Origin of the sequence: Azonexus sp., from assembly GCF_030824335.1 — a bacterium.
Lineage (GTDB): Bacteria > Pseudomonadota > Gammaproteobacteria > Burkholderiales > Rhodocyclaceae > Azonexus.
On sequence record NZ_JAVBXX010000005.1, the window covers coordinates 1 to 57,671 of the forward strand.

The 57,671-nt window shown below is 57.6% G+C and carries 46 protein-coding genes and 1 pseudogene (1 of these 47 running past the window's edge); 18 read left to right on the forward strand and 29 right to left on the reverse strand.

Translation table 11 applies throughout. The features are described from left to right. Positions 1-6,260, reverse strand: a 6,260-nt coding sequence (locus RCI20_RS01745; RefSeq protein WP_306602777.1) for a DUF4347 domain-containing protein, incomplete at its 3' end; no start/stop codon positions are given. Positions 6,261-6,384: 124 nt separating this feature from the next. Continuing rightward, a complete protein-coding gene (locus tag RCI20_RS01750; protein ID WP_306602778.1) occupies positions 6,385-7,113 on the reverse strand; it encodes a LuxR family transcriptional regulator in 729 nt (242 codons plus the stop codon). 179 nt (positions 7,114-7,292) lie between these two features. On the opposite strand from RCI20_RS01750, the gene RCI20_RS01755 reads away from it, so the two are divergent. Further along, positions 7,293-7,607, forward strand: coding sequence for a putative quinol monooxygenase (locus RCI20_RS01755; RefSeq protein ID WP_306602779.1), 315 nt, complete (start codon positions 7,293-7,295; stop codon positions 7,605-7,607). Further along, positions 7,594-8,298 carry an autoinducer binding domain-containing protein gene (locus RCI20_RS01760; RefSeq protein ID WP_306602780.1) on the forward strand — a complete coding sequence of 235 codons (705 nt, stop codon included), beginning with the start codon at positions 7,594-7,596 and terminating at the stop codon, positions 8,296-8,298. The genes RCI20_RS01755 and RCI20_RS01760 overlap by 14 nt, the downstream gene beginning before the upstream one ends. A gap of 104 nt (positions 8,299-8,402) precedes the next feature. Here RCI20_RS01760 and RCI20_RS01765 read toward each other — a convergent pair whose 3' ends face one another. The 4 genes from RCI20_RS01765 to RCI20_RS01780 are packed head-to-tail and all read right to left on the reverse strand — an operon-like array spanning position 8,403 to position 13,518. Next, complete coding sequence (locus RCI20_RS01765; protein ID WP_306602781.1) at positions 8,403-9,758, reverse strand: TolC family outer membrane protein; 1,356 nt, start codon at positions 9,756-9,758, stop codon at positions 8,403-8,405. A gap of 3 nt (positions 9,759-9,761) precedes the next feature. After that, the gene (locus RCI20_RS01770) at positions 9,762-11,147 is read right to left on the reverse strand and encodes an HlyD family type I secretion periplasmic adaptor subunit (RefSeq protein WP_306602782.1); all 1,386 of its coding nucleotides are present in this window, start codon (positions 11,145-11,147) and stop codon (positions 9,762-9,764) included. A gap of 30 nt (positions 11,148-11,177) precedes the next feature. After that, the gene (locus RCI20_RS01775; protein WP_306602783.1) at positions 11,178-12,905 is read right to left on the reverse strand and encodes a type I secretion system permease/ATPase; all 1,728 of its coding nucleotides are present in this window, start codon (positions 12,903-12,905) and stop codon (positions 11,178-11,180) included. Between the two features lie 22 nt (positions 12,906-12,927). Further along, a complete protein-coding gene (locus tag RCI20_RS01780) occupies positions 12,928-13,518 on the reverse strand; it encodes a hypothetical protein (RefSeq protein ID WP_306602784.1) in 591 nt (196 codons plus the stop codon). A 99-nt stretch (positions 13,519-13,617) separates the two neighbouring features. Here RCI20_RS01780 and RCI20_RS01785 point away from each other — a divergent pair, with 99 nt between their 5' ends. After that, complete coding sequence (locus RCI20_RS01785; protein ID WP_306602785.1) at positions 13,618-14,448, forward strand: symmetrical bis(5'-nucleosyl)-tetraphosphatase; 831 nt, start codon at positions 13,618-13,620, stop codon at positions 14,446-14,448. Between the two features lie 190 nt (positions 14,449-14,638). Here the strand turns inward: RCI20_RS01785 and RCI20_RS01790 are convergent. The 10 genes and pseudogenes from RCI20_RS01790 to RCI20_RS01835 all read right to left on the reverse strand — a co-directional run. After that, a pseudogene (locus RCI20_RS01790) lies at positions 14,639-14,953 on the reverse strand (lysophospholipid acyltransferase family protein); the annotation flags it as partial. Between the two features lie 216 nt (positions 14,954-15,169). Further along, complete coding sequence (locus RCI20_RS01795) at positions 15,170-15,925, reverse strand: GNAT family N-acetyltransferase (protein WP_306602786.1); 756 nt, start codon at positions 15,923-15,925, stop codon at positions 15,170-15,172. A gap of 81 nt (positions 15,926-16,006) precedes the next feature. Continuing rightward, the gene (locus tag RCI20_RS01800) at positions 16,007-16,453 is read right to left on the reverse strand and encodes a glycine zipper 2TM domain-containing protein (RefSeq protein WP_306602787.1); all 447 of its coding nucleotides are present in this window, start codon (positions 16,451-16,453) and stop codon (positions 16,007-16,009) included. A 6-nt stretch (positions 16,454-16,459) separates the two neighbouring features. Next, the gene (locus RCI20_RS01805; protein WP_306602788.1) at positions 16,460-17,392 is read right to left on the reverse strand and encodes a carbohydrate kinase family protein; all 933 of its coding nucleotides are present in this window, start codon (positions 17,390-17,392) and stop codon (positions 16,460-16,462) included. Positions 17,393-17,398: 6 nt separating this feature from the next. After that, on the reverse strand, positions 17,399-18,535 hold the full coding sequence (locus RCI20_RS01810) for a DUF3426 domain-containing protein (protein ID WP_306602789.1): 1,137 nt from the start codon (positions 18,533-18,535) through the stop codon (positions 17,399-17,401). Beyond that, positions 18,511-19,401 (reverse strand): 50S ribosomal protein L11 methyltransferase, encoded by an 891-nt coding sequence (prmA, locus tag RCI20_RS01815; protein WP_306602790.1) that lies wholly within the window; start codon positions 19,399-19,401, stop codon positions 18,511-18,513. Before prmA ends, RCI20_RS01810 begins: the two co-directional genes overlap by 25 nt. A gap of 2 nt (positions 19,402-19,403) precedes the next feature. Further along, positions 19,404-20,762, reverse strand: a complete 1,359-nt coding sequence (gene accC / locus RCI20_RS01820) for an acetyl-CoA carboxylase biotin carboxylase subunit (RefSeq protein WP_306602791.1) — start codon at positions 20,760-20,762, stop codon at positions 19,404-19,406. A 10-nt stretch (positions 20,763-20,772) separates the two neighbouring features. Then, the gene (gene accB / locus RCI20_RS01825) at positions 20,773-21,222 is read right to left on the reverse strand and encodes an acetyl-CoA carboxylase biotin carboxyl carrier protein (RefSeq protein ID WP_306602793.1); all 450 of its coding nucleotides are present in this window, start codon (positions 21,220-21,222) and stop codon (positions 20,773-20,775) included. Positions 21,223-21,276: 54 nt separating this feature from the next. Then, complete coding sequence (gene aroQ / locus RCI20_RS01830) at positions 21,277-21,759, reverse strand: type II 3-dehydroquinate dehydratase (protein WP_306602794.1); 483 nt, start codon at positions 21,757-21,759, stop codon at positions 21,277-21,279. A gap of 39 nt (positions 21,760-21,798) precedes the next feature. Then, a complete protein-coding gene (locus tag RCI20_RS01835) occupies positions 21,799-22,389 on the reverse strand; it encodes a hypothetical protein (protein WP_306602795.1) in 591 nt (196 codons plus the stop codon). Positions 22,390-22,439: 50 nt separating this feature from the next. Here RCI20_RS01835 and mpl point away from each other — a divergent pair, with 50 nt between their 5' ends. Beyond that, positions 22,440-23,786, forward strand: coding sequence for a UDP-N-acetylmuramate:L-alanyl-gamma-D-glutamyl-meso-diaminopimelate ligase (mpl, locus tag RCI20_RS01840; protein WP_306602796.1), 1,347 nt, complete (start codon positions 22,440-22,442; stop codon positions 23,784-23,786). Further along, complete coding sequence (locus RCI20_RS01845) at positions 23,783-24,376, forward strand: SCO family protein (protein ID WP_306602797.1); 594 nt, start codon at positions 23,783-23,785, stop codon at positions 24,374-24,376. The genes mpl and RCI20_RS01845 overlap by 4 nt, the downstream gene beginning before the upstream one ends. Before the next feature lie 51 nt (positions 24,377-24,427). On the opposite strand, the gene RCI20_RS01850 is transcribed toward RCI20_RS01845, so the two are convergent. Then, complete coding sequence (locus tag RCI20_RS01850) at positions 24,428-26,704, reverse strand: NADP-dependent malic enzyme (protein WP_306602799.1); 2,277 nt, start codon at positions 26,702-26,704, stop codon at positions 24,428-24,430. A gap of 223 nt (positions 26,705-26,927) precedes the next feature. After that, positions 26,928-27,377, reverse strand: a complete 450-nt coding sequence (locus RCI20_RS01855) for an Rrf2 family transcriptional regulator (protein ID WP_306602800.1) — start codon at positions 27,375-27,377, stop codon at positions 26,928-26,930. A gap of 99 nt (positions 27,378-27,476) precedes the next feature. On the opposite strand from RCI20_RS01855, the gene ccoG reads away from it, so the two are divergent. Together ccoG and RCI20_RS01865 are read left to right on the forward strand one after the other, a co-directional pair. Then, on the forward strand, positions 27,477-28,883 hold the full coding sequence (gene ccoG, locus RCI20_RS01860; RefSeq protein ID WP_306602801.1) for a cytochrome c oxidase accessory protein CcoG: 1,407 nt from the start codon (positions 27,477-27,479) through the stop codon (positions 28,881-28,883). 115 nt (positions 28,884-28,998) lie between these two features. Beyond that, entirely contained in the window at positions 28,999-29,964 is a 966-nt protein-coding gene (locus RCI20_RS01865) for an AAA family ATPase (RefSeq protein ID WP_306602802.1), read from the forward strand. Between the two features lie 43 nt (positions 29,965-30,007). On the opposite strand, the gene speG is transcribed toward RCI20_RS01865, so the two are convergent. Continuing rightward, the gene (gene speG, locus RCI20_RS01870; RefSeq protein WP_306602803.1) at positions 30,008-30,556 is read right to left on the reverse strand and encodes a spermidine N1-acetyltransferase; all 549 of its coding nucleotides are present in this window, start codon (positions 30,554-30,556) and stop codon (positions 30,008-30,010) included. Positions 30,557-30,800: 244 nt separating this feature from the next. Between speG and RCI20_RS01875 the strand changes: the two genes are divergently transcribed. Beyond that, the gene (locus RCI20_RS01875; protein ID WP_306602804.1) at positions 30,801-31,001 is read left to right on the forward strand and encodes a hypothetical protein; all 201 of its coding nucleotides are present in this window, start codon (positions 30,801-30,803) and stop codon (positions 30,999-31,001) included. Between the two features lie 6 nt (positions 31,002-31,007). Here RCI20_RS01875 and hypE read toward each other — a convergent pair whose 3' ends face one another. From hypE to hypF, 5 genes are all read right to left on the reverse strand, one after another. Next, positions 31,008-32,099, reverse strand: a complete 1,092-nt coding sequence (gene hypE, locus RCI20_RS01880; RefSeq protein WP_306602805.1) for a hydrogenase expression/formation protein HypE — start codon at positions 32,097-32,099, stop codon at positions 31,008-31,010. Beyond that, positions 32,092-33,228 (reverse strand): hydrogenase formation protein HypD, encoded by a 1,137-nt coding sequence (gene hypD / locus RCI20_RS01885; protein WP_306602806.1) that lies wholly within the window; start codon positions 33,226-33,228, stop codon positions 32,092-32,094. Before hypD ends, hypE begins: the two co-directional genes overlap by 8 nt. Next, a complete protein-coding gene (locus RCI20_RS01890) occupies positions 33,228-33,491 on the reverse strand; it encodes a HypC/HybG/HupF family hydrogenase formation chaperone (RefSeq protein WP_306602807.1) in 264 nt (87 codons plus the stop codon). Before RCI20_RS01890 ends, hypD begins: the two co-directional genes overlap by 1 nt. A 76-nt stretch (positions 33,492-33,567) precedes the next feature. After that, positions 33,568-34,095 (reverse strand): [NiFe]-hydrogenase assembly chaperone HybE, encoded by a 528-nt coding sequence (hybE, locus tag RCI20_RS01895; protein ID WP_306602808.1) that lies wholly within the window; start codon positions 34,093-34,095, stop codon positions 33,568-33,570. A gap of 37 nt (positions 34,096-34,132) precedes the next feature. Then, complete coding sequence (hypF, locus tag RCI20_RS01900) at positions 34,133-36,439, reverse strand: carbamoyltransferase HypF (protein WP_306602809.1); 2,307 nt, start codon at positions 36,437-36,439, stop codon at positions 34,133-34,135. 193 nt (positions 36,440-36,632) lie between these two features. Here hypF and RCI20_RS01905 point away from each other — a divergent pair, with 193 nt between their 5' ends. Continuing rightward, complete coding sequence (locus tag RCI20_RS01905; protein WP_306602810.1) at positions 36,633-40,826, forward strand: ATP-binding cassette domain-containing protein; 4,194 nt, start codon at positions 36,633-36,635, stop codon at positions 40,824-40,826. Next, positions 40,816-41,016, forward strand: a complete 201-nt coding sequence (locus RCI20_RS01910; RefSeq protein ID WP_306602811.1) for a hypothetical protein — start codon at positions 40,816-40,818, stop codon at positions 41,014-41,016. Before RCI20_RS01905 ends, RCI20_RS01910 begins: the two co-directional genes overlap by 11 nt. Before the next feature lie 63 nt (positions 41,017-41,079). On the opposite strand, the gene RCI20_RS01915 is transcribed toward RCI20_RS01910, so the two are convergent. Continuing rightward, positions 41,080-41,352 (reverse strand): Nif11-like leader peptide family RiPP precursor, encoded by a 273-nt coding sequence (locus tag RCI20_RS01915; RefSeq protein ID WP_306602812.1) that lies wholly within the window; start codon positions 41,350-41,352, stop codon positions 41,080-41,082. A gap of 112 nt (positions 41,353-41,464) precedes the next feature. Further along, complete coding sequence (locus RCI20_RS01920) at positions 41,465-41,734, reverse strand: Nif11-like leader peptide family RiPP precursor (RefSeq protein WP_306602813.1); 270 nt, start codon at positions 41,732-41,734, stop codon at positions 41,465-41,467. Between the two features lie 124 nt (positions 41,735-41,858). On the opposite strand from RCI20_RS01920, the gene RCI20_RS01925 reads away from it, so the two are divergent. From RCI20_RS01925 to RCI20_RS01950, 6 genes are all read left to right on the forward strand, one after another. Beyond that, positions 41,859-45,152: an AMP-binding protein gene (locus RCI20_RS01925; protein ID WP_306602814.1), complete on the forward strand. Its 3,294-nt coding sequence runs from the start codon at positions 41,859-41,861 to the stop codon at positions 45,150-45,152. Between the two features lie 84 nt (positions 45,153-45,236). Next, positions 45,237-46,517 carry an NHLP bacteriocin system secretion protein gene (locus RCI20_RS01930; RefSeq protein WP_306602815.1) on the forward strand — a complete coding sequence of 427 codons (1,281 nt, stop codon included), beginning with the start codon at positions 45,237-45,239 and terminating at the stop codon, positions 46,515-46,517. A 3-nt stretch (positions 46,518-46,520) separates the two neighbouring features. Next, on the forward strand, positions 46,521-48,719 hold the full coding sequence (locus tag RCI20_RS01935) for an NHLP family bacteriocin export ABC transporter peptidase/permease/ATPase subunit (protein WP_306602816.1): 2,199 nt from the start codon (positions 46,521-46,523) through the stop codon (positions 48,717-48,719). 5 nt (positions 48,720-48,724) lie between these two features. After that, a complete protein-coding gene (locus tag RCI20_RS01940) occupies positions 48,725-51,490 on the forward strand; it encodes an NHLP bacteriocin export ABC transporter permease/ATPase subunit (protein WP_306602817.1) in 2,766 nt (921 codons plus the stop codon). 39 nt (positions 51,491-51,529) lie between these two features. Further along, positions 51,530-52,087 carry a cyclic nucleotide-binding domain-containing protein gene (locus RCI20_RS01945; RefSeq protein ID WP_306602818.1) on the forward strand — a complete coding sequence of 186 codons (558 nt, stop codon included), beginning with the start codon at positions 51,530-51,532 and terminating at the stop codon, positions 52,085-52,087. A gap of 125 nt (positions 52,088-52,212) precedes the next feature. Beyond that, the gene (locus RCI20_RS01950) at positions 52,213-52,782 is read left to right on the forward strand and encodes an LPP20 family lipoprotein (RefSeq protein WP_306602819.1); all 570 of its coding nucleotides are present in this window, start codon (positions 52,213-52,215) and stop codon (positions 52,780-52,782) included. On the opposite strand, the gene RCI20_RS01955 is transcribed toward RCI20_RS01950, so the two are convergent. Further along, positions 52,767-52,976 (reverse strand): hypothetical protein, encoded by a 210-nt coding sequence (locus tag RCI20_RS01955; protein WP_306602902.1) that lies wholly within the window; start codon positions 52,974-52,976, stop codon positions 52,767-52,769. The genes RCI20_RS01950 and RCI20_RS01955 overlap by 16 nt on opposite strands. On the opposite strand from RCI20_RS01955, the gene RCI20_RS01960 reads away from it, so the two are divergent. Next, entirely contained in the window at positions 52,893-53,975 is a 1,083-nt protein-coding gene (locus tag RCI20_RS01960) for a flagellar assembly protein T N-terminal domain-containing protein (RefSeq protein ID WP_306602900.1), read from the forward strand. The two genes, RCI20_RS01955 and RCI20_RS01960, sit on opposite strands and share 84 nt — an antisense overlap. On the opposite strand, the gene hypB is transcribed toward RCI20_RS01960, so the two are convergent. Together hypB and hypA are read right to left on the reverse strand one after the other, a co-directional pair. Further along, complete coding sequence (hypB, locus tag RCI20_RS01965) at positions 53,972-54,835, reverse strand: hydrogenase nickel incorporation protein HypB (RefSeq protein ID WP_306602820.1); 864 nt, start codon at positions 54,833-54,835, stop codon at positions 53,972-53,974. The two genes, RCI20_RS01960 and hypB, sit on opposite strands and share 4 nt — an antisense overlap. 8 nt (positions 54,836-54,843) lie before the next feature. Next, on the reverse strand, positions 54,844-55,185 hold the full coding sequence (hypA, locus tag RCI20_RS01970) for a hydrogenase maturation nickel metallochaperone HypA (protein ID WP_306602821.1): 342 nt from the start codon (positions 55,183-55,185) through the stop codon (positions 54,844-54,846). Between the two features lie 123 nt (positions 55,186-55,308). On the opposite strand from hypA, the gene RCI20_RS01975 reads away from it, so the two are divergent. Next, positions 55,309-57,671, forward strand: partial view of an EAL domain-containing protein gene (locus RCI20_RS01975; protein WP_306602822.1) — the 5' portion only. The gene runs 1,567 nt beyond the window's last position; 2,363 of the gene's 3,930 nt are visible here — the first part of the coding sequence; it begins with the start codon at positions 55,309-55,311; its stop codon lies beyond the right edge, outside the window.

Sequence of the window (57,671 nt, forward strand, 5' to 3'; positions counted from 1 at the left end):
GTCGCATCGCTGTCGATGTAGAGCGTGGTGACGCCTGCAACGCTACTGATCTGCACCGCATTGCTTGCCACCGTGCTGCCGTCACCGGTCGTTACGGTGCCGCCGGTTGACTGACGACCGATCACGCGAATCGCATCGCCGGTACCGAAGTCTGTGATCCGGTCGATGCCGAAGTCTGTGATGCCGGTGTACATCACATAGTTCGCTTCGCTGGCAGTCTCCTCGGGCGCGTAAAGGAATACGTCCGCACCGCTGCCGCCCGTCAAAGTATCGTTGCCCAATCCGCCCACAAGCGTATCGTTTCCGCTCCCCGTAGCTATCGTATCGACACCACCACCGCCGTAAACAATGGAATTCACTATGCCGGTGTCAACGAACGAATCGGCGCCATCGAACATGTAATATTTCAATGCCCCAGCGGCAGGTGTGCCGCTACTGTTGAGCGTGACCTGCGTTGCAATATCCGAATGCGTAACGTGACCAAACCACGGATCTGGCAAACTGTGGCTGTCAAGAACCGCAATGACAGACTCGGTAAAATTGTTGTTTCCGATATTGAGAGTAAACGGTGCAACGTCAAACTCATTGAAGACCGCATAGTCCGTATCGACAAACGTATTGCCGGAAATAGCAACGCTGATACCAGCAAGCCCCTGATAAACCGTTACCCCGGCAACATTGCCCAATCCATCTGAAGGACCAGATATCGAGTTGTCGGTTACGCTTGCATCTCCAGTCTGCCTCAGCATGATGCCCGTAGCGCCGTATGTGTTGTTCTCGAAGCTCAGGTTGCTGATGATGTTGCCAGATATTGTCGCTGTGGTGCCTTTGCGATCATCGTTGCTGGAACCTATCTGCATCCCGTTCTGACCACTTTCCCCGAGTATTCCCATACCGGTAATCTCGTTGTCCGTAATGGTCACATTCAGCTTCGGCCCCCAGGCAATGATGCCCGTCTTCTGGTAATCAAAAATCCTGGAATTCGTTATCGTGACATTCATCACCTGAGCCAGAGCACTACCCGCTTCGGCCAGAATGCCGTAGTTCTCACTAAAGCCCCACTGGTCGTAACTTGCATCACTACGGATGTTCTTGATGGTCACATTGTCGATAAGCGCGTGGCTATCCACTATGCCAATACCGAGAAAATCCTTGTTGCCATTATGAATATCCGCATCTGCCTGATCACGCCCGTCGACGGTAATGTTCTTGATGGTTACCGTACCACTCGCGGCATCCGTATCCACGTTAACGACGGGCATTCGCCAGCGCCCATTATTGGTCAACTGGAAGGGGTCAACGCCCTGAAGATCAAGCAAATCGGGCGACTCAATGATCACACTGCCACCCGCACCGCCCAGTGCATCAACAGTGACTGCCTTGGTCACATTGAACTGCCCTCGGTACGTTCCATCGTGGATGAGGATGTTGTCGCCATCCTTGGCGCTAGCCAATGCTTCCTTGAGGTTGAAACCATCAGCCGCATCACCATCGGCATCCAGTGCCGTTTGGTCGACGTGTATCGTCGCACTACTCACCACGACATCGGAATTCGTCGTGCTGGTCCCGTCGTTCAAGGCCATGCGGATGGTCGCATCGCCATATGGCGTGGCATTGCTGTAGCCAATATGGCGCACCACGTCTTGTACCAAGGAGCCGGAGGCATTGGTATCGAAGCTGATGTCCAGCTTACCCGTGGCACTGGTGTAGGTCCAGGTGGCAAACTGGGTGCCACCTGGGTTGGTCAGCAAAGTGCCGCTGGCATTACTGCCTTGGGCAATGGGACCGCCATTTGCCGTGAAGTTGCCACCCGACGTGAAACTGAACACATCGTGTGCGCTGCCATCCGCCGCACCAGCGGCTTTGATGCGTTGGACGCTCAACGTGCTGCCATTCCAGTTGGCGGCATCATTTTCTGTATCGGTCACCACGGAGGTGCTCACTGCCAGGCCATTGGCCGCATTGGCCAGCGTCACCGTGTTGCCCGTGCCACCGCTTGCACCGTTCAGGTCTAACACGGGTACAGCGTTGGTACCCGATGTGATCGTGCTGCTGTTGACCGCTGCCAAGCTGCCTGACGAGGCCATCAGCGCAATGGACTCTGAAGCGCCCGCATTCGTGTACTGCAGCGTCAGCCCGGAGAACGTAGCCACGCCACTGGAGGGTGTCAGCGTGACGGTGGTGCCTGCGCCATCGGTGTCGCCAGTACCGCTCAGGCTGTTGACGGTGCCGTCCACCGTGCTGTCGGCGGGGTCAGTCACTGCCAGCACAACCGCTGTGGTGTAGTCCGTGTCAAGCAGGTTGTCGGCGTCCACGGCATTGACCACCGGTGCTGTGGTGAAGCTGGTGGATTGCCCGCTGCCAATAGACGTGGGCGCTGGCTGGGTGCCAAAAATCAGCTTGGTTGCCACCACATCGGGGTTGAGGTTGCTGACGGTGGCGCTGCTCAGCGAACCGCTAGCGGCCGTCAGCGTGAAGTTGGCATCGGCATCCGAAGCTGACGTGTACTTCAGCCCGCTGAAGGTGGCCACACCTGCCGCTGCCGCCACGGTGGCCGTGCCACCCAATGTGCCGCTGCCGTCTTCAGTCAAGGCCACGTTGCCGGTGTAGGCGGTGTCCACGTTGCCCCGTGCGTCCACCGCCTGAACCACCGGTTGGGTGCCAAACGCCACACCGCTGGTCACCGTGCCAGACGGCGCTTGCGAATACGCCAGTTGCGTGGCCGTCACATCAATGGCTGCACCAGTACCGTTGGTCACCGCTGCCTGGCTGGCTGCCAGAGTGGAACTGCCAGCCCCCGTGGTGAAGCTGGTGTCGCCGTCCACACTCAAGATCAGGGTGTGGCCCTCTGCCAGGTCGTTGGTGCCGGTGTTGTCGTTGTAATAGGCGCTGACGGTGTAGGTTTCATTGCCGCCGTCAGCCACCGAAATGCTCAGGCCAGAGAAGGTGATTTTGCCGGTGCCCGAGTCGTAGGTGCCCTGCTCGTTGGTGACATCGGGGCCGTTCAGCAAGAACACCATGTTGCCGCGCTCGGCTTGCGTGGTGGTGCCCGACACATCCACCGTGAAGCTGGTGACCGTGGTGGCCACGCTGTCAGCCGTGCCCGCATCGGCAAGGGTGAAGTCGAGCAAGCCAACTGCCGAGCCCGTGGCCATGGCTGTGGTGGCAAAGGTGCTGGGTTCTGTCAGTATGGCACTGGCGGTGACCGTGCTGTTGGCATCCTGAGCTGCCGCAATGGAAATGGTGGACGTGGCGCTGGCCGTAGCGTCATCATTTACTGTGACTGTTACCGTTCGGTCACCCGTAGTAGGTGTTGCATCTACATTTTTGTACTGGATGTTGCGCAAAACCGCTTCAAAAGCAGCCAGGGTTTCACCGCCTGTCAGTGTCAAGCTGGCGGTGCCATTGCCCGCTACGCTGATGCCCGACTGGTGCGCCGCCAGGAGATGGGCATCGGACAGGAAAAGAGTTTCATCGGCACCTGATGCGCCATCTACATGGTCACTCAAGACCGCTGTCACTTTCCACAGACGTGTTTCGCCGTCGGACTGCGTGATGGAGGCTGCGGCATTTGCCATCGCCACGCCTGTGGTAAAGCCTGTGGTGGCTGGGTTGGTGTAATTGGTGCCGGCGGTTGCACCATTCAAATCGACTGCAGCAGCAGTTCCCGAAGCGTACTGCGATTCATAAGCCCCGATATCCACGGTGGTTTGGCGAATACGCTCCAGACCACGGGCATCTGTTGTTCCCGTGATGTAATGGGCATCCCCCGTGTTGATGGCATTGCTGGCATTGCTTGCCAAGCGCAGATCACTGCTTGAGTTGACAAAATTAACGGCATCGCCCACCAGGTTGCTGGTGGCATTGGTCAAGGTCACACCGGAAGTATTCGTTGTGTTTCCAGAAACGATTGCGTTACGAGCAGTGACGCTCAAAGTACCATCCAATTGCGTCTGCCCACCAATCCCTACTGTATTTCCAACAATCGACATCCCTGAAAGCGAAATGGTGACCGAGGCATTCCCCCCTCCAAGGCCATAGATAGCATTCATGTCTGTAGACGCATTGGTGTAGATCGACGAATTGTTAAATGATGCTTTCGTCACACTGACCGCCCCACTACCACCGCCTACGGCACCAAGATAAAACACACCATAATTAATATCAGTGTACGAAAGCGAATTGTCGTAGAACTGACTGTTGTTAACCTGCAAATAGGTATGCTCACTGTTGCCGCCCCCAGTCTGCCCGCCAGCTTGAATCAAACTAGCGGAACCATAACCTGCCGAATTTCCATAAAACGCAGAATTGTTGATGTAAAGCCATTTGTCACCGCCATACATACCAATTGCGGAAGCCCCAATATTATCTTGACCGTTATCGTTGAAATTGGTCATCGAGACATTCTGAATACCCAGCGTTAGTCCAGCATCCTCAGAGAATAAGCCGCCAAAACCGCCGCCGTTGATTGTGAACTTCTGACCATCAAGTAAGAGGTTTTCGCTAATTTTTGAAGCGACCGTTGCCAACTCTGCCGAAAGCGTTACATTCGTCGCCAGCTTGATCGTATCGGTTCCAGCGTTTGCATTCGCCCAATGCAATGCTTCGCGCAGGCTCAAGCCCCCGCCATCGCTCTGGTCCGCCACCAGATTGGCCCCGGCACTTGCGTCATCGCCGGTGTCCACTCCTGAGGTCACCACCAGTGCTGCATTGCTGTCCAGAACAGACACCGTGGCCACCCGATTGACCGTGGTGCTGTTGTTGCTGCCGCCGCTGTCGCCAACGGTGGTCAAAGTAATGGTGCGGATACCTGCGGTGGCGCTGGCATCGCCGTTGAAATACTGGACACCGTCAATCAAGCCACCCATTTGCTCGTTGCTGGCGGACAACCCAGTCAGGGCAAGCGTTGCGGTACCGGAGGCAACAGACACGCTGAAATTTCCCACACCAACAATATTGCCGGTAGTGTTATTCACCAGCGCAACCTTGGTGCCTGCAATGTTCAGGTATTCGGTCGCATCGGATACGTTGCTGACGGTGAGCGTCGCATTGCTGAAAGTCTGGCCACTGTCGTTGGTGGCGGCAGTGACATCACTGAACACGTCAACCCCTCCAGCCAGGCCCTCGATGAAATGTTGCGTTAGGCCGGTGGCGGTGAGGGTGGGGGCGGAACTGACGGATGGAAAGAAATTATTGATCGTCAGATCCGTGTAATTCACTCCGGGAAGGAAAAAGTTATACCAATCAATGTTGTTACCAACCACATTGACGAATGTGCCATCCGTTCCGGTGGCCGCGATTGTGGATGCATCTCCGGCCGTCTCTTTGGCCGGGGTGACGATAACAACATTGCTTATTGTCGATGGTCTTTTTGTACCACTGTCGCTCGATATAAATGTGGGCTGCGCTTCAAAGGTAACGGTCGCTGGATCAAAACTGGCAATGACAGAAGTAAAGTCAAATCTATCCGTAGCAACCTGAAAGTCTGTGATGATATTGTGGGTATGGATTTCATCCTCTACACCAACTCCATTGTTGGCGGCCATCCCCCACGCGTAATCGTTCTGGCTTGCCTCAATGATAGAAAAGGTATCGCTCCCCGGTGTTCCATTCCAAGTAACAGGTGTTACGCTGTTTCCGGGGGAGCTGAGATCAACGGTCCCCAAGATTTGGTTGTAAGCCGTTATGAAAATAGAGGGTGTCGAAACTTCACCATTCGAAGCCGAGACGCTTTCAAGAATCCAATCCCCCCTCAACCCGCTCGCCCCCGTCAAGTCATCCGAAGCCGCCACATCCGCCCCGGTGGCCTGCGCCAGTTTCCCGACAAACTCCACCCCCCCCTGTCCTTCGGCAACGTTGCAGCCGTACACCAGACAGTCGCCACCTGCCGTCAGCGCGCTGCCAATCTGCACCAGCGTGTTGCTGTACTGGCTCAAGTTGGTGCTGCTGAGCGTCAGCGTGCCCAGATCGATGGCCCCGCTGCTGCCGTGGCTCAGCAGATGAACGGCATCCACACTGCCCGCCCCCTTCTGCGCCAGCCAGTCGGCCATCTGGGCCAAGCCGTCTCCTCGGCTGTCTAGCACCACCACTTCCACACCGGAACGCACCCCTTTGGCCAAGGTTTGCCAATCAGCCACGTTATCAAGGATGAAGGCCACTTCGTTTCGTCCATTGTTTTGCTCAGCGTTCCCGAGCGTGTACAGGCTGGCTTCAACGTTTTTTTGCATAGCGGCATTCTGACTAGTGGCTTGCGTGGTCATGGTTAATCCTTATAGCGAAGCGGTTGGGCGGGCGCCAATCCGTCATAAATTGTTACATTGGCACATCGTGGGAATTTCCCACGGCAGAAAAATGCTGAATAGTTGCAGAAAGCTACAGGTCATTTCAGATGCGTTGATGCAACAGGGCAATGGCAATGGCTTGTGCCAAGGTGCTCACGCCGAGTTTTTGCTTGGCATTTTGTAAATGGAAGGTCACGGTGCGCTCGGTGATGTTTAGTCGTCGGCCGATTTGCGCGTAGGTCAGCCCGTCACGCACTAGGCCAAGACACTCCCGTTCCCGGGTGGTCAAAGTGGGCTGCACTATCGCAGCCCCCCCGGCACTGAGGCGGCAAATACACTCGTGCAGGTAAAGCGCTCCGATTTGCACCAGCGGATGCACCGCTTGCAGGTCGACCTTTTCGTCCTCGCAGTAAAAACACAGCGAGGCTTCGTCTTCGTGATCACGAATTGACAGATCAAAACCCTTGGCGATGCCAAACTCTCCGATTTCCTGATAAATCCGCACTTGCTCTGCAGAATCTTGCGGTCGACGCTGGTTGGCATACCAAAACTGCGGCACGACGGATTTCCTGGCCGCGGCATAAAGAGGGTCGACGGCAAAATAGTTGCGCTCGACGAAATGAGCAATCCAGCGCCGGACAATCTCGGAGCCTTCGATCAGGGGGGCAGTTAGCCGGTTACTGGAATAGACCAAGCCACTGAATCCTAGCGGCACGATGAGTTCGTAAAACTTCGCTGCGCTCTCCTCCGGTGTCGACGAACTCAAAATTCCGGGAAAATGGTCATAACCCTCTGATTTGTTCATATTTTTATGATTCCTGACCTGATCCAATGATTTTCAGAGAAGGGCAAAAAGTGCGATAGCTGTAGAAAGCTACAGCCTCGAGTATAGGGTTACTCGCCTTGCACTTGTCATCACACTGAATTGATTACCAAGCACCTCCATGGTAGAAACCTGTAACCATCTGGATAACTACGGAAATCCGTGGGATTGTTATTACTTGAGGAAAGATGAAGCCACCGAAATCGACCTGCTGCGCCATGGTGACGCTGCGAATACGGGAAGAACACGATCTTCCGGCGGTATGGCAGGCATTGGCCGCATTGCAGGCACTGACTCGCCAGGAGTCGGGCTGTCTGCGTTTTGATCTATTTCAGTTCGCAGAGAAGCCTGACGCTTTGCTGCTGATCGAAGAATTTGTCGATGCGGCGGCTTTTTCCCGGCACTTGCAGGCCCCTTACACGCAAGCATACTTTTCTCTGGCGATGACTGAGGTTGTCGAAAAAACGCCACTGCTGGAATTGAAAATAGATGTTGCAGGCTGATACATTCGCCGCGCTGGATGCTGCGTTCGCCCGTGTCAGTTCGCCACAGCAAGCCTTTGCCGTGACTTGCGAACTGGCTTACCAACTGGGTTTCGAGCATGTCATTCACGCACCGGTGAGAAATCATCCGGATGCAAGGAAAAACTGGGCGGCAACCAGTTATCCATCAGCCTGGCAGGAGATTTACGTTGCCAAGGCCTATCTGTCGCGCAATCCGGTTAGACAGCGGGCTGCAATCAGCTCGCAACCCTTTCTCTGGTCATCGCTGGAAAATGAACTACCCGCGAAAGAACGCGAGTTGTTTCACGACTGCCGGGCCTGTGGCATGCGGGATGGTTATGTCGTACCGATTCACGGTGCCTGGGGGCAGGCCGTAGCTATCGGTTTTGCCTGTCAGTCACAAGAAGCGATCGTCAATCCCGGAAAAACCGCTTTGCAGTTGCTCGCTTATAAATTGCATCACCTGTTTGATCAGTCATCCGCCGAGGCGCCGATCAAAATCACGAGACGCGAAAAGCAACTGCTGATTTATCTCGCACAAGGTAAATTGAATTTGGAAATTGCCGATGCAATGAACATTTCCGACAATTCAGTTGAGTGGCACCTGAAAAATATTTACAGGAAGCTGGCCATCAACAACCGGACAGGGGCGGTGATAACGGCGATTCAGTTGGGCTTGTTGGAGCTTTAAAGCACCACCATGCATGGAAAAAGCCCGCCGGGAACGATGACTTCCGGCGGGCTTTTCGGTCGACTGAGAAATGGGTGCTTAATCCACTCGGTACTGTCACATGCTTATTGAGGCACCGGGTCCAGCCAACTCTGGATCAGCTCCACGTCTTCGTCGCCCAGCAAGCCAGCCGCAGAGCGGAGCTTCAGGCGGGACAGCACGTAAGCATAACGTCCCTGCGCCAGATCACGCTTGGCCGTGAAGAGCAATTGCTGGGCATTCAGCACGTCAAAGCTGGTGCGCATGCCGGCTTCCTGGCCTTTCTGTGCCGAATACAGCGCCACTTCGTTCGACTTGACTGCCTGCTCCAGTGCCTTGACCTGTGCCACGCCATTCATCACGTTCATGTATTCCTGGCGTGCGCTGGTGGTCAGGCTGCGTTTGGCAGCTTCCAGTTCATACCTGGCTTTTTCCCGCAGTGACGCAGCTTGATTGACCCGGCCCTGCGTACTGCCACCGGAAAAAATGGGGATGGACAATTGCAGACCGATCGAATTCATCTGACTGCGGGTATTCAGGTTGGTGTAGCTGGGATCTTCGTAAAAGGAACGCGATGCCACGATATCCACAGTCGGCAGGTGTGCTGCCATATTTTTGTGCACTTCCTTTTCCGCCACACGCAAACCGGCCTCTCTGGCCTTGATCATTGGATTGTTGTCGGTGGTGAACTGAACCCACTGGTCGATTTCGACCGGGTTAGGCAGATCCAGCGCCAAACGTGAGCCCAGACGACTGAGATCACGATGCACCGTACCGACCAATTGCTCCAGCGAACGAATCCGTACTTCCAGATTGTTTTGTGCTGCCAGCTCCTGGGCTGCAATGCTGTCGTAGCGGGCCTGCGCTTCATTGATATCGGTAATGGTGCCGACACCTGCTTCAAAGTAGCGCTTGGCCTGTTTGAGCAGTTCATCGATGGCTCGTTTCTGCTCGGCCATCAAGGTGACGTTGTCGCCTGCGAGCAAAACTTCGAAGTAGGACTGGGCCAAACGCAGGATCAGCTCCTGGCGGGCCTGGCGAACAATGCCTTCCGCCTGCTGAACTTGCGCATGGGATTGCGAGTACGCCAGCCAGGCCTGCGGCCGGAACAAGGCCTGGTTCAGATTGATCGAGGCGTTCTTCGGATCGAACTCGTACTGCTGCCTTTGCTCACCAAACACGTTAGTACTTTTGACGGTCTGGTCGTTTCTCATCTTGGAAGCGCTAACCCCAAGCTGCGGCAAGAGTTGTCCCCGTGACTGGGTGATCAGGCTGTCGGCCGCCTCCCGCTCGGCTTTCGCCGCCGCATACTGAGGGTCGTCTTGCTGGGCAGCACGATACAGTTCAAGCAAGCCGACCGCCTGCGCACTCACCTGTACATTGAGTAGCGCAAAGGCCAGCAGTGCAAGTTTTTTCAGGCGTGGTTTCCGGTATGCGCTCATCAATTACATCTCCTTCATGCCGGCATTAAGGCGGGAAGTCAGTGGGCGCATCAGATAATTCAACACGCTGCGTTCGCCGGTCACGATCACGACATCAGCCTGCATCCCCGGCTGCGCCTTGATCTTGTGCTTGACGATTTCAGCTTCGCCAGCCGGCGTGATCTGAATTTTCGCGGCAAAGTAGGAATGACCTGTTCTTTGATCGGTCAGAGCGTCGGCAGAAACATGCACGACCTCACCCTCAATCGTTGGCTGAGCGCCACCCGCAAGGATGATTTGCAGATGCATATTGGCTTTTTGTCCAACGTGAACCTTGTCGATCAAGTTGACCGGCAACTGGGCTTCGATGACCAGCTTGTCACCTTCAGGCACGATATCCATGATTCGGTCACCTGGCCGGATGACGCCACCAACCGTATGCGCTTCCATACCGACCACATAGCCATCGGTCGGCGCCTTGATCACACTACGTTCGAATTCATCGGTCAATGCCGTCAAACGTTCGAGTTGAGCACCGGCTTCGCGCTGAACTTCAGTCATCTGGGTTTCAACTTCCTTGCGGAAATCCTGTTGCCGCTGCAGCTTGCGCAGGCGAACCTCGTTGATCGACGACTGGGCACGGGAGATGGACGCCAAATCTCCACCGCGCGTACCGGAGAGGTCGGCATGCACACGTTCAAGTTCGTACAGCTTGTTACGTGGCACGAAACCCTCCTCAACCAGGCCACGGATGGACGTCAACTCTTTGTCCAGCAACCTGATTTGCGACGATTTCCCGGCCTCGAGCGAACGCAGGCCCTGAATCTGGTCGTTCAAACCAGCAATCGCTTCGTCCATAGACCCCAATTCATTCATCAGCGAGGAGCGACGGGCCATGAACAACTGGGATTGCGAACGCATGGCTTCAGAGGCACGCGGATCGCCAGCCGCCGCCAGCAAATCGGCAGGGAAAACGATCGATGGCTTGTTGTCGCGCTCGGCAAGCAGTCGATGCTCCGTTGCCTTCACCGAGTAGTACTGACCACGCACGATATCGAGTTGGGCCTTGATGTCGGTATCAACCAGCTTGACCAACTCATCGCCCGCTTTGACTCGATCACCATCGCGCACACTGATGCTGGCCACGATACCGCCGCGCAAATGCTGGATTGTCTTGCGCTTGGTGTCCACGCTGACTACCCCCATGCCGGGAACGCCTTCATCCAGCGGCGCGAGGGCTGCCCACAGCAGAAACCCGCCGAACCCGATGATCAGGGTCAGCATGCCAAAGCGGACGACCGATTTTTCGTCGGACTCAACTTTTTTGGGTTTTAAATCCAGCCCCTCGACATCGGCCGAACCTTCGATTTTTTTGACCAACCGGTCGTAAATTTCGCGAATTTTACTCATCTCTTACACGCTCTCAAGGAGATCTAGGGGTCAGGCCTTGCCTGGGTTGGCCAAAGCAGTTTGTTGCGCCTGCTGGGCCCGTTGTTGCAAAGACTGCAATACCTGATCACGCGGGCCATAGAACTGCACCGCACCATCGGCGAGTACCAGCAACTTGTCGACCACACCCAGAATGCTGGTGCGGTGGGTAATCAGCAGAACCGTCGTACCGCGCTGCTTGAGAGCCTGCACGGCGCTGACCAGAGCGGCTTCACCGTGCTCGTCAAGGTTTGAGTTCGGTTCATCAAGCACCACGAAAGATGGCGTGCCATACATTGCCCGGGCCAGACCAATACGCTGACGCTGACCACCGGACAACCCGGTGCCGCTATCGCCAATTTGCGTATCGTAGCCATTCGGAAAACGCAGGATCATTTCATGCACACCGGCCAACTTGGCGGCTTCGACGACTTGATCGGGATCAACGTTGCCAAAGCGAGCGATATTTTCCGCAATCGTGCCTTCAAAAAGCTCGATATCCTGCGGCAAATAACCCACCGTCGGCCCGAGCTGTTCCTTGTTCCAGGTAAAGACATCGGCGCCATCGAGGCGAACCTTGCCGGCCATGGCCGGCCAGACACCCACCAACAAACGGGCCAGGGTTGATTTACCTGAAGCCGAAGGGCCGATCACACCAACGATTTCGCCAGCCGGCACCGTAAAACCGACTTGTTTCAGAATCAAACCTTGCGTACCTGGTGCGCCAGCCGTCACACCTTCAACCAGCAGATTGCCCAACTGTTTGGGCAAATCCATACCCTCTTCGCGCTTCGGATGTTTATCCAACAGATCTTCCAGACGGTGGTAAGCCGCCCGCGCCGACAGCAACTGTTTCCAGACACCAATGGCCATCTGCACCGGACCCAGCGCCTTGCCCAACAAAATGGAGGCGGCGATCATGCCACCCGGCGTCAGCGTACCTTCGATGACCAGCAATGCGCCGATGCCGAGCACCAGAGACTGCACGGCCACACGGGTCGCGCTGGTCGTGGCAGAAATTGCCGCGGCTTTTTCACTCGCCTCATTCTGCAAGGCAAGGAACTTCAGCTGCTTTTCCATCCAGCGACGCTTCAGGTTGCCCAGCATGCCCATCGCTTCGATGACTTCGGCGTTGCGCAGATTGTTCGTCGCGTAGTTGTTGGCGCCAATGGCCACCTGAGTCGCTTCAGCCAGCGGCTTGCGCGTCGATATTTCGGTCAACCAGGCCAAAGCGAACAAAACCAGCGAAGCGATCACGGCAAAAAGACCCAGCCAGGGGCTCAGCAGGAAGATCACGATCAGGTAAATTGGCGCCCAAGGGGCATCGAAGAAGGCAAACAAGCCATTGCCTGTCAGGAACTGGCGGACATTGGTCAGGTCACCCAAGGCCTGGCCTGCATTACCGCCGGCCCGTTTCAGGTTGCGCTCGAAGGAGGCGACAAAGACCCGATCATTCAACTTCATGTCGAGTTGAGCCCCCACACGGATGAGCAGCTTGGAACGGGCCAGTTCGAGCATGCCCTGCATGACGTAGAAGCCGATCAGGATGACCGTCAGCATGAGCAAGGTCGTCTCGTTGCGACTTTGCAGCACACGGTCGTACACCTGCAACATGTAGATCGATGGAACCAGACCGATCATGTTGATAAACATGCTGAAGAGTCCCGCCGTATAGAACATTCGGCGAAACGAGTAGATCACTGTAGTGAGCTCACTCCGGGGCGTAATGGCTTTTTTCATGGTTTTCTATGACACGGATAAATCAAGCGGCCAGAACCTTCGGCTCTGGATCGACAACGATAAGGTACTCGGGTAATTCGACGGATTGATTTTTTGACTCAGGCTCATCACCAAAACTAAAAGCCAAGAAAAAACCCTGCTCGTCGCGCGTAAGCAATACTTCCTTCAACTTCTCTTCGATAAAACGGGTCTCATCCGCTGGCGCAAGTCCCAATTCGAAACGCATTCGCCCATCCAGGGTAAACATCGACAACTTGCCCTGACGAATATTGAGCGTATGGCGATCAAAATAAACCGGTGCCGAAGCCGCAAACTGCAGCAATGGCAAAGCAGCTTCCGGATTTTTGGTGATGCACCACGGACTGGCCGGCGCCTGATAAATCAGGCGAGCCGAGCGACAAACCGAATAAATCGCATTGCACACCATCTGCGCTCCCAACTCTGGAAAGCTGTCGCGCAACTTGCGATAGGCCAGGTGATGCAATGCAACGCGATTCCAGCAACGCGTATCACGAACGATCGGCCCGAGCTGGTTGCAAGCCTGGGCAAACAGTGCCTGCAAGCGGGCCAGGCTTTCGCGCTGGGCCGGATTGGCATTGAGTCGGATAAACATTCTGGAGTTCATATAGGACAATCTTAATCTACATTCCTATATGAAGCAATGAGCAGAACGATTGATGCATAATTACGGACTACCAACGAGGTCACGCTAATGTCCACCTACGCCATCGGCGATATCCAGGGCTGCTACGATTCACTGCAAAATCTGCTGGAAAACTGCGCTTTTGATCCAGCGAAAGATCGCCTGTGGCTGGTCGGTGATCTGGTCAATCGCGGGCCGAAATCTCTTGAAACACTGCGTCTGATCAAATCGTTCGGCAATTCAGCACTGACCGTACTAGGCAACCACGACCTGTACCTGTTGATGGTTGCCGAAGGCGGTGCCAAATACCGCGCCAAGGACGATACGCTGGATGCTGTGCTCAATGCACCGGACCGCGATGAACTACTTGACTGGCTACGCCAGCAGCCGCTCTGCCATACCGAAGGCGATTATTGCCTGGTACATGCCGGCCTGCTGCCCCAATGGAGTATCAAACGGGCGCGTGAACTCGCGCGCGAAGTCGAAACCCAACTCCAGGGCAAGGATTACCGGGAGTTCGTCCTCAATCTGTGGGGCAGCGAACCGGCTGCCTGGTCGGATGAACTGAAAGGCTGGGCACGCCTGCGAGTAATCGTCAATGCGATGACCCGAATGCGTTTCTGTACCAAGAAGGGATTGATGGACTTCAAGGCCAAAGGCAAGTTGAGCAACGCGCCGGAAGGTCATCTGCCCTGGTTTGATCTGCCGGATCGAAAAAGCGCCGATAGCGTTCTGGTCACCGGGCACTGGTCGGCGCTCGGCCTGCGCATCACACCAAATCTGCTGGCACTCGATTCGGGCTGTTTGTGGGGAGGGCATCTGACTGCCGTTCGTCTGGAAGATCGCCGGATATTTCAGGTCGATTGCTCACCAACGGAAGTCCTGCCGCTAAAGCGATAGCCTCCCGCGCTTCTGCCGCCACCTGTTTTCGATCTTCACCATGCAAGCCACGCAGCGGCGTACTGACCAGCCTGGCGATGATGCGACGACGCTGCAGAATGGCCTTGGTACATTGGCCCAGCGAAATATCCCCATCGTAACGCGGCGCCAGACTACGCTCTCCGTTCGGCTCCCAGTAGGAAATCGCCAGCGGCAGTACCGGCCGGCCAACCGCCAGGGCCGGCTGAATCAATGCCGCATGAAAATGCAGCAAACTACGCCCATCTGTCGTCGTTCCCTCGGGAAATACCGCGACCCGCTTTCCCTTGCCCAGCAAGTCGGCAATCTGTCGATTGATGATTTTTGCATGCCCACGACTGCCGCGCCGGAGAAATACGGTGTCGTTTTTTTCTGCCAGCCAGCCAATCAATGGCCAGTGACGGAGTTCCTCTTTGGCGACAAAAGCGGCAGGCATCGCCGCATTGATCACCAGAATATCAACCCAGGACACATGATTTGCTACCACCAGAACACCCGGCGCCAAATGCGCTAGATCGGCTTCGATTCTGATGCCGAGGGCACCGAGCGCGGCTTGTGCCCAATGCTGGCGTAGCGCAATTCTGTAGCGTTCGCAGCATAAGGGAACAAGCAGCAATGAAACAAGCGCGCCGCCGAAAATCAGCAAGCTCAGCCACGACAGGCGAAAGAGGCGAACAAGAAAATTGGTTTCGTTCAGGCTGACTTATCCCAGATAGTGTTTGGCGTAGCGGCCGGAAAGCTTGGCCATCGGTAACAGGATGGGCAAATCGGCCGTGTTGAAATCGGGATCCCAGGCCGGTTGACCGCAAATCCAGGCCCCGGCACGCAGGTAACCCTTGATCAACGGCGGCACATCGGCCGGACGATCCTGCTGCAGGGCAGCCAGTGGCAACGGACAGCGCGGAAAAACCCGATACTCCTGCGGCCCCAGATGATCCACAGCTAGACGATTATACAGACTGGCCGCCGCATGGCCGCCATCCGCCATGCTGACCGATGCACAGCCAATCAGGTAATCGTGACCGCGCTCGACCATGTAGGCCGCCAATCCCGACCAGAGCAGGCCAATCGTTGCCCCGCTTCGGTAATCCGGATGAACACAGGAACGACCGATTTCAACCATACGCGACCGCAGGTGCTGCAAACGTGTCAGATCGAACTCGTTTTCCGAGTAATAACCGATCAGTCGCGCATTGTCCGGACCAAGGATACGATAGGTACCAACCACTTCATCGCTTTGCCGATCACGCACGATCAGGTGCTCGCAATAGGGATCATAAATATCGTGATCGACCCCAGGCGTTCGGCTCGGCAAATTGGCCCCCATCTCGCCAGCGAAAATACGATGGCGCAAACGCTGCGCCTCCAGCACTTCGCCATTATGGCAAGCCAGACTGACCGTCAGATTTTTGGGGTCCGGACGACTACGCAGTGCGCCCCAGGTATGGACATGTTCCATGCACGTTCTCCGTTTTGTTGACGGAAAACAGCATGCCGAAGCCTTGTTACACGCTTATTGCCTGATTTTTACTACCGGGTTTCAACGGGTAACGCGTGTTTCACCGCCGCCGGAAACCAGGCGAACGTGATCGCCGGCTCGAAACTCTCCGGGCTGTGCATCCTGAACGATGACCACAGTTTTCCCCCCTTCCAGTTCAACCGTAATTTCCAGCGCCTGCTTCTTGGTCACATTTTCCTCGATGGCGCCACCAGCCAGACTGCCCGCCACTACACCGATAATGGCACCAACGATCTGCCCCTTACCGCCCCCCAGGTTACTGCCGGCAATGCCACCGATCGCCGCGCCGGAGATACCGCCCAGCCCGGTTTTCGTACCCTCCACGCTAACGACACGCACGGATTCGACAACGCCTTTACGCACCGACATTTCCCGCCGTGCCTGATCGCGGGAATAAACGTCACCCGACTGACCCGAAGCACAACCGGCCAGCAACACGACTGAAAGCAGCAGAACAAAGGAACGCATCAATTTTTACCAGGGCAATGCGCCAAAAGCGCGTTGATAGCGAACGGCAATTTCCTCACGGCTCGGCTGATGATTCTGCCCGCCGCGATGGGCAATCTTGATGGCTCCCATCACCGAAGCAAGCCGCCCGGTAGTCGGCCAATCAAAGCTATTGGCCAAACCATAGAGCAGACCGGCCCGATAAGCATCGCCGCAACCTGTCGGATCAAGGATCGCATCGGGTTCGACACAAGGAATATGGAGACGTTCGCCCTGCACAAAAATCTCGGAGCCTTCAGCCCCCCGCGTAACAATCAGCGCCCTGACCTCAGCGGCCAGTTGTTCGAGGCTATGCCCCGTACGATCACAAGCCAGTTTGGCCTCGTAATCGTTAAAACAGGCATAGTCCGCCAGCTTCATGAAGTCGAGCAGATCGTCGCCGCTGAACATCGGCAAACCCTGACCCGGATCGAAGATGAACGGCACGCCGGCGGCAGCGAAATCCCGCGCATGTTGCATCATTCCCTCACGTCCATCGGGTGCCACAATACCAAGTTGCGCATTGGCGCGGTCAACCTTGTTCAAATGGGAAAAACCCATGGCCCCCGGATGGAAGGCCGTGATCTGGTTATCGTCCAGATCGGTGGTAATAAATGCTTGCGCGGTAAAGCTGCCGGGCACCTGTCGCACATGACTGCGCGAGAGACCAAGCTTGTCCAGGCGATCCAGATAAGGCTGCGCATCGTCACCGACTGTTGCCATGATTTCCGGCTGCCCGCCGAGCAACATCAGGTTATAGGCGATGTTGCCGGCACAACCGCCGAATTCGCGGCGCATTTCCGGCACGAGAAAGGCAACATTCAGGATATGAATCTGTTCCGGCAGAATATGATTCTTGAATCGGTCCGGAAAAACCATGATGTTGTCGAAGGCGAGCGAACCGCAAATCAGAGTGGTCATATTCGGTCAGGGATAGAAAATATAAAGGCGATATCCCGCAGCACCGATACCCGACGCTTCAATCCACAAGCGAACAGCCATATCGGCATTGGCAGCAAAGGCGCTACCTGGGGCATCGGACGGAAGATAGTCGTTGGCAGCAATGACCCGGCGGGCGACCACCCGGTCATTGACGTCGGTCAGCGTCAGCTCGAGACTCGGCCAAGCCTGAGCGAAGGGCGCCCGGTTTTTCAAGGTCGCGTTCAGCACAAACAGGCCGCGCCCGCTATCCAGCTGGAGATCGGAGGTTTCGATGGAAACCAGCGCCTCGTCTTTCGGCAAGGGAACATCAACGCCAAACATGCCATAAACGCCAGCCAGCACAGGTAAACGCAAAACAATTTCGCTGCGGTAGTGATGGGACAACTGCCCGAACAATGCGAGCAACAACAGACCAAGAAAAACCAGGTAAGGCCATAAAAGCACTTTGGACGACGAACCGCCAAAGTCGTCCAGGCCGTTGCTGGCCAGCGCCCCCGCCGACCAGCGATTGAAATTGGCCGCATCGTTCAGTTCACGAACGGCAACCAGCCCGGCTTCACGTGCAGCCTGCGTGCTTTCTTCCGGTGTTTCATGCTCCGCTGCAAGCGGCGGAACAGGCTCAGACAGGTGAGCCTCGACAGCAGACGACACCAAACCATTTGCCGCTGGCTCTGGCTCTGGCTCTGGCTCTGGCTCTGGCTCTGGCTCTGGCTCTGGCTCTGGCTCTGGCTCTGGCTCTGGCTCTGGCTCTGGCTCTGGCTCTGGCTCGGGCTCGGGCTCGGGCTCGGGTTCGGGTTCGGGTTCGGGTTCGGGAACTATCGTCTGATTTTGCAGATCGATCAATTCCGAAGCAGGCTCCTCCGGCAACGCTAGAACAGCTTCAGCTTGCCTGAGCGATGAAGCTGCAGACAAACTGACATTCATTTCGGCATCCAGCGGCGCCACCTCGGCGGGCGAGGCAATGGCGTCCATCTGCAGATGTTCAAAAGCATTGAAAACCTTCTGACACTGACCGCAACGAACCTTGCCGGCCTTCAGCCGCAGTTGCTCGGAAGTGACACGGAAAACCGTGCCACAACCCGGGCAACGGGCGCGACTCAGGCTCGGCGCCCGCTCAGACATACCCAGTCCTCGCGCACATCGGCTACCTCAAGGGCAATCCAGGGTGCGTAAACAGCGATGATCTCGTCGGCCTGTTCGCGCAAGATACCGGACAAGGCGAGCGATCCACCGGAACGCACATGAGCGCAGATGGCCGCAGCCAGAACACGCAAGGGATTTGACAGGATATTGGCGACCACGACATCGTACTCACCAGCCAGCGGTGCCGCCGAATCTGAAAATTCAGCACTGACTGCATTGCGTTCGGCATTGGCATTCGCTGCTTCGACGGCTTGCGGATCGATATCGACCCCCGCCACCCGAGCAGCCCCAAGCTTTGCTGCAGCAATGGCCAGAATGCCCGAGCCACAACCATAGTCGAGTACGCTATCACCGGGCTTCACGGTGCGTTCCAGCCACTCGAGGCAAAGTCGGGTCGTTGGATGCGAACCGGTACCAAACGCCATGCCCGGATCGAGAATCAGGTTGATGGCTGCGGGATCGGGGGATTCATGCCATGAAGGCACAATCCACAAGCGGCCGGAAACCCGGATCGGATCGAATTGCGACTGAGTCAGTTGCACCCAATTCTGTTCTTCCACCGCGTCGACCGTAAAAGTCGGCACCTCGGGCAGGCCAAGCTGCTCGGCAGCCGCGGCCAACATGGCGGCAACATCGGCATCCGGTTCGAACAGCGCTACCACTCGCGAATGGGTCCAACCCGGCGTATTGACCGACCCCGGCTCACCAAACTGCGGCTGCTCGTCGGGTGTTCCCGCATCGGCGTCCTCGATGCTCGCCGACAAGGCACCAATCTCGATCAGCGCATCGCAAATCGGATCGGCCTTTGCCGCATCGGTAAGAAAACTGACGTTTTGCCAGGCCATGCTTATTTCTTGACCTCGCTCTTTTCAGCCAGCATGTGTTCCAGATAGTGAATGCTGGTGCCGCCTTCATTGAAGCGGGCATCAAGCATCAGTTCCTGATGCAGGGCGATATTGGTCTTGATTCCCTGAATGCTCATTTCTGACAGCGCAATGCGCATACGACGAATGGCCTGCTCGCGGGTATCGCCATAGGAAATCACCTTGGCGACCATGGAGTCGTAATGCGACGGTACCCGGTAACCCTGGTAGATGTGCGAATCAACGCGAATCCCCGGACCACCCGGCGGATGATAAAACTCGATCTTGCCGGGAGATGGCACGAACGTGAAGGGATCTTCGGCGTTGATGCGGCATTCGATGGCATGCCCACGCAGCACAATATCCTTTTGACGGTAGCGCAGCTTTTCACCGGCAGCAACGCGAATTTGCTCCTGCACGATGTCGACCCCGGTAATCATCTCGGTGACCGGATGCTCGACCTGGACTCGTGTATTCATTTCAATGAAGTAGAACTCATTGTTTTCATACAGGAATTCAAACGTCCCGGCACCGCGATAACCGATCTTGCGGCAGGCTTCGGCACAACGCTCGCCAATGCGGGCAATCAGTCGGGGCGGAATATGGGGGGCTGGCGCCTCCTCGACAACTTTCTGGTGCCGACGCTGCATCGAGCAATCGCGTTCGCCCAGATAAATGGCACTTTTATGCTGATCCGCCAGTACCTGGATTTCCACGTGGCGTGGGTTTTCCAGGAATTTTTCCATGTAGACCGCAGGATTACCAAAGAACTGGCCAGCTTCCTGACGCGTCATCTGTACCGCATTGAGCAGCGCCGCCTCGGTATGCACGACGCGCATGCCGCGTCCACCACCACCGCCAGCCGCCTTGATGATCACCGGATAACCGACGGCACGGGCAATGCGCACGATCTCCTTGGGATCTTCCGGCAAGGCGCCCTCAGAACCCGGCACGCACGGCACACCGGCAATCTTCATGGCATCTTTAGCAGAGACCTTGTCGCCCATCAGGCGGATGGTTTCTGCCCGTGGCCCGATGAAGACAAAACCTGAGGTTTCAACGCGCTCAGCAAAATCGGCGTTTTCCGACAGAAAACCGTAACCGGGGTGGATTGCCTCGGCGTCGGTGACTTCCGCTGCAGCGATGATCGCCGGAACGTTCAGATAGCTCTGGGCAGATGATGCAGGACCAATACAAACCGACTCGTCGGCTAGCTTGACGTACTTGGCATCACTATCAGCCTCGGAATGCACCACAACCGTCTTGATGCCAAGCTCGCGGCAGGCGCGCTGAATACGCAGGGCAATTTCACCGCGATTAGCGATCAGTATTTTTTCAAACATGACTGGCCGCTCAGCCGATCACGAACAACGGTTCACCAAATTCAACCGGCTCACCGTTATCGAGCAGGATGGCCTTGATCACACCGGTCGCATCGGCTTCGATTTCATTCAGCAATTTCATGGCTTCGATGATGCAAAGGGTTTCACCCTGCTTCACCGACTGGCCGATCTGTACAAAGGCATCGGCACCGGGCGACGGAGAACGATAGAAGGTACCGACCATCGGCGACTTGACGACGTGACCTTCGGGCAAATCATCCTCTTCATCGAGGTTGACCGTAGAAACAGCCGGTGCGCCCTGTGGCGCAGGTGCCGGCATGGCATATTGCTGCATCGGCACGCCAACTGGCGCGTAATGCTTGGCGATACGGACCTTTTCCTCGCCCTCAGTCACTTCCAGTTCCGAAATGCCGGACTCCTGAACGAGATCGATAAGTTTCTTGAGCTTGCGCAGATCCATGTTAACTCCTTAAATTTTCGCGCACATTACGTGCATGATCACGACAACAGTCGCTTATTGATCCAGATTTATTTTGTTGAGCAGGTATTCGAGGGCCAGACGATAGCCCTCATGCCCCAGACCGCAGATGACACCGATGGCCAGGTCCGAGAAATACGAGTGATGCCGGAAAGGCTCCCGGGCATGAACATTCGACAGATGCACTTCGACAAAGGGGATAGCCACCGCCGCCAGCGCATCGCGCAGCGCCACGCTGGTATGCGTATAAGCCGCCGGATTGATGATGATGGCGCGCACCCCTTGCTCACGTGCTGCATGGATGCGCTCGATCAGCGCACCTTCGTGATTGCTTTGAAAGGCTTCCAGCTCGACCCCGACACTATCCGCCATGCGCGCCAGCGCAAGGTTGATATCGGCCAATGTTACCGAGCCGTAGTGCTCCGGTTCGCGAGTACCAAGCAGATTCAGATTTGGCCCATGCACCACCAGGATGCGAGGTTTATCTGTCGACTTGGAAGCAGTTTTTCGCTTCGTCATAGCTGCGAGTTTGCCGCAAATCGCCGCAACTTGTCCAGTCTACTCATTCAATGCAAGACGTAGCTCAGCCGCCCGGATGCGTGCACGAACTCTTCCGTCCCGGTGCTTCAGGCTCACCCGTTCCATGTGTGGCGCCAGGATAATCAGGCTGGCATCTGCCGTGTCGGTTTCAATCTGCAAAACTGCCTCAACCTTATCGCTACGCGGCTCGGCATGCGTCACATCGATACCGCGATTGAGCAGGAATATTTCAACTTCTTTCGCGCTGTCGGCAAAAAGCAGGATGTCAATGTGTGAATGTTCGCCCGCCGTGCCATCCAGCACCGAGCCGGTCAGGTAAGGGTTGAATGCTGCCAGCAAGTCGAGTAGCTCAAGCGCCGTATGACGCATGGCAGCCAACAACTCGGCATGCTCCTCGCCCTGATACAGGCTGCGATATGCCCGCAATTCGGCTTCAACCTCGGCGTTATCGGGAAAGGCGACATGTTCGCCCAACCCCAGATGACGAGCCGCTTTTTTCTTGGCTTGATAATAATCACTGATACCGTCTTCAGCCATCAGACGGGCCGCCGCAGCGGCGATGGCGGACCGCGTACCAACTCCCGGGCGCTGTTTTTCGTGGCGAGGCATGATGTCTTGCTCAGGGTAGAATCCAGTTCATTCTAACCACAGTACGTGACATGCACATTCATATTCTCGGCATCTGCGGCACCTTCATGGGGGGCATCGCCCAACTGGCTGTCGCTTCCGGCCACCGAGTCACCGGCTGCGACGCCAACGTTTACCCGCCGATGAGCGACCAGTTGCGTCAGGCCGGCATCGAACTGATCGAAGGCTTCGATCAGGAACAACTGGCACTGAACCCCGACATCTTCGTCATCGGCAATGCCGTTTCACGCGGCAACCCGCTACTCGAAGCCGTTCTCGACAAGGGCCTGCCCTATGTCTCCGGCCCGCAGTGGCTGGCAGAAAATGTACTGCAAGGCCGTTGGGTGCTTGGTGTGGCCGGCACCCACGGGAAGACGACAACGAGCTCGATGCTGGCCTGGATTCTCGAAGATGCCAACATGTCGCCCGGTTTCCTGATTGGCGGCGTGCCACTCAATTTCGGCGTCTCGGCCCGCCTGGGCGACACACCATTCTTCGTGATCGAAGCCGACGAATACGACACTGCCTTCTGCGACAAGCGATCGAAATTCGTTCACTACCACCCGCGGACCGTCATCCTGAACAATCTTGAATTCGATCATGCTGATATTTTCGCCGATCTGGCAGCTATCGAGACCCAATTTCACCATCTGATACGCACCCTGCCGCAATCCGGACTAATCGTTGCCAATGCGGAGGAAGCCAGTCTTGGGCGAGTTTTAAGCCGAGGCTGCTGGACGCCGGTCGAGCATTTCAACGACTCGGCCGGCTATCGCATGACGGGCGACGACACGACAGGAGAACTCATCCTGCACGGCCCGGGCGGCGAGATCGGCCGCTGCATCTGGCAACTCTCCGGTGCACACAACCGGGCCAATGCCTGCGCGGCCTTGCTTGCTGCCCGCCATGTTGGCGTGCCTTTCGACAAAGGACTGGAAGCGCTGGCCAATTTCAGCAATGTCAAACGCCGGATGGAAGTGCGCGGCATGGTTGACGGCATCACTGTGTACGACGATTTCGCCCACCACCCAACGGCCATTGCGACCACCGTCGACGGCCTGCGGCGCAAGGTCGGTGATGCACGCATCCTGGCCGTCCTCGAACCACGCTCGAACACCATGAAGCTGGGTACGATGAAATCCCAGCTCCCGGATAGTCTGAGTGCCGCTGATGCCACCTTCTGTTACGCTGGGCAATTGGGCTGGGATGCGCGCGAAGCACTCGCCCCCATGGGCGAACGGGCCTGCGTCCACGACGACATTGCAGGCCTGGTCAGTGCCATCGTTGATGCAGCACACCCCGGCGACCACATCCTGGTCATGAGTAACGGCGGCTTTGCCGGCATCCATAACCTTCTGCTTGAAAGACTGGGCAAATGAATCGTCGCGAATTCATCACCACGCTGTCAGCCATCAGCCTGATTGGCTGCGCTGGCGACGGCGCAAATCCCGAGTTTCGCAACACGGACCTCTCAGCCGGCAAAATCTTTCCGAGCGCAAATTTGCTCGATAACAGCGGTCGACCGCGAAATTTCGAGGAATTTCGCGGCAAAGTCCTGATTGTCTTGTTCGGCTACACCAGTTGCCCCGACATCTGCCCCGGCACGCTACGCAAATACGCCAGCCTGATGCGCACCCTGCGCAACCAGGAAAGTGAAAAGATTCAAGTCCTGTTCATTACCGTAGACCCGGAACGCGACACGCCGGCGCATACCGATACCTACGTCAAATGGTTCAACAAGAGCTTTATCGGACTATCGGGAAATACACAGCAGATTGCCGACGTTGCCCAGCAATTCAAGGTCATTTACAGCAAGCAAGCCGTTGAAGGCGGCATGGGTTACGTCATCGATCACAGCGCCGGCGCCTACGTCATTGACCCGAAAGGTCAGTTACGCCTGACCTTCGCCGAAAACGCCCTGCTCGAACCGATTGCCGCCGATCTGCGCGTTCTGCTCGACGGAAAATAAAAACCCCGCGCCGGCGGGGTTTCAGGGTTCTGCACGAAGCAAGCGTGCCGCTCAGCGCTCCATCGACTCGACAACAGCCAGCGCCGTCATGTTGACCAGACGGCGCACCGTTGCCGTAGACGTCAAGACATGCACCGGACGGGCTGCGCCGAGCAGGATGGGGCCAATCGTCACGCCCTCTCCGCTAGTCATCTTCAACAGATTGTAGGAAATATTGGCGGCGTCGATATTCGGCATCACCAGCAGATTGGCTTCGCCATTGAGCGGCGAATCCGGATTGGCTTCGCGACGAACCTCTTCGCTCAACGCCGAATCGCCGTGCATTTCCCCGTCAATCTCCAGTTCACCGGCCGACATCGCGGAAACCAGCCCGGCCGCAACGCTCATCTTGCGTGCCGACTCGGATGAGCCGGAACCAAAGTTGGAGTGCGACAGCAGGGCGGCCTTTGGATGGCTGCCAAAGCGCTTGACCTGCTCGGCCGCCATCAAGGTCATTTCAGCAATTTCCTCGGCGCTCGGGTTCTCATTCACATGCGTATCGCAGATGAACAAGGAACGGCCCGGCAGCATCAAGTAATTCATTGCCGCCAGCGTGTTGACCCCAGGACGCTTGCCAATGACCTGATTGATCACACCCAGATGGTGGCCGTATTGCCCGGTCATGCCGCAGATCAGCCCATCCGCATAACCCAGCTTCAGCAGCATGGCGGCAATGACCGTCGGTTTGCGATGCAGGGCTTCCTTGGCGATGGCCGGGGTCACGCCACGCCGAACCATCAGCTTGTGATACGCCGTCCAGCACTCACGGTAACGTTCATCAGACTCCGGATTGACGATGTCGAAATCGACACCCGGCTTGATGCGCAGCTTGGCTTTTTCCAGACGGTGCTCGATGACCGCCGGACGCCCCACCAGTATCGGCCGGGCAAATTTTTCTTCGATCACGACCTGCGCAGCGCGCAACACGCGCTCGTCCTCACCCTCGGCATAAATGATGCGTTTGCCTTGGGCCTGACGCGCCGCCTGGAAAATGGCGCGCATGCCAACGCCCGTGTGATAGACGAATTCGGACAGTTTGGCGCGGTAGGCTGCCCAGTCGGTGATCGGACGGGTAGCAACACCGGAATCCATTGCCGCTTGGGCGACAGCCGGCGCGATCTTGACGATCAGACGCGGATCGAACGGCTTCGGAATCAGGTATTCCGGCCCGAAAGACAAATCGGCACCCGGATAGGCCATGGCCACTTCATCGGTCACTTCAGCTTCGGCCAGTTCGGCGATGGCGCGCACCGAGGCCATCTTCATTTCTTCGGTGATGCGCGTCGCGCCAACGTCGAGTGCGCCACGGAAGATGAAGGGGAAGCACAGCACGTTGTTGACCTGGTTCACATAGTCGGAACGGCCGGTGGCGATGATCGCGTCCGGGCGCACTTCCTTGACCAGTTCCGGCATGATTTCCGGCGTCGGGTTGGCCAGCGCAAAAACCATCGGCTTGGCAGCCATGCTCTTGACCATGTCTTGGTTGACCACACCAGCAGCAGACAGACCGAGGAAAATATCGGCGCCAACCATCGCGTCAGCCAACGTGCGCTTGTCGGTTTCCTGCGCGTAGCGCGCCTTGGTTTCGTCCATGCCGCCCGGACGGCCGACGTAGATGACGCCCTTCGAGTCGCAAATGGTGATGTTCTCGCGCTTGACGCCGAGATCGCACCACAGGTTCACGCAGGAAATGGCGGCAGCACCGGCGCCGGAGACAACGACCTTGACCTGGTCGATTTTCTTGTCGACCACTTTCAGGCCATTCAACATCGCAGCGCCGGAAATGATCGCGGTACCGTGCTGGTCATCGTGAAAGACGGGAATATTCATCCGTTCCTTCAGCTTCTGCTCGATGTAGAAGCATTCCGGCGCCTTGATGTCTTCGAGGTTGATGCCACCGAGCGTCGGCTCCAGCGCGGCAATCATGTCGATCAGCTTGTCCGGATCGTTCTCGGCCAGTTCGATGTCGAACACGTCGATGCCAGCAAACTTCTTGAACAGGCAGCCCTTGCCTTCCATCACCGGCTTCGAGGCCAGCGGGCCAATATTGCCGAGGCCGAGCACGGCGGTGCCGTTGGTGACGACGCCGACCAGATTGGCGCGCGAGGTGTACCAGGCGGCGGTGGCTGGATCTTCGACGATGGCATCGCAGGCGGCGGCGACGCCGGGCGAGTAGGCCAGCGCCAGATCGCGCTGGTTGGTCAAGCCCTTGGTCGGGCGGACGGAAATCTTGCCTGGCGTGGGCCAGCGATGGTATTCGAGTGCGGCTTCGCGCAAATCCTTTTCCACGGAAAATCCTCGGCTGTCAGGTTGGGGAAAACCCTGTAGGTTACTCCAAAGATAAAAAACAGGGTGTGTAATTATGAATTATGGAGTATCGGTACGCAATTTTCCAGACACACCTGACAGTCGAACAGTTAGCCGAAGATAAATACGGCCCGAAATATTTCAGGAAATCGCGACAGTTCGACCCGTTGCCCGGCGATTGTATGAATTTACCGATGCCTGCCCGTCAGGTCAGCCGTGCTGCATCGCGCAAAGGAATCATCTGCCCCAGATCAGCCTGCTGAAACAGCAAGTCTGCCAGGGTATAACGATCCAATACCGCAAACATCGCTGTCAGCGCCTCATCGAGAATGGGCGGCAAGCGGCAGGCACCATTGATCTGGCAATTGCCGGCGGTCGCAAAACACTCAACCAGCACCCAATCATTCTCGGTCTGCCGGATAAGCTCGCCCAAACGAATTTCGGCTGCCGCCTTGCCGAGACGGATGCCCCCCCCCTTGCCACGCACCGTCTCGATATACGCAAGGCGACCAAGATGATGCACTACCTTGGTCAGGTGATTACCCGAAATACCATAGGCCTCGGCGATTTCACCAATCGTCACAAGCCGGTCAGCATGCACCCCAAGGAACATGAGCACGCGCAGACTGTAGTCGGAAAAACTGCTCAGCCGCATCGAGTCGCAATGGGCGATTGCCCTGGGAGGAGATTCATTGTTACCATAAGATGCAAAAATTATACATGTTAAACAAAGCGAAAAAGCCCTTCGGACACCATGGTAAAACAATCCTCTGCCCAGCGGATCATCGAGATCAAACCGGTATCCGACCCCAACGTCAAAGTCTATCCACGCACCATCCGCGGGCTGTTCAACAGCTGGCGCGTGGCCTTCGTCTGGCTGACCCAGATTGTCTTTTACGGGCTTTGCTGGCTCCCCTGGAATGGTCGCCAAGCAGTATTGTTCGACTTGGAGCAACGCCGTTTTTATCTGTTCGATCTGGTTCTGTGGCCCCAGGACACCATTTACCTGACCATCCTGCTATTAATATCGGCACTGGCACTCTTCCTGTTCACAGCCGTTGCCGGTCGCCTGTGGTGTGGTTATAGCTGTCCGCAAACGGTTTATACCGAGATTTTCTTGTGGGTGGAAAGATGGATCGAAGGCGACCGCCCGCAACGCATCAAACTTGATGCCGCACCAAACTCCGGCAAAAAAGTGGCTAAAAAGACGCTGAAACACGGCATCTGGCTAGCCATCTCGCTCTGGACGGGCCTTACCTTCGTCGGCTATTTCACGCCGATCCGCGATCTGCTCAGCGGCCTGAGCAACGCAGGCACCGGCGCCTGGGAAATTTTCTGGATCCTGTTCTACGGCGGCGCCACCTACGGCATGGCTGGCTTCCTGCGCGAGCACATGTGCAAGTACATCTGCCCCTATGCGCAGTTCCAGTTCGTCATGTTCGATCGCGACACATTGATTGTCGCCTACGATGCACAACGTGGCGAAACCCGGGGCAGTCGCCCGAAAAATACCGACCCGCGCGCAACTGGACTAGGCGATTGTATCGATTGCAGCATCTGCGTCCAGGTCTGCCCAACCGGCATCGACATCCGCGACGGGCTGCAGCTTGAGTGCATCGGCTGCGCCGCCTGTATCGATGCGTGCGATCAGGTCATGGACAAAATGAACTACCCACGCGGCCTGATCCGCTACTCAACCGAAAATGCGGTCGAACAGGGATTTGCCCGCCAGGAAATCGTACGCCGCACCTTTCGCCTGCGCCCCATGCTCTATCTTGCTGCCCTGTTGATCATCAGCGGCGCCAGCGCCTGGTCCATCGCTACCCGCATACCACTCAAAATCGGCATCGAGAAGGAGCGGGCTGTGCTTTATCGCGAAGGCGACAATGGCGCCATCGAAAATTCGTTCCGGATGCACCTAACCAATGCCAGCGAACAGGCTAGACACTTCCGTATCGAAGTTAGCGGCCTCCCCGGCATTCGCGTTCTCGGCAACGATCTTGCCAACGTGCCGGCCGCCGGCATGCAGGAAATCGCTCTGACCATCCAGGCCGAACCGGGCAGCATCGGCAGCGGATCGCACCCGATCCTCTTTCGCGTCATCGACGCTGCCGATCCGGCAATACAGATTGAGCAAAAAGCCTCGTTCTGGATGCCCTGAACGAAAGCCTGCAAGCAGCAGGAACGGGAAATGCTTTGATGAAGGTAGCCCCGACACCGTACCCAGGTCGTCGGGCTACCGTTAATCGTGGCAAGCAGCACAGGAGGAAGTCATCATGGCATACACCGACATCCGACTCTCAGTCGCCGAAGAACGTAGTATCTATGACGTGGCCGATATTGACCGCGCCCTTGAGGATGCTGCAGGCAACCGCAACGAAGCGCTGGCCGCGCTGTACGAAAAGATGAAGCAACGCGGCGGTGGCCGCTTCCTGATTCGCCCAAGCGGTACGGACATGATCGACGAGCTCTACGACAGTTGCCCGAACTTCGGCGAGGTCATTGACGACCTGAAGAAACACCTGGCGCTCTCCGTTGCCGGCAACGAACCAATGCAGTTCACGCCTATCCTGCTGCTCGGCGAACCGGGCATCGGCAAAACCCACTTCGCCCGCGAACTGGCAGCGCGCCTGGGCACCGGCCACGAATTTGTCTCAATGAGCGCGTTGACCGCAGGATGGATACTCTCCGGGGCATCCGCCCAGTGGAACAATGCCAAGCCGGGCAAGGTTGCGCACACTTTGGTGCATGGCGACTACGCCAACCCCATCGTGGTGCTCGATGAAATCGACAAAGCCGGCGGCGATTCCCGCTACGACCCGATGGGTGCGTTGTACAGCCTGCTCGAACATGACACGGCGAAAGCCTTCAAGGATGAATTTGTCGATATCGACATCGACGCCTCGCACATCCTGTGGGTGACGACGGCCAACGACGAACGCAGCATCCCGGCCCCCATCCTCAACCGGATGAACGTCTACGAAGTGCCACGTCCCGACCGTGATGCCTCACTATCCATCGCCGCTGCCTTATACCGCGACTGTGTCAGCGAACACGACTGGGGATTCCCGCCGGAAGCCGGGGAAAATGTGCTGGAGCGCCTGGCATCACTGCCGCCGCGCGACATGAAAAAGCGCCTGCTCAACGCCTTCGGTACGGCCAAGCTGGATGGCCGCAACTGGCTTGAAGCGAATGATTTCGAACAGGCACGGAGCGGACGTAGCCGCAAGATCGGATTCTGATCGAACGGCAAAAGGGGAGCGGACGGCAGTAATTGCCATCCGCTCAGGCAGCACAGACTCCGCCCGACAACCTGGCCTTGCGCCGAGCCAGGTATTCCGGCTGAAACACTGCCATGCGTAATACATCCCGATATTCGCCATCGACGAAAAACTCGTGACGCAATCGGCCCTCCTCGCGAAACCCCAACTTCGTATAGACATGCACGGCACGTTCATTCTCGCAATCGACAATCAGCGATAACTTGTACAAATTAAGCACCGTGAACGCGTAGTCCATGGCCAATTGCGTTGCCACCGTAGCGTGCCCCTTGCCCTGATGGGCCGGCGCGATGATGATCTGGAACTCGGCACGACGGTGAATGTGGTTGATCTCGACCAACTCGACCAAACCGACGCGCTCTCCACCACCCTCTGCGACAAAACGACGTTCGCTCTGGTCGTGGATATGCTTGTCGTACAAATCGGCCAGCTCGACAAAAGCCTCGTAAGGCTCTTCAAACCAGTAGTGCATGACGCTTTCGTTGTTGTCCAGCTCATGGACAAAACGCAAATCTTCGCGCTCCAGCGGACGCAGGATCAGATTTTCCGACATGGGAGCCCCGGCAGGATTCAGATGAATGGATTCTAACGCCCACACCGATATTGGCAATGTGCCCGATGAATAACGCGGACATGCCATTCGGGTTTTTTCAAATGCAACAAAATTGATTAACCACGTAACCAAAAGGGTTTGGCGCCAATCCCCTTGCCATTCATGCGGAGCTATTACCTTGGCTATATTTTTCAAAGCCTTGGCTTTGATTAGGATACAAAAAACACACAGGGGAGAATGCATCATGACCGCAAGCCAGCGCCAGTTACTCACCACAAAACCCATTGCTCATGTCCGTCCGGAATACGTGGCCGCCGTACGCTATCCCGACGGGAAACGCGATCTGTTCCATATCCGCAACGCCGATAGCCTGGCCGATGCCCGGGAACTGGTACTGCTGGAAGTTGGCGACGTGCGTAGCCTGGTCGTCGCGCTCCGCCACTAAGCCGATCTAACAGATGCGCGGCAGTTGCTCACCGCTCAGCCAGTCCACGATGCGCCGCCCGCCCAAGGCGGTGGTCATCTGAACAAAATGCTGTGGGTCGGCATGCACCGTGCCGATACGCGCAGCGTCCCGGGCCAGCGGATGCTGGCGCATTGCGGTCAACAGCATTTCCGCATCGTTTTCCGCGCAGATCGCCACCACTTTCCCCTCGTTGGCGACATAAAGCGGGTCCAGCCCGAGCAACTCGCAAGCCGCATTGACCGCCGGACGTACCGGCAAAGCCTTCTCCTGCAACATCATGCCGACGCCGGACTGCTGGGCGATTTCATTCAGCGTGGTGGCCAGGCCGCCGCGCGTCGGATCGCGCAGCACGCGCAAATCGGCGCCAGTTGCCAACATCGCTTCGATCAACTCGTGCAACGCCGCCGTATCGGAAACAATCGGCGCGTCAAAACCCAGGCTTTCACGTTCCGCCATGATCGCCATGCCGTGGTCACCCAGCGTCCCGGACAGCAAAATCACATCACCCGGCCGGGCCAGACGCCCGGACAATTCACGCCCCGGCGGCACGACACCGACCCCCGTCGTCGTGATGAACACGCCATCACCTTTGCCGCGCTCGACCACCTTGGTATCGCCAGTCACCACCGGCACCCCGGCTGCCTTGGCCGCCGCTGCCATACTTTGCACGATGCGCGCCAGATCGGCGAGTTTCAGCCCTTCTTCGATGATGAAGGCCGCCGAAAGATACAGGGGCTTGGCGCCCATCACCGCCACGTCATTGATCGTGCCATGCACCGCCAGACAACCGATGTCGCCACCAGGAAAGAACAGCGGCGAGACAACATGCGCATCGGTCGCCATGACCAGCCGGCCGGCACCAACTCCGGGCAAAGACGGGGGCAAGGGCAATGACGCACCGTCATCGCCCTGCGCCAGATATTCATTGCCCAGATAGCGGGCAAACAGCTCATCGATCAATTGCGCCATCGCCCGACCACCGGCACCGTGCGCCATATCGACGTGGCCGTTCTTGATGTCCAGCGGGCGGCCATAGGTTTTACGTGAACTGGGTTTGCGCGAAGCCGGATCAGACATCCTTGTAACGTCCATAAGTGTAGTGCGCGGCACAGGCGCCTTCCGACGAGACCATGCACGAGCCGACCGGATTTTCCGGGGTGCACGCGGTAGCGAATATCTTGCAGTCCTGCGGCCGTTTCACGCCGCGCAGGATCGCCGCGCATTCGCAGGCCTTGTGATCGGGCACCGGCACATAGTCGACGGAAAAACGCTTTTCAGCATCAAATTCGGCGAACTGCTCGCGAATGCGCAAGGCCGAGTCGGGAAGTACGCCCAGTCCACGCCATTCGAACGAATCGCGCAGGGTAAATACGTCGCGCACCAGTTGCTGCGCCTTCAGGTTGCCGTCGCGGCTGACGGCACGCGAAAACTCATTCTCCACCTCGGCCCGAGCGTCATTGACCTGGCGAACCAGCATGCGGATCGCCTGCATCACGTCGAGCGGCTCGAAACCGGCGATGACCACCGGTTTCTTGTAATCGTCAGCACAGAATTCGTACGGTCGACTGCCAATAATGGTCGAAACATGCGCCGGACCAACGAAGCCATCGAGCGGCACGCTCTGCCCGGCACGGACCTCGGGCGATTCGAGAATGCCGATCATGGCGGCTGGCGTCAGCACATGGCAGCACAGCACGGAAAAATTCTTCAAGCCCAGCGCCGCCGCCTGGCGGATCGCCACGGCAGTCGGCGGGGTGGTGGTTTCGAAACCGATGGCAAAGAAAACGACCTGCCGATCCGGATGCTTCTGCGCCAAGGCGACGGCATCGGCGGTGGAATACACCATGCGCACATCGCCGCCGGAATTCCCAACGCCGGCCTTGGCTTTCATCAAGGACAGCCCGCCGGAAGCCGGCACGCGCAAACAGTCGCCGTAGGTGCACAAGATCACGCCGGCCTCGCGCACCAGACGAATCGCCTGATCGACCCGGCCTATCGGCAACACGCAGACCGGGCAGCCCGGGCCGTGGATCATCCGGATGTTTTCAGGCAGCAGATCACTGACGCCATAACGCGAAATGGCATGCGTATGACCGCCGCAAAATTCCATGAAATGATATTGCCGACCTGGCTGCACGTCGGCCCGGATACCGGCGGCAATTTTTTGGGCCAGTTCGCCGTCGCGAAATTCGTCGATGTATTTCATCAATGCAGCATCGATGGGTCGTCAAGTTGGCCATCGAGCTGGCCCCCGAATTCTCCCATTTCGGCGAACAGCGCCAGGGTTTTCAGCGCCTCGTCCGTATCCAGCTTGCTCAGCGCGTAGCCAACATGAACGATCACATAATCGCCAACGGCGACATCCTCAACCAGCGACAACGAAATTTCCTTGCGCACGCCGGCCAGGTCGACCACGGCACAGTCGTTGTCGCGCAATTCAACGACCTGCGCGGGAATGGCCAGACACATGGAATTTCCTTTATCGGTTAAAGCCGCCAGATCGCGGCATGTTCGAAGAATTCACCGTCAACATCCCCAGTAGCGCCTAGCCCCGACCGACCAAGCGGCGCAGGAAACCCCGCCGGTCGACCGGTGCCTTGCTGCGCTCGGTGACCTCGGGGACATCAAGCACTTCGGCGGGTGGCGGCGGATTGAAAAGGCTGTTGAACGCCTCCATCGCCAGGGTCAGCGCCTCATCCTGCGAGCCAATCCGCTCGACCGACGCGAATACCGGGCACCAGAAAAAAGCCGGCACCTCGGCGTCCGGATTAGATTCGGCGAGAAATTCAAGATCACCCGCCGGAAACTCGACACGCAGCGGTTTGCCCGCCGGCGCTTCATTCCCCGGCGCCTGCCACAACTCACCGCCGCCCGGCAGCAGGAATAGCCGGACAAACCAAGGCGTCACGACCGCCCCCAGCCAATCGCCACGATAACGACGAAAACCGGCAATATCGACGCTCAAAACCGGGTTTTTAACGCCACATCCCGCCATCGGCACTTGCGCCAAACGCCGGTACATGGCGAGCAGTAGCGGTGCCGGATTGTCCTGATAAATTTGTTCCGTATTCATTTCACTCAATCCTTGGCGCATTCAACAACTCGTATAACTATGCAGCAGCGGCACCGCATCGCGCCACCCAGGCTTGCCCGAGGGCCAAGCCGCCATCGTTGGGTGGCGCCTGCCGCGCCGACAAAAGTTCCAGCCCCGCTTGGGCAAAGTGACGATGCAGCGCGTGCAGCAACACCGAATTCATCGCGCAACCGCCAGCAATCGCTATTTTGCTGATTTTTTCGCGGTCGACCGCAGAAATCACCCAATTTGCCAGTCCAGCGGCCAAGGTAGCGTGAAACAGCGCGGCGCCTTGCGCCCGGTCGCGGCAATCGAGCAAAGCCAAGACCAGCGGGGAACAGTCGAGATTGCCGGTCGCCGGGTCGATACGATAGCCGCCAACCAGCGGCGCCACCGGGCCGTGACGCGCGGCCAGGCTTTCCAGTTCCATCGCCGCCTGCCCCTCGTAATGATTGGTGTCGCGCACACCCAGCAAGCCAGCCGCCGCATCGAACCAGCGTCCGAGACTGGAAGTGGGTGGACTGCGCAGCTTGCGCTCCAGCATGGTCAAGATGGAACGGCCGTCGTGCTGCGGGTAGTGCTGCTGCAACCAGGGCGCAACGCGATAGCCCAGACCGGCCGCATACAGCGCCGATACCGCCATGCGCCAGGGGTCACGGGCCGCCCGGTCGCCGCCGGGCAGTGCCAGAGGCTGCAGATGGCCCAGCCGCCGGCATGCAGCACCATCGACCCGAAGCAGTTCGCCGCCCCAGCTCCCGCCATCCGGCCCCAGGCCTGTGCCATCAAGCGCCAAGCCAATAACCGGCTCATTGACGCCATGTTCGGCGCAAATCGCCGCAATATGTGCGTGATGATGTGCCACTGCAACGGCTGGCACACCCAGCGCATCAGCCAGCCGCAACGCCATTTGCGTAGAGGGATAATCCGGATGCAGGTCGTGAGCGATCAAATCCGGGCGTACTTCCAGCACCTTCAGCAGATGCGCCGTCACTTCTTCGAGAAAAGCCAGCGTAGGCACATTGTTGAGACTGCCGATGTGCTGCGACAAAAATGCCTGCCGGCCGCGCATCACGCACAGCGTATTTTTCAGGTAGCCGCCCAGCGCCAGCACGGCTGGCCCGTCGTCGCGCAGCGCAATGGGCAAGGGCGCATAGCCGCGCGCCCGGCGAATGAACAGCGCCGGCAGGGTTTCGCTCGCCGCCCGGACGACCGAATCGTCGCTGCGCACGACGATATCCCGGTCATGCAGCAGCCAGGCATCGGCAATGCCGGCCAGCCGATCCAATGCTTCATCGTTGTCGATCACCAGCGGTTCACCGGCGGGATTGGCGCTGGTCATCACCAGCAGCATGTCGTTCGCCGCCGCCATCCAGGCAGTGCCGGCCGGTCTCCCGGCGGCCTCGTGCCAGAGCAGCAGATGCAGCGGCGTCGCTGGCAACATGACGCCCAGCCAGGCCAGTCCCGGCGCGACTTCTGGAAGTTCGTTATCACCTTTCGGGCAGAGCACGATGGGCGCCGCTGGCGAATGCAGCAAAGCCAGTTCGGGCGAGCCGATTTGTGCCCAAGCGCTGAACGACGCGGCATTCAGGCCCATCACGGCAAAGGGTTTGGTCTCACGGGCTTTGCGCTCGCGCAATTCGCCGACAGCGCGTGCATTTTTGGCATCGCAGGCCAGATGAAAACCGCCCAGCCCCTTGATCGCGACGATTTTTCCGGCGCGCAGCAGGGCCAGCGTTTCGGCCAAAGGATCGCCGTCGACCGCAGAACCGGCCGCATCGAGCAAGCGCAACTGCGGACCACAAGCCGGGCAGCAGGTGGTTTCGGCATGAAAACGCCGGTCGACCGGCGCAGCGTATTCGGTGGCACAAGCGGGGCACAACGGGAAGGGCAGCAGGCTGGTCTGCGCCCTGTCGTAAGGAATTCCCCGGCTAACGCTATAACGCGGGCCACAGTGCGTGCAGGTGGTAAAAGCGTAGCGCCAGCGGCGATCCGCCGGATCAAAGATGTTTTCGACACAATCGACGCAGATCGCCGCATCGGGGCCAATCGCGGTGCGTGCGCTACCCGGCAGGCTGTCGAGAATGCTGAATCCGGCTGGCGCAGTCCATGGCCCGTCCGGCGCGGTGCCAGTTTCAATCGCGTCGATGCGGGCCAGCGGCGGGATTTCCCTGGGTAAACGGGCCAGGAATTCAGGCAGTTTTTGCCCGTCGACCGCAATCGTCACGCCCGCCCCATCGTTGCGCACCCAGCCGGTCAAACCCAGTTCGCTGGCCAGCCGCCAGACGTAGGGACGGAAACCGACGCCCTGCACCAACCCGCGGATACGGAGATTAAGTAAGGACATAGGCCGCCGATCCAGGAAAGCTCCGATCATTCTCCCCGAGCGGATGACAGTCAAGGCATTTCAGGAATGATTCACGCATCACCACAATGCCATTTTTGCGTTATCCACCATGCATTACCGCAACACTGTGCGACACTCCCTCCCCGGTGCCAAGCCGTACCGCCCCCGTGCACATTGAACAATACAAAACACCATGATGGATCTGCTGAAATCCACGCGTCGGCGAATACGTGTCCCGACCCGCCTGCAATTCCAGACCACGGAATGCGGCGTCGCAACACTGGCCATGATCCTGGCCCACCATGGCCGCAGCGTGCCAATGGACGAAATACGCCGGATCAGCGGCGTTTCCCGGGACTGCATGACTGCCGCGGACATGGTACGCACAGCCCGATACTTCGGTCTGGAAGCAAAAGCCTGGAGCCGGGAGCCCGATAACCTGGAGAATTTGCCGCTCCCGCTGGTCGCGCACATGAACTTCATTCACTTTGTCGTCATTGAAGGCATGACGGAGAGCCAGGTGCTACTCAATGATCCGGCAGTCGGCCGCAGCGAAATCTCGCGCGAAGAATTCGAACGCCGATTCACCGGCATCGTGCTCGGCTTTCGCCCGCTGGCAGAATTCCAACCCAAACCGGCACCAGCCTCCCCGCTGCTCAGCTTGAGCCGCCGCCTCCGACAAAACGTGCCGCATCTCTTGGGCCTGTTCGGTCTGATGGCCATCTCCGGACTGTTACTGGCAGCCCCCCTGCTGATCGTTGCCAGCACGGCACAAATGATGCTGGACGGGCATCTCGACGCATCTACGGCATGGCCGTGGCTACTCGGCGCACTGGCCGGACGCTTGCTACTGAACTCACTCCAGCTTGCACTGCTCGACAAATTGCAATCGCAGATCGGCAGCACCGAAACCTCGAGCATGCTGCGAAAAATGCTGGCGCTGCCCGACACCTTCTTTGCCTATCGTCTGCCCGCCCAGTTGCACGCCGTGATTCACTCGGGCGACGCCGCGGCACAAAGCATTTGCCGCGAATTGCTGCCCGCCCTGATCAATCTGCCGCAAGTCTTTGTCCTGCTCGTTGCCGCATGGGTCATCGCACCATCCAGCGGATTTACACTGACCCTTTGCGGCGCTTTTTTTGCCTTGTTTCTGGGCACTCTGCTGCATTGGAAAAACAGTACCGAACGCCAGCTTGGCGAGGAATCCGAACGGGACTTTTCCTCCCTGCTGGATAGCCTCGACAGCATCGAATCGTTCAAGCAGGCCGGCATGGCGGAGGATTACGTCATTGCCCGCCTGGGCAGTTCGGCAATCAAGCAGAAACTTTACCAACAGGCTGGCATCGCCCGTGCGGCAATTGCGGCGGCAAACCGCATGCTGCAAATTGGCCTGCCTCTGACCGCCGTCGGCTCGGGCTGGCTGGCCTGGCGAGCCGATCAACTGAGCCTTGGCGGCTGGCTGGCAGTTTGCCTGCTGGCACTTGGCCTGCTTCCGGAAATGCAGCGCTGGCTTAAAACCCGACGAAAACTGGATGCGCTGCATTTACGCCTGCTGCATGTCGAAGATGTCCATCTCCATCCGCCGGCAAGCCCGGCACCTGCACGCAACGACAGCACAATGCCCCCCGGCGCGGTACGCCTGAACGCCGTCAGCTTTGGCTATACCGAGACCAAACCGCCCTTCCTCAAGGATTTGAATCTGACGATTCAAGCCGGCGAACAAGTCGGCATCAGCGGCCCCTCCGGTAGCGGCAAGTCGACGCTGGGCGGCTTGCTGGGTGGCCTGCACAAAGTACAGACAGGGCAAATCCGTATCGGCGGTGATGCAGCAGCGGCATGGGTGGGTAAAAATGATTTTTTCTTCACCGGCACGGTGCGCGAAAACCTGTGTCTTTGGCAAAGCACGATCAGCGATAGCGCGATCTATGAAGCCCTGCGCGATGCCTGTATCGACGATGTGATCGCAGCCCGACCACTCGGACTCGACACCCCGATCGCTGTACATGGCCGAAACTTCAGCGGCGGCCAACGCCAGCGACTCGAAATCGCCCGCGCCTTGTTGCGCAACCCGGCGCTGCTGGTGCTGGATGAAGCGACAGATGCACTCGACCCGCAACTGGAAGCCCGCATTCGCGCCAATATCCGGCGCCGCGGCTGCACCCTGATCGTGATCAGTCAGCGCACATCCACGCTGGCGGCCTGCGACCGCGTCCTGCACATTGAAGCCGGGGAGATCAGCAGTTTCGACAGCGAAAAAACCCTTCCAGCGGCAGTTGACCGCGCAACGATTGATCACCATGCCCGACAAGCGGTGCAGCAGGAGAATTCAGGGCTGGACAGCCTCATGCTGAACCCCGAGCAAGACGCTGCACTGCAGGACGCCTGCCAAAAAATCGCCATCCATCATGGACAATCGGTCCTTGCGACTGAACGCGAGGCATTTGCCGAAAACTGGCGCATCGTTCCGACATTGCGCCGCCTGGCCAGGGCAAACGGGATGTACGTGCGCCGCATACGGATCGACGAACGCCGACTATGGCAACAAGACCTCGGGCCGATCATCGTGTTCAAGCACCAGACCTGCCTGGCAGAAACCCTGTTTCCCGAACAAATCGCAGCTCTGGAAGCACCCGCCGACACCCTGTTGCCGGAAGCATTTTGTCTCTATCCCGCGGCCAATCTCTCCGACAAGCGCCCGCTGGGCTGGTTGTATCGTGCCGTGGACAGCGCGCGTGCCGAGCTATACCGGGCATTGCTGGCCAGCACCGGACTCTGGGCATTTGCCCTTCTGCCACCCCTGGTCTTGCTGGGTTTGCTCTCCACTCCCGACACACAAAACATCCAGAGCCTGAAACTGATCACCAGTCTGTTGTTTTTGACGATCGCCAGCGGCTTGCTCGAACTGGCCCGACATATCGCCCTGCTGCGCTTCGACTCCCGACTCGAATCCTTCGTCGGCAATGAACTCGCCCAGCGCCTCATCCGCATCCGACCGGCTTTTTTCCGTTATACCGGGCAGGAGCAACTGGCCCTCGGACTGGCCGGCATTCCCCGCTTGCTCGACCGCCTGCGCGAAGCGCCGCTGCGCAAGCTGCTCGACGCCGGAACGCTAGTGGCTGCCGCAGGCAGCCTGCTATGGCTCGATGCGCGGCTGTTGCCGGCAGCCCTGACGCTCACCGTTCCGGCCGTATTGATCCCCATCCTGCTGGCGCGACAAACGGAATCCACGCGTCGGCAACAACTGATGCAGCGAGTAGGAAGCCGCCGCCTGCTTTCCGACATTCTCGGCAACTTCGCCCGACTGCGCCTGCTCGGCGCAGCCGATGCCGCACTGGCTGCATGGCAGGCCCGGCACGACAAGAATACCCGGCAAGCCCAGAGCATACGTCGGACAGATAGCCTGCAGGAACTTCTGGAGGATATTTATCCCTGGTTCGGCATCGCTGGCTGGCTGCTTCTGTTGCTTCATGTGCACGAAGTCAGCCAAGTAACATTGATCGTCAGCAGCCTTGTCCTCTGGTCGATGCTGCATGCAGCGCTCGAATTGGGCAGCAGCGTTGCCGGCTGGCTTCTGGCCAGGGAATTATTGCCACATACCCGGCAAATCATGGCCGCGCCACTTGAAACACAAGGGCTTCGCATCAAACACGCCCCAGCCCCCATCGAGTTGCGCAAGGTCTATTTTGGCTATCCGGACAGCGGCCTGCCGGTCATCGAAAACGTCTCGCTCAGCATCCCGCCGGGCCAGATTGTCGTCATCGCCGGACCTTCCGGCAGCGGAAAGTCCACCTTGCTACGCCTGCTGCTCGGTTTCGAAACCCCAGACCGTGGAAACGTCCTGTACGGCGGACAATGCCTGAATGAACTCGATCTGCTGCACTGGCGCGAACAATTCGGGGTAGTGCGCCAGCACGACGGTATTGCCAGCGCCAGTACGCTACGCAACCAGATTGCCGGTCTTGCCCCGGTCAGCCTGGAAGAAGTCTGGTGCGCTGCTGCGCAGGTGATGCTGAGTGACGACATTCAGGCGATGCCGATGGGCATGCAGAGTATTGTCGAAGGCAACAAGATTTCCACCGGGCAGGAACAGCGGCTGTTGATTGCGCGCCAACTGATCCGCAAGCCGGCATTACTGATTCTCGACGAAGCGACCAATGCCCTTCCGGAAGACATTCAGGCCGCGCTGATTGACCAACTCCGCACCTTGGGCATTACCTGTGTTCTAGTCACCCACCGGGAAAGCGCCATTGCGCTGGCCGATCAGGTATTCATCCTGGAAAAAGGCCGCCTGGCCTGGCAAGGTGCGCCGCAAATGCTGGCAACCCAGCAAGGCTTGATCGAACAATTACGTGCCGAAAGTCGCCAGGAGGGGAAACATGTCGCATGAAGCAGTGAATCGGCCAACGCCAACCAAGCCGGCAAGCAAACGGATCGGGGTTTTCCGTCGTGTCGCAGTAGAACGCTATCGCGCCCCGCTTGAACTCGACACGCCCTGTGTATTGCAACCCTGGCGACCCGGAGTGCTGTGGGCCGCCTGGGCAATCATGCTGGCAACAGGCATTGCCTGGCTTTTTTGAACAATGAAAAACATTGGCCAGTCCAAGCGGAAAAAACCGGATGCCATGCCGGCTTGCATCAGCTTACTTGCCGAAGGAAATGTGCCCCCCTTTTCCTTTGTTCATCGACGGCATCATGGGAATCCCGGCTGCCACCAGTTCCAGCTCGAAATCGGACAACTCGGTATCATCAATGCATTGCTGCACTTCGTCGGCACTGAACTCAAAACCCAACTCGCGGGCAAGGGCTAATACTTCTTCAGTCTTACCGGCACTAAAAGATTCGACACAAGCCTTTTGCAGGGCAGCATCGGCAGCCAGCTTGGCACGGAATTGATCAAGGTTTTCAAACGACATTCGGCTCTCCTTAAAGGGACTAAAAACAGGAAGGTATTGCTTGGTTCTTTTGAACAAGCGATAAAACATGGAACAGAAAAACCAGGACAAACCTCTTCAATATTGCAGGGGCTTATCCCTTTGAGATACCACCACCATGACTTAGCTTCATGGACGGCGGCATCATCACCCCGGCCGCCACCAGTTCCAATTCAAAATCCGACAGTTCAGTATCACCAAGGCATTGCTGCACTTCGTCGGCACTGAATTCGAAACCCAGTTGGCGGGCAACGGCCAATACCTCTTCTGTCTTGCCTGCACTAAAAGATTCGACACAAGCCTTTTGCAGGGCGGCATCGGCAGCCAGCTTGGCACGGAATTGATCAAGATTTTCAAACGACATTCGGCTCTCCTTCGGGGGGGCTAAAAACAGAATTAGGACACCTATATATTGAGTGCACGGCGAGAGACTATTCATTCCGGATAGAATCCGTCAACTAGAAACTCCCTGGAAAATTTTCCAATCCATGCATCCCCACCGCGATCTCCCGCTGCTCAGCCTGTTTGAACACGCACGAAATCAACCCGATACGGCAGCAGTCAGTTTTCTGCTTGATGGTGAAGAAAACGTCCAGACATGGACTTACGTTCAACTGCTGTGTCGTGCCCGGGATATTTCAGTTGCGCTGGCAAAATACAAAGGCAAGCATGCCTTGATACTTCACCCACCCGGTCTGGAATTCATCGCCTGTCTTTACGCTTGCTGGATGGCCGGTGTCGTTGCCGTACCAAGTCCGTTACCGAAATTCAGTCGCCACAACCGTGCCGCAACCCGATTTTCCGCCTTGGTCGAGGATGCCCAGGTCAGCGTTGCACTGATTGCCGCCGATAATCTCCAAAGAACGCTTGTGTTCTGCCGCGGAAACGCCGGCCTGGAAAAACTGCAATGGCTGGCCACTGATACCTTGCCGGTCTCCCGCAACGAAGCTCCGGCATCTCCCGTAAGCACACCCGGGCTTGACGATCTGGCGCTGCTTCAATACACCTCCGGATCAACTGGAACGCCACGCGGCGTCATGCTCAGCCATGGCAATATCGCCGCAAACCAGGCGGCAATCCGAAGCAAGTTTGGCCACACCCCGGCATCATCCGTTTGCAGCTGGCTACCGCCCCACCACGACATGGGACTGATTGGTGGCATCCTGCAACCGCTAACGCTGGGCATCCCGGTCGTACTGATGGACCCGTCGCACTTCATGCAGCGCCCGGTGCGCTGGCTGCAAGCCATTTCCCGCTATCGCATCACATCCAGCGGCGGGCCGGACTTTGCCTATCAACTTTGCACACATGCAATCAGCGATGACGAATGTGCAGGACTTGATCTATCCAGTTGGGATCTCGCCTTTACCGGTGCAGAGCCGATACGGGCAACAACCCTGGAACAGTTCACCAGACGATTCGCAGCGCTCGGTTTTCGGCAAGAAAGTTTCTACCCTTGTTACGGCCTGGCCGAGGCAACACTACTGGCAACGGGGGGTGAAAAAGCAGCAGCGCCACGGCTGAAACAACTGGATGGGAAGACCCATGTCGCTTGCGGCACAATCATCGAACACCATAAGCTGCTTATCGTCGACGCAGAAGGAAATCCCTGCCCGGACGGCAAAACGGGGGAAATTCTGCTTGCAGGCCCTTCAATTGCGCGGGGATACTGGAATCACCCGGCAAATACTGCGGTCAACTTCCAAAAAACGGGTTTTTTGCGCACGGGAGATCTGGGTTGCCTGCATGATGACGAACTGTTCGTCATGGGAAGACTCAAGGACCTGATCATTCTGGGCGGACGCAATTTCCATCCGAATGATATTGAGGAAACGACCAGCACGGCCCACCCGGCGCTAGGCGCCAGCGCGGCTTTTTCGCTGACTCAAGATAACGTTGAGCGACTGATTGTCGCAGTCGAGATTCGCCGAGAAGAACGTCACACACTGCACCGCGAGAAAGCGCTGCAGGCCGTCCGCGAAGCGATTGCCCGTGAATGCGGGCTGCACGCGACAAACATCCTGCTGCTCGCCCCCGGTGCCTTGCCCAGAACGACCAGTGGAAAAATCCGCCGCTCGGCCTGCCAGGATGCTTATCAGGCAAACACCTGGAAAGTCCTCGCCACCTCTGCCGAGCAAGCGATAGCGGTTGACACGAATGCCCCCCCCACCGAAACGCTGCACAACGCACTTTCGGCGACGCCGGATGAGCGCCCGAAATTGCTGCTGCGCTACCTGGAGCGCCGTACCGCACAAATTCTCGGCGTTCCCGCATCCTGGATGAATACCCGACTGCCCTTGGCCGAACAGGGCGTGGACTCGCTGATGCGCGTCGAGCTTTTACTCCAGCTGGAGACCGATCTTGGCAGCTCGATCGGGATGGCAACGCTAACCGGGGAAGCCTCGCTGCAATCGATCAGCGACAGCATTTTGTCCAACCGCCACCAAAACGCTGGATCAAGCGCCGAAACAGCCGCATTACCCATCAACATTGGCGAACATGTGCCGCTGACACCGCTGCAACATGAATTTCTCCGACCCGGCCTGCAGCACCCGGAAAAATTCCACACCATTTCGTACCTGCGAATACCGGCAGGAACCGATATTGCGCTGCTTGAATCGGCAATTCGCCGCCTCGAATATCAATTCGATGCCCTGCGCATCCGCTTTCGCCAAGGGACCGAGGGTTGGCAACAATTTATCGGCCCACCAGGATCGGCCGTCGCCTTTCGCCGTCAGGACATGGGCAGCACCGTCACCAGTCAATTCGTGCGACAACTCGAGGAAACCATGCATGAAGGTTTCGACCTGACCAACGGGCCGCTGATTCAAGCCATCTGGCTGGATAACGGAAAGCAAAAATCCGGGGCGCTGGTGCTTGGCATTCATCACCTGATTACCGACGGCACATCGATCGCGGTACTGCTGCTAGCCCTCGAGCGCGCCTACCGACAACCAGAAGCCACGCTGCAGCCGAGAAGCGGAGAAATATCATTCTCCCGGTGGTGCAGGCATCTTCAAGGTTTTGCGGAATCACCCGATATTCTGGCCGATCTCAAATACTGGCAGGCTAGCTGTCCCCCGCTGGAAGCTGAGCAGGCAAGTGCCATCGAAGCGAAATGGGCGCTAATTCAACGCCATCTGAGCGCACAGCAGAATCAACTGTTGCTAAGACTATTTCCGTCATCCCGTGCCCAACATGACCTGTTCCTCACCTTGCTGGCCCAGGCATGGCATCAGATCACCGGCAGCCCACTGCTTCAGGTACTGCTGGAAAGTCATGGCCGCCACGATTTTCCGGGCATGCCGGCAGCGCTGACATCGGCGACCACGGTGGGCTGGCTGACCAATCGCTACCCGATCAGTATTGAAATCGCCCCACATGAGACAACGGGAAGCTTGCTGCCGAAAGTGCAGGCCGCCGTTGAAACAGTCCCGAATCACGGGCTCAGTTATGGCCTGCTCATGCACGCCCATCCAGATCCGGCGATTCGCAGCGCAATGGCACGACTTGCCCGTCCATGCTTGAGTCTGGTCTATCGCAGTCGCCTCGACCATGCATTCCGGGCGGATGCCATGTTTCCGGTATTCATGGTCAATCACGCAAATTTTTCGCGCCAGATTGATGACCTGGCCCCGCGCATCGCGCTTGAAATCAACCGCAACGATACCGCCATCAGTTGGCGTGTTTCTTATGATCGCGTTCATCATGAAGAGGCCCGGATGCAGCAACTCGTACAACATATCAGCGATCTCCTGGCACAAATCTTTGCGCCAGACTGAACATGCATTACCATCCACGCCTCTCATTTCGAATATCCGACAGCCGATCTGGTGCTCCGGTAAATTCAAAAACTGGATATCCCCGTGAGTGAAAAAAAGCTTGCTGCACGTCAGATTTTCCGCCAAGCAGCACTGGACCGTCTGTCCTCCCCCGAACAACTGGATCGTCTGCTCACGCTAACCGACACCAGGGGCTGGGTAGCCTTGGCGATTTGTGCCGGCCTGCTGTTCTGTTTCCTTTTCTGGAGCATATTCGGCAGGTTGCCAACCCATGTCACCGGTCAGGGCATCCTGATGCCGCGCAGCGGCCTGGTCGCCGATGCATCAAGCCAGGCCAGTGGTACCTTGGCGCGCTTTCTGGTCGGCACCAATGATCTGGTAAAAAAAGGGCAAGCCGTGGCCGTGGTCAATCAAACAGAGGCCGCCCGTCGCGCTGAAAATACGGAAGATGCCGTGCGCGACCAGGAAAAAATGCTGGCGCGCTTCGACCGCGACTATCAGCATGAATTGCGCAGCAAAACCGATAACCTGGGACGTCGACGCCAGGCACTACTCAAGTCGATCAGCGATGGCGAAAGCCGGGTAGCCTTCCTGATCCGCACCTTGAAACGCCAGGAAGAAACCGTCCAGAAGGGCTTTTTTTCTGAACGGGCACTCGACGACTCGCGAACGGAAATCAGCCGCGTTCGCCAGGAAATTGCCGACCATCGTCACGAACTGGCGCAACTGAACACGGAGCTGCTGGAATTTCGCAATCAGTACGAGCGCGGGCGAGATGATCTGGTGTTCAAAGTCAATGAGGCACGCCGCCTGGCAGGCCAGCAAGCCTTGATCCTGGCCCGCGACTCCATCATCACCGCCCCCAACGATGGTCGGGTGATCGAACTCAAACTGGCACCGGGTGCCATGGTGCAAGCAGGTCAGTCGGTATTGAGCATCGAAAATGGCGAAGGCGAACTAGGAGCACTGGTGTATATGCCGACGGAACACGGCAAGAAACTGGTCCCGGGACAGGAAGTTCGCCTGGCACCAGCCAACGTGAAGAAAGAAGAATACGGCACGTTGCGCGGCCGTATCGAGAGCATTTCCGAATTCCCGGTTTCACGCGAAGGCATCATTTCGGTACTGCCCAATGCGGCACTCGCCGACATGTTCTTCCAGAAAGGGCCACCCTACGCGGTACAGATCAGCCTTGAGCCTGACGCCGGGTTGAGTAGCGGCTATCGCTGGACTTCGGCCGAAGGCCCTCCCTTCCCGATCGTCAGCGGCACCACGGTCAATGCTGAAGTTACCGTCGAAGAACAACGGCCAATCAGCCTGTTGATTCCTTTCCTGCGCAAGACTTCCGGTCTCTACCTGCACTGAGCCATGGCGCACCCAGCCGGATCGACCTCGACGCCAGCCCAGACCGCGATGATTGAAAAGCGCGTCAAGACACCGACCATCCTGCAAATGGAAGCCGTGGAGTGCGGCGCGGCAGCATTGGCCATCGTGCTGGCTTACCACGGACGCTGGGTGCCGCTGGAGGAACTGCGCAATGCGGCAGGCGTCTCCCGAAACGGCAGCAAAGCCAGCAACCTGTTGAAATGTGCGCGCAATTACGGATTGTCAGCTCGTGGCTTCACGAAGGATAAGCCGGAATCGATCATGGCGATGCCGGTGCCATCCATCTTGCACTGGAACTTCAATCACTATCTGGTGTTTGAAGGCATCAAGGATGGCGTGGTCTATCTCAACGATCCGGCCAGCGGCCCTCGCCAGGTCAGTATTGAAGAACTGGCCGAAAGCTTTACCGGCGTCTTGCTGGTGTTCGAACCCGGCCCGGATTTCAAACCCGCCGGCCGCCCTCCTTCACTGTTCCGGGAATTGGCCGAGCGCCTGCAGCACTCCCGCCAGGCACTCGGGTTTGTCGCCATCTCCAGTATTCTGCTGGTGATCCCCGGCGTCGTCGTTCCGGTATTTTCCAAAGTTTTTGTCGACAACGTACTGATCCAGAACCAGGAGGAATGGCTACGCCCCCTCTTGCTGGGCATGTTCCTCACGGTGCTGGTGCGCGGTTTTCTGGTCTGGATCCAGCAGCACTATCTGCTGCGCCTGGAATTGAAACTGGCAATCACCATGTCGAGCCGCTTCCTGAGCCATGTGCTGCGTCTGCCGATGAGCTTTTTCACGCAACGACAAGCCGGCGATGTCGCCAACCGGATCGCCGCCAGTGAGCGCATTGCCCAGTTGCTGTCCGGCGAACTGGCGACCAACTTCTTCAACTTGATCGCCGTACTGTTCTACGCAATCGTGATGTTGCTGTTCAATTGGCAACTCGCGACCATCTGTATCGGCCTGGCTTCGGTCAACTACCTGATGTTGAAGAAAATGGCGCGCAGCCGCACCGATACTGCGGGACGCATGGTGAACGACCTCGGCAAGCTGGCCGGCGCAACGGTCGGCAGCATTCACGGCATCGAAACCATCAAGGCTGGCGGGATGGAACAGGCGGCCTTCGCAAGCTGGTCGGGTTACCAGGCATCCACGCTGGATAGCCAGCAACGACTGGGCGCACAAAATATCTGGCAAAGTTCGACGCCCGCCCTGTTGACCGGACTGACCACCGTCGCCGTGCTCGGACTTGGCGGTTATCAGGTCATGCAGGGCAGCATGACCATGGGCGACCTGATTGCCTTCCAGGTTCTGATGGCCGGCTTCACGCAGCCGATTGGCAAACTGGTCGGGCTGGCGAGCACCTTGCAGACAGTGAAAGGCCTGTTGGTACGACTCTCGGATGTTTTCCGCTACCCGCTCCCGGCCCGAACCGAAGAAGACAGCGCAACGGACATTGCCGTGGCTTCCCGCTTGCAAGGTCATCTCGAGCTGAAGAATGTCAGCTTTGCCTACAGTCCGCTCGATCCACCATTGATCAAGAACCTGTCACTCGATCTTCTGCCGGGTAAGCGCATTGCACTGGTCGGCTCATCCGGCAGCGGTAAATCGACCCTGGGCCGCCTGTGTTGCGGTTTGCTGCAGCCCAGTGAAGGCAGCATCCTGCTTGACGGCCAAGCCTTGGCCAGTCTGTCCAATCGCGTATTCGCCGAAGCCGCCGCCTATGTCGATCAGGATATTTTCCTGTTCGAAGGCAGTTTGCGCGACAACCTGACCTTATGGGATGCCAGCATTCCGGAAGCGATGCTCCGGCAAGCACTCGATGACGCCCGGATCAGCCAGGAAATTGCTTTACGCCCGGATACGCTGGACACCCATGTGAATGAAGGCGGCGGCAATTTCAGCGGCGGTGAACGTCAGCGACTTGAAATCGCCCGGGCGCTGGTGCGCAATCCGGTGCTTCTGGTTCTCGACGAGGCAACTGCGGCGCTGGATACGGTGACCGAAAAAGCCATCGACGACAATATCCGGCGTCGAGGCTGTGCCTGCATCATCGTCGCCCATCGCTTGTCCACCATTCGCGACTGCGATGAAATCCTGGTGCTGAAGCATGGCGAAGTGGTTGAACGCGGCACGCATGAAGCATTGATGGCTTTGAATGGCGAGTATGCCCATCTGATCGGAATGATGTAGCCACGATGACGACACCGGACCAAGCAGCACACGCCATCGATGCCGCACTCCTCGCCTGTTGGCCGGGAAAGCCGGAGGATCTGAGCGCCCGGACGCCGCTACGCCTTGACGGTGAGCCGGGCATCATCCTGCTGACACGCGGCTGCATCAATGTTTTTTGTGTCGATCCGTTACCGTCTGGAAACGAAGCCCGGCACGACGAATTGTGCGGTCGACGGCATTTTTTGCTGCAAATTGCACCGGGTGAAATACTGCTCGGAATACCGGCCGTCGACGGTCGCGCCGTCATCGCCGTACCCGTTCAAGGCACCAGCATATTGCGTAGCGCTGATGCGCAGGCGCAATTGGCAACCTTGCCGGGTGAATTGGCCGAAACCCTGTACCAGCGCTGGTGGCAGCATCTCGGACTAGCAGCCGGCATGGCCTCGGAGACACCAGCACCAAGCGCGACACTGGCGACACAAAGCGCGGAAGCCAGCCGCCTCATTGCTGCCCGTATCCATCGCGAATCCGCTGGTCGACGCGAAAATCTGGCCAATATCTGGGATGAAACCCGGCAAGATGTTGCCAATGGCCTGGGCCAACTGGCAAGGGTACTGCAGGCATCACCTTTGGCGGACGATGAGGCCGCGGACGACACGCAGGAGTCGCCTCTCGTCCGCGTGCTCCGCCGCGTCACCGACGCCGCCCGAATCGAGCTGACATTACCGCCGGAACAGCATCGGGCCACCGACCCCGATGCGCTGCTGGCTGCGCTGGAACTGAGAAGTCGACGCGTCTTGCTCAGGAATAAATGGTGGCAGCAGGAAAATGGACCACTGCTCGGCATGCGGGAAAACGGCCAACCGGTTGCCCTGTTGCCCACACCTCGCGGCCGGGGCTACATGCTGTTCGACCCGGACGAGAACGAGCAACAAGCAATCGACGAAGAATTGGCAAACACCCTGCAGCAGGAAGCCACCATGCTGTACCGGCAATTGCCGGATCGCCCATTGAACGCCGGGGATCTCTGGGCCTTTGCCCGGGCTGGCATCGCTGCCGACAGCAGGCTGATGTCGCTGATGGGTATGGCCGCCGCAGCACTCGCCATGCTCACGCCCATCGCTACCGGCATGCTGATCGAATCGATCATCCCGCGGGCTGCCTATTTTCAGCATTGGCAACTTATCGCCGCACTCCTCGCGGCAGCAATTGGCGCAGCCGGCTTCGAGCTGACCAAGGGCTTCGCCATGCTGCGCATCGAGGGGCGCATCGATGCCGGTCTTCAGGCCGCACTATTTGATCGCCTGCTACGCCTGCCAACCGGTTTTTTCAAGCAATACACGGCGGGTGACCTGGGGGACCGAACGCTTGGCGTGCAAACCATCCGGGAAACCTTGTCCACAACGGTGGTCACGGCAATCCTGGCCGGCCTGTTTTCCCTCACCAGCCTGCTGACCATGTTCTGGTTCAGCTGGAAACTCGGCCTGATCGGACTGGCCATTGTTCTTGTCGTACTCGGATTCTCTGCCTGGCTGGGTGCCCATCAATTACGCCAGGAACGGGAACAGATACGCTATCAAGGCAGGGTTGAAGGCCTGGTACTGCAATTCATCACAGGCATTGCCAAGCTACATGCCGCTGCCGCCGAAGCCCGAGCATTCGCTGTATGGGCCAGGCTCTATCAGAAACAGAAGCAACGCTTCGCCAATGCCCAGCGGGCAGCCAATGTTCAGGAACTGGTGCAAACCTGCATCCCGATACTGGCCAGCATGCTGATTTTTGCCTGCATGGTCTGGTTGCTTGAGCGTTCGGCCATCGACCTGAAGCTGGAAAGCCTGGCCAACACCACAAGTACACTGGTTCGCCCGGATGAAGAACCGGACAAAGTCCTATCTGCCGGCGACATGCTGGCCTTCAATGCGGCTTTCGGCCAGTTCCTGCAAGCCATGATCGGCATGACCTTGGCCCTGACCAAAGCACTTGGCGTCATGCCTATGTTCGAACGGCTGCGCCCCTTGCTGCGCCAGCTGCCGGAAAGCGGCAAGCATCTTCAGGCACCGGGAAAGCTGAAAGGCAGCATCGAGTTTTCCGAGGTGAGTTTTCGCTACATTCCCGAATCATCGCCCTTGCTTGAGCGGATTTCACTGAAGATAGAACCCGGACAATTTGTGGCAATTGTCGGGCCGTCGGGCAGCGGAAAATCGACCTTGGTGCGCCTGATGATGGGCTTCGAAATCCCGGAACGCGGTGAAATACTCTTCGATGAAAAACCCCTCGGCGGGCTCGACCTGACCGCCTTGCGACGGGCCATCGGGATCGTCTTGCAAAATGGTCGCATTGCTGCCGGCAGCGTATTTTCCAACATCGCCGGCAATGCCCGCATCACCCATGACGAAGCAATGGAAGCGGCCCGTCAAGCCGGACTGGATACAGATATCGAAGCGCTCCCGATGGGACTGCACACGGTGCTGCAGGAGGGCGGCAGCACCTTGTCCGGCGGCCAGCGACAACGTTTGCTACTGGCCCGCGCCCTGGTGCGCAAACCGGCCATACTTTTGCTCGACGAGGCGACTAGCGCACTGGACAACGAAACCCAATCCATCGTCATGCAGCGTCTCAATCAACTGGCAGTCACCCGCGTCGTGATTGCGCATCGACTATCGACCATTCGGAATGCCGACCAAATTATCGTCATCAATGACGGGAAAATCGTCGAACAAGGACAGTTCGACGCACTGATGTCAGCCAATGGCTGTTTTGCCGATCTGGCAAGACGGCAACTTCTATGACGCAACATTCAAGCATTTGATCACCCGGGGATAAATGACATGCGCAAGGTGCTATACATTTTTGGTCTGTTGACCGACAGCGATATCGAATGGCTGGCCAGAATAGGCTCACCAAGGAGTTTGACCGATGGCACCGTGCTGATCCGGGAGGGCGAAAAAATCGACCGGATGTTCATCCTGATCGACGGCCACATGGATGTCTCGGTTGCCGGGCTTGGCATTGTCGCCAACCTGGGTTCAGGCGAAATATTGGGCGAAATGTCTTTTGTCGACAGTTCCCCCACCTCGGCCACGGTCACCGCTCGCGGCGAAGTGAAATTGCTTGAATTACCCAAGCGGGCACTCGAAGCACACTTCGCCGAAGACCCAGGCTTCGGGATGCGTTTTTTCCGCGCCCTCACGGTATTTTTGGCCGACCGCATGCGGTCGACCATAAAACGCATGGGCTATGGCAAGGTCGGCGATCTGAACGCCGATGAAATGATGGAAGACGAACTGGACGAAAGCTTGCTCGATACCGTGTCAATCGCCGGTGATCGTTTCAGCCGCATGATGAAAGTTTTGTCGGGCAGTTCGGGGCATGGCGAACGCCCATGAAACCATTTTCACAAAACCATAAATGACAAACAAAACCCTGTTTAATCATCGGATTAAAAAACACTGCTAAAGTTATTTGATATCATGCCGAAGAACGGTAAAGAATTTACCAATAGGGGCTCGAAATGACTCAGCGCGTATCAAATTTGATCAAATACATCGGCCTTGGCTTGGGTATCACACTCCTCGGCGGCTGCGCTTCGGACAGATGCTGTGACGTCAGAAATGCCTACGCTCAACGCGACATCGCAACAGCACAGCTACCTGCACAAGATGCCATGCCCGCCACACCGATCAAACTGCAGGCAGTCGGTCACGGCACCCCTGGTGCCTACACACAACATACTCACGCCCAGCAGCGGCTGATGGCCATGCGGGCCGCGCAGGTAGACGCCTACCGCAATCTCGCGGAACAGGTTTATGGCTTCCGGGTGTGGGGTGGTACCTCTGTGTCGGCATTTGCCACACAAAATGACAGCATCCGCACTTATGTGGACGCCGTCATTCGCGGTGCCCGACTGGTCAACATAACCTCAATTGCTGATGGTAATTTCGAAGCGACTGTTGAACTCGAAGTCAGCCAACAGTTCCATAGTTGCATGACTTCACCGGGTAGTTGTGACATACGCGCCTTCGCCTCAGGGCAGACCGGACCATTAACAGCCATGCCGAATGGCAATTACGTCAGCAACTGAAATTGAATAATTTCGTCCACCAAACGTTCAGAAAATTGATTTTCTGGACGTTTTTGTTTGCCGCCCTGCCTTCGAATGCCAACGAACTGGTCGTTGAAGGAACTGCGCTGATCAAAAATGGTGATCTTGGTCAGGCCAGGGAACAGGCCACACGCAGAGCCCTGGCCCAGGCAAGCGAAATGAAGAGTGCTCATGTCAGCGCAGCATCAATCGTGCAGCCTGACGCGGTATATGACACCGTACAAGTCAAATCCTCGGCATGTACCGAAAACGCCGAGCAACTCTCCGAACGCGTTACCGGTAATGAACTAACCGTTGTTTTGCGCGTATCGCTGCGCGACGGCCCTGAATGCAAGCCAGCGTGCCGTGGCGCATACACCAACAAGCTGCTGGTCACTGGCTTTGCCATGGAATTTCCCGATCAGAAACTGGCCTCGGAACTTCCCCGACTGAGTCATTTGACTGCCGGCGAACTGGCCAGAAAAATTCGCCAAAACCGGCGTCTGCTGGTCGACTTCAAGGGTGATGCGTTTCCATACCTGGCACCGGCACGCGCCCCCGAGCCTTATGTTCCCCCCAATGGTACGGAAACTTTTTTTGCCACCCTTGGCAAGAATCATCGTGCGCAATACGTTTTATCCGGGATTTATCGCGATTTCGGCATCAAAGGGTTTCTGCCCTTCCTGCAAATGCCATTCAGGGAAACCCGACGGATCGAAATCGAGGCATTCATCCATGACGCCATCACTGGTGAAATGCTGGTGCGCAAAAACTTCGTCCGGGAAGCCAAGGGTTCAGTACGCCTGAACAGCAGTCCATCAGTCGGCTCAGAGGCGTTTTATCGCGGTGACCTGGGCACAGCCTGGGGCAGTGCCCTCGAAGAAATTGCCGCCTGGGCCGATACAGAGGCTGCCTGCCTGCCCCTGAGCTCACGCATCATCAGTGTCACCGGGACAACCATGCACATTGATAGCGGTGCGGAATCAGGCTTGTCAGTCGGCGACACCCTTAACCTGCACACTTGGAAAGAGTCTGCAGTCCTTGGCATGAATGGCGCCTTCCTTGGACAGGAAAAACGCATACGTGCCACAGCCAGCATCCGGGCGGTCTATCCGAAATTCTCGGTCATTGAAATCAGCGACTTCCCGAAAGGACTGGTCGTTAAACCAGGGGACATCCTTTACGTCAACTAGGCCCTTTGCCGGCTGGACAATCCCGTTCTGAGCCAGGCCAGCCATTCAGCCATGCCTTCGCCGGTCTTCGCCGAAACACGGAAAATACGCAGAGCCGGGTTGACCCGGCGGGCGTTCGCCTCAGCCAGATCAACGTCAAACTCCAGATAAGGCAACAAGTCACATTTGTTGAGCAGCAGCACATCGGCCGCTGCGAACATGTCCGGATATTTGAGCGGCTTGTCCTCACCCTCAGTCACCGACAGGATGGCCACCTTGTGCTGCTCGCCGAGATCGAAAGCTGCCGGACAAACGAGATTGCCGACATTTTCGATCAGGAACAGGGACGCATCTGCAGGCTGTAAACGCTGCATGGCCTGGCCGACCATCTGGGCATCCAGATGACAGCCCTTGCCGGTATTGATCTGAATGGCCGGCACGCCGGTCGCACGGATGCGTTCGGCATCGTTGGCCGTTTGCTGATCCCCCTCGACCACAACGATGGGCACGACATGCTGGAGTAACTCGATACTCTTCACCAGTAGCGTGGTTTTGCCGGAACCTGGGCTGGAAACCAGGTTCAGGGCAAAAATGCCATGCTCTTCAAACCACAGCCGATTGGCTGCCGCATAGTCATTATTCTTGCGCAGGATATCCTGCTCGATCTGTACCATGCGGGTCTGGCTCATACCCGGCGCATGCGCCCGCGCCGGACCACTGGCAAAGTTGAGGTTACCAGCAGGGTGTGTCTGATGCTGATGGCTATGCCGGTAAGCATGGCCGTGGGCATGGCGATACACCGTCCCGTCAGCGCGAACATGCTCATGTTCTGCATCACCGATTCTGACTTCCCCTTCGCCACAACCGCAAACTGTACACATGGTGCCTCCTATTCGATTTCGATTTCCTTGACCCGCATCTCCATCCCAGCCGTTGGCTGCATCCGGTAATCACCGCACACCGGACAACAATCGTACAGCGCCTGCATCGGCTGGCTGGCAGCACACTGCGGACACCAAGCCAGGCCAGGCACGGGAAGAATATCCAGGATTGCGCCGTCAGCTACTCCAGCACACGTCACGGCATCGAAACAAAAGCGCAGTGCATCAGGCTCGATAGACGACAGGCAGCCAATTTCCAGCACGACCCGTCTAACCTTCAGGGCATTTTCGCGCTTTGCCGTCTCTTCGACCAGTTCGACGATGCCTTCGGCCAGCGACATTTCATGCATGCATTCACTCCTGTTGCTGCAACGAATCGCTGAATTATTCGCAAAATCAGCAAAAACTCCAGTCAAATAATACGCTAGCGATTAATCAACAGATTTTCTCCGGCCACCACTAAAATAGCCCACATGCGCCATATTTCCGACCCCACGCTATCGCCCGCCTCACCTATCACCTCCGATACGATGCCAGCAGAAGTGGGAGATGACGTAAACAAAGCTACGCAGAATCGGCAAACTCGTCACGATGAAGCTTTAGTCATCCGTAATGCAGCACTGGCCGGCTTGTTGCGCGGCGAACGCTTGGAAAACCTGCTCGAACTGATCGTGCTATCAGCCGAACATGAAGCCAGCAACGTCAAATGCGCCATTCTGCTCGCCGCTGCCGATACGCTCAGCGTTGCTGCAGCACCCAACCTGCCCGAAGCCGCCCGCGCCATACTTTGCAACATACCAATTGCCGATCAGACCGGCATCTCCGGCACCGCAGCCTATCGCCGGGGCGAGGCCTGCCTGGAAAATCTTTTTACTGATCCGGCAGGCGAACCTTACCGTGAATTCGCCCGCCTGGCCGGTATCACTTCCGGCTGGGCCGAACCCTTGCTCGGGCCCGGCGACGAACTGCTTGGTACATTTTCCGCCTACTGCGCCCACCCCGGCGACTTTCCCGATAGCTTGCGTGCCTCGCTGCACCAGGCCAGTCAGGTCGCCTCACTGCTGATTCTGCAACATCGTCAGGCCGCAGCGGTGCAATCCGGCGAGGCAACGTTTCACGGTTTGTTCGAAGCGCTGGACGACGCATTGTTTGTTGTTGATGCCGATGGGCGCATTCTTGATGCGAATCCGGCTGCCGAACGCCTGACACAACACGAGCGCACCGAACTGATCGGGACAAACCCGGATTTTCTCGCCGCCCCCGACATGAACGATCCTGGCGCACTGCAACTCGCCATCGCGACAGCGCTCGCTGGCCGGCCGCAGGCCATCGAATTCTGGGGACGCAATCGTCACGGTCACCTGCTGCTGATGCATTTGCAACTCTCTGGAACCGCCTATTTTGGTCAGCCTGCGATTCTCATGACGGCAAGCGATATCAGCGAACAGCGCGCTGAAGAACGGCGCCTGGTCATTGAGCGCGACCTGTCGACTGCATTGGCCAGCGACAGCGACCGGCACAGCCTGCTCTGCACCATGCTCGAAATAGCGCTGCGCTACCCGGAATTCAACGCAGGCTGCATCCACTGGCAAACCAGGGATGGCGGCTACGAACTGCTGGTCGAACAGGGATTTTCGCCAGAATATGCCAAAAGACTTGACCATTACCCACCCGATGACCGGCTGTCAGCATGTATTCGGGACTGCCGGATCGCCTGCAGTAACAGCAACTGCGCCAAACAATGTGGCGGATGTGCCAATACGCTGAGCGTAGACCGGTTCGCCAAAGACCTTCACTCGTTAATCGTGCTGCCCCTCGTTGTAGAAGGGCGTGCCGTGGCATGCATCACACTGGGTAGCCAACGGACCAAGCAGATTCCCGAATCGACCTGCTTGGCGGTACAAAACATGGCCCGCCATTTCGCCCTGGCCCTGGCGCGCCAGACGGCTCAGGCAGCCGCCCATCAGTCACGCGAAAATCTGAGCGGCCTGTTCGATGCGCTGCAGGATTTCATTTTCATCCTGGATGAAACAGGCCGCATCCTGCATCACAACCGAGCGGTCAACAACCTCCTTGGCTATCCGGCCGGCAAACTCGTCGGGCAAGCGATTTCTGCGGTCCACCCGGAAAATTGTCGAGAAATGGCCGCTACGGCGATGCGCGACATGCAGGCTGGAGACACCAGTAGTTCCCTGCTCCCCATCCTGCGCCTCGATGGCAGCAGCCTGGCGGTCGAAACCCGTCTACGCCGAGGTTGGTGGAATGGCGAACCGGCGCTGATCCATATCTCCCAGGACATCAGCGAGCGGGTCGCCAGCGAAGAAAAACAGCAACTCGCCGCCAGCGTCTTTGCCAATGCTCATGAAGGCATCATGATCACTGATGTCCAAGGCCGCATCATCGAAGTCAATCCAACGTTCACTGAGCTGACCGGCTTCAGCCGCACCGAGGCAATTGGCCGTAACGCCGACCTGCTCAACTCGGGTCATCACGATAAAAATTTTTACCGTGAAATGTGGCGGGCCATTTATGAAGATAGTTACTGGCGCGGAGAAGTATGGAATCGCAAGAAATCCGGAGAGATTTTCGTTGAATTGCTGACGATCTCGGCCGTACGCAATTCGACACAAACCATCACGCACTACGTTGCCATATTTTCCGATATCACCCTGATCAAGGAACACCAGCAACGCTTGGAACACCTTGCCCACTTCGATGCGCTGACCCAACTGCCCAATCGCATGCTGCTCGCCGACCGTTTGCAACTGGCCATGGCGCATGCCAGTCGGCATCGGCGCATGCTCGCCGTTTGCTACCTTGATCTCGACGAATTCAA

Coding starts and splice junctions, on each gene's coding strand:
- RCI20_RS01905 (WP_306602810.1), top strand. CDS start 36,633: ATGATGGATCTGCTGAAATCCACGCGTCGGCGAATACGTGTCCCGACC.
- RCI20_RS01890 (WP_306602807.1), bottom strand. CDS start 33,491: ATGTGTCTGGCCATTCCCGCGCAGGTCGTTGAATTGCGCGACAACGAC.
- RCI20_RS01800 (WP_306602787.1), bottom strand. CDS start 16,453: ATGCGTTCCTTTGTTCTGCTGCTTTCAGTCGTGTTGCTGGCCGGTTGT.
- RCI20_RS01915 (WP_306602812.1), bottom strand. CDS start 41,352: ATGTCGTTTGAAAACCTTGATCAATTCCGTGCCAAGCTGGCTGCCGAT.
- RCI20_RS01765 (WP_306602781.1), bottom strand. CDS start 9,758: ATGAGCGCATACCGGAAACCACGCCTGAAAAAACTTGCACTGCTGGCC.
- hypD (WP_306602806.1), bottom strand. CDS start 33,228: ATGAAATACATCGACGAATTTCGCGACGGCGAACTGGCCCAAAAAATT.
- RCI20_RS01770 (WP_306602782.1), bottom strand. CDS start 11,147: ATGAGTAAAATTCGCGAAATTTACGACCGGTTGGTCAAAAAAATCGAA.
- RCI20_RS01875 (WP_306602804.1), top strand. CDS start 30,801: ATGACCGCAAGCCAGCGCCAGTTACTCACCACAAAACCCATTGCTCAT.
- RCI20_RS01955 (WP_306602902.1), bottom strand. CDS start 52,976: ATGAGCACTCTTCATTTCGCTTGCCTGGGCCAGGGCTCTGCGTGTGGC.
- RCI20_RS01940 (WP_306602817.1), top strand. CDS start 48,725: ATGACGACACCGGACCAAGCAGCACACGCCATCGATGCCGCACTCCTC.
- speG (WP_306602803.1), bottom strand. CDS start 30,556: ATGTCGGAAAATCTGATCCTGCGTCCGCTGGAGCGCGAAGATTTGCGT.
- aroQ (WP_306602794.1), bottom strand. CDS start 21,759: ATGACGAAGCGAAAAACTGCTTCCAAGTCGACAGATAAACCTCGCATC.
- RCI20_RS01950 (WP_306602819.1), top strand. CDS start 52,213: ATGACTCAGCGCGTATCAAATTTGATCAAATACATCGGCCTTGGCTTG.
- RCI20_RS01805 (WP_306602788.1), bottom strand. CDS start 17,392: ATGACCACTCTGATTTGCGGTTCGCTCGCCTTCGACAACATCATGGTT.
- RCI20_RS01845 (WP_306602797.1), top strand. CDS start 23,783: ATGAATCGTCGCGAATTCATCACCACGCTGTCAGCCATCAGCCTGATT.
- RCI20_RS01865 (WP_306602802.1), top strand. CDS start 28,999: ATGGCATACACCGACATCCGACTCTCAGTCGCCGAAGAACGTAGTATC.
- RCI20_RS01835 (WP_306602795.1), bottom strand. CDS start 22,389: ATGCCTCGCCACGAAAAACAGCGCCCGGGAGTTGGTACGCGGTCCGCC.
- RCI20_RS01920 (WP_306602813.1), bottom strand. CDS start 41,734: ATGTCGTTTGAAAATCTTGATCAATTCCGTGCCAAGCTGGCTGCCGAT.
- RCI20_RS01760 (WP_306602780.1), top strand. CDS start 7,594: ATGTTGCAGGCTGATACATTCGCCGCGCTGGATGCTGCGTTCGCCCGT.
- RCI20_RS01795 (WP_306602786.1), bottom strand. CDS start 15,925: ATGGAACATGTCCATACCTGGGGCGCACTGCGTAGTCGTCCGGACCCC.
- RCI20_RS01755 (WP_306602779.1), top strand. CDS start 7,293: ATGAAGCCACCGAAATCGACCTGCTGCGCCATGGTGACGCTGCGAATA.
- accC (WP_306602791.1), bottom strand. CDS start 20,762: ATGTTTGAAAAAATACTGATCGCTAATCGCGGTGAAATTGCCCTGCGT.
- hypF (WP_306602809.1), bottom strand. CDS start 36,439: ATGTCCTTACTTAATCTCCGTATCCGCGGGTTGGTGCAGGGCGTCGGT.
- RCI20_RS01785 (WP_306602785.1), top strand. CDS start 13,618: ATGTCCACCTACGCCATCGGCGATATCCAGGGCTGCTACGATTCACTG.
- hybE (WP_306602808.1), bottom strand. CDS start 34,095: ATGAATACGGAACAAATTTATCAGGACAATCCGGCACCGCTACTGCTC.
- hypA (WP_306602821.1), bottom strand. CDS start 55,185: ATGCATGAAATGTCGCTGGCCGAAGGCATCGTCGAACTGGTCGAAGAG.
- RCI20_RS01775 (WP_306602783.1), bottom strand. CDS start 12,905: ATGAAAAAAGCCATTACGCCCCGGAGTGAGCTCACTACAGTGATCTAC.
- RCI20_RS01935 (WP_306602816.1), top strand. CDS start 46,521: ATGGCGCACCCAGCCGGATCGACCTCGACGCCAGCCCAGACCGCGATG.
- RCI20_RS01945 (WP_306602818.1), top strand. CDS start 51,530: ATGCGCAAGGTGCTATACATTTTTGGTCTGTTGACCGACAGCGATATC.
- RCI20_RS01855 (WP_306602800.1), bottom strand. CDS start 27,377: ATGCGGCTGAGCAGTTTTTCCGACTACAGTCTGCGCGTGCTCATGTTC.
- RCI20_RS01910 (WP_306602811.1), top strand. CDS start 40,816: ATGTCGCATGAAGCAGTGAATCGGCCAACGCCAACCAAGCCGGCAAGC.
- ccoG (WP_306602801.1), top strand. CDS start 27,477: ATGGTAAAACAATCCTCTGCCCAGCGGATCATCGAGATCAAACCGGTA.
- hypB (WP_306602820.1), bottom strand. CDS start 54,835: ATGTGTACAGTTTGCGGTTGTGGCGAAGGGGAAGTCAGAATCGGTGAT.
- accB (WP_306602793.1), bottom strand. CDS start 21,222: ATGGATCTGCGCAAGCTCAAGAAACTTATCGATCTCGTTCAGGAGTCC.
- RCI20_RS01780 (WP_306602784.1), bottom strand. CDS start 13,518: ATGTTTATCCGACTCAATGCCAATCCGGCCCAGCGCGAAAGCCTGGCC.
- hypE (WP_306602805.1), bottom strand. CDS start 32,099: ATGTCTGATCCGGCTTCGCGCAAACCCAGTTCACGTAAAACCTATGGC.
- mpl (WP_306602796.1), top strand. CDS start 22,440: ATGCACATTCATATTCTCGGCATCTGCGGCACCTTCATGGGGGGCATC.
- prmA (WP_306602790.1), bottom strand. CDS start 19,401: ATGGCCTGGCAAAACGTCAGTTTTCTTACCGATGCGGCAAAGGCCGAT.
- RCI20_RS01925 (WP_306602814.1), top strand. CDS start 41,859: ATGCATCCCCACCGCGATCTCCCGCTGCTCAGCCTGTTTGAACACGCA.
- RCI20_RS01810 (WP_306602789.1), bottom strand. CDS start 18,535: ATGTCTGAGCGGGCGCCGAGCCTGAGTCGCGCCCGTTGCCCGGGTTGT.